The sequence below is a fragment of the Chryseobacterium sp. MYb328 genome, assembly GCF_037572595.1.
GTDB classification, from domain to species: Bacteria; Bacteroidota; Bacteroidia; order Flavobacteriales; family Weeksellaceae; genus Chryseobacterium; species Chryseobacterium pennae.
This window is the reverse complement of record NZ_JBBGZQ010000001.1, coordinates 173,015-230,685: the sequence shown is the minus strand read 5'-3', so window position 1 is coordinate 230,685 and position 57,671 is coordinate 173,015. Positions and strand designations below refer to the sequence as shown.

General features: G+C 35.6%; 55 protein-coding genes (1 of these 55 cut by a window edge). 38 read left to right on the top strand and 17 right to left on the bottom strand.

The annotated features are described in order from the left end of the window. Positions 1-249: 249 nt before the first annotated feature. The 7 genes from WH267_RS01115 (at position 250) to WH267_RS01085 (ending at position 6,022) form a co-directional block, all read left to right on the top strand. On the top strand, positions 250-1,767 hold the full coding sequence (locus WH267_RS01115; protein WP_340004901.1) for a TROVE domain-containing protein: 1,518 nt from the start codon (positions 250-252) through the stop codon (positions 1,765-1,767). Positions 1,768-1,813: 46 nt separating this feature from the next. Then, positions 1,814-2,395 carry a hypothetical protein gene (locus WH267_RS01110; protein ID WP_115971954.1) on the top strand — a complete coding sequence of 194 codons (582 nt, stop codon included), beginning with the start codon at positions 1,814-1,816 and terminating at the stop codon, positions 2,393-2,395. A 36-nt stretch (positions 2,396-2,431) separates the two neighbouring features. Further along, positions 2,432-2,830, top strand: a complete 399-nt coding sequence (locus tag WH267_RS01105) for a hypothetical protein (RefSeq protein ID WP_340004898.1) — start codon at positions 2,432-2,434, stop codon at positions 2,828-2,830. Between the two features lie 134 nt (positions 2,831-2,964). Then, complete coding sequence (locus WH267_RS01100; protein WP_340004896.1) at positions 2,965-3,627, top strand: hypothetical protein; 663 nt, start codon at positions 2,965-2,967, stop codon at positions 3,625-3,627. 12 nt (positions 3,628-3,639) lie between these two features. Continuing rightward, on the top strand, positions 3,640-4,173 hold the full coding sequence (locus WH267_RS01095; RefSeq protein ID WP_340004894.1) for a DUF6584 family protein: 534 nt from the start codon (positions 3,640-3,642) through the stop codon (positions 4,171-4,173). 339 nt (positions 4,174-4,512) lie between these two features. Further along, a complete protein-coding gene (locus tag WH267_RS01090) occupies positions 4,513-4,734 on the top strand; it encodes a phosphate ABC transporter substrate-binding protein (protein WP_123321759.1) in 222 nt (73 codons plus the stop codon). A gap of 448 nt (positions 4,735-5,182) precedes the next feature. Beyond that, positions 5,183-6,022: a hypothetical protein gene (locus WH267_RS01085; RefSeq protein WP_340004892.1), complete on the top strand. Its 840-nt coding sequence runs from the start codon at positions 5,183-5,185 to the stop codon at positions 6,020-6,022. Positions 6,023-6,485: 463 nt separating this feature from the next. On the opposite strand, the gene WH267_RS01080 is transcribed toward WH267_RS01085, so the two are convergent. Together WH267_RS01080 and WH267_RS01075 are read right to left on the bottom strand one after the other, a co-directional pair. Beyond that, positions 6,486-6,803 carry a helix-turn-helix domain-containing protein gene (locus WH267_RS01080; RefSeq protein WP_340004890.1) on the bottom strand — a complete coding sequence of 106 codons (318 nt, stop codon included), beginning with the start codon at positions 6,801-6,803 and terminating at the stop codon, positions 6,486-6,488. Between the two features lie 45 nt (positions 6,804-6,848). Next, positions 6,849-7,277: a transposase gene (locus WH267_RS01075; RefSeq protein ID WP_123321756.1), complete on the bottom strand. Its 429-nt coding sequence runs from the start codon at positions 7,275-7,277 to the stop codon at positions 6,849-6,851. A 621-nt stretch (positions 7,278-7,898) separates the two neighbouring features. Between WH267_RS01075 and WH267_RS01070 the strand changes: the two genes are divergently transcribed. From WH267_RS01070 to WH267_RS01020, 11 genes are all read left to right on the top strand, one after another. After that, positions 7,899-9,437, top strand: coding sequence for a SulP family inorganic anion transporter (locus WH267_RS01070; RefSeq protein ID WP_340004888.1), 1,539 nt, complete (start codon positions 7,899-7,901; stop codon positions 9,435-9,437). A 296-nt stretch (positions 9,438-9,733) separates the two neighbouring features. Beyond that, a complete protein-coding gene (locus tag WH267_RS01065; RefSeq protein WP_340004886.1) occupies positions 9,734-10,402 on the top strand; it encodes an HAD family hydrolase in 669 nt (222 codons plus the stop codon). A gap of 7 nt (positions 10,403-10,409) precedes the next feature. After that, positions 10,410-11,234 carry a phosphoribosyltransferase family protein gene (locus WH267_RS01060; RefSeq protein WP_115971944.1) on the top strand — a complete coding sequence of 275 codons (825 nt, stop codon included), beginning with the start codon at positions 10,410-10,412 and terminating at the stop codon, positions 11,232-11,234. Beyond that, positions 11,224-11,781, top strand: a complete 558-nt coding sequence (locus WH267_RS01055; RefSeq protein WP_068939844.1) for a TerD family protein — start codon at positions 11,224-11,226, stop codon at positions 11,779-11,781. Before WH267_RS01060 ends, WH267_RS01055 begins: the two co-directional genes overlap by 11 nt. A gap of 5 nt (positions 11,782-11,786) precedes the next feature. Continuing rightward, positions 11,787-12,962 (top strand): toxic anion resistance protein, encoded by a 1,176-nt coding sequence (locus WH267_RS01050; RefSeq protein ID WP_340004881.1) that lies wholly within the window; start codon positions 11,787-11,789, stop codon positions 12,960-12,962. Positions 12,963-12,977: 15 nt separating this feature from the next. Then, positions 12,978-13,925: a hypothetical protein gene (locus WH267_RS01045; protein WP_340004879.1), complete on the top strand. Its 948-nt coding sequence runs from the start codon at positions 12,978-12,980 to the stop codon at positions 13,923-13,925. A gap of 66 nt (positions 13,926-13,991) precedes the next feature. Then, a complete protein-coding gene (locus WH267_RS01040) occupies positions 13,992-14,600 on the top strand; it encodes a TerD family protein (protein ID WP_115971942.1) in 609 nt (202 codons plus the stop codon). A gap of 87 nt (positions 14,601-14,687) precedes the next feature. After that, complete coding sequence (locus WH267_RS01035; protein ID WP_340004877.1) at positions 14,688-15,731, top strand: TerC/Alx family metal homeostasis membrane protein; 1,044 nt, start codon at positions 14,688-14,690, stop codon at positions 15,729-15,731. A 23-nt stretch (positions 15,732-15,754) separates the two neighbouring features. After that, positions 15,755-15,982 (top strand): hypothetical protein, encoded by a 228-nt coding sequence (locus WH267_RS01030; protein WP_340004875.1) that lies wholly within the window; start codon positions 15,755-15,757, stop codon positions 15,980-15,982. A gap of 218 nt (positions 15,983-16,200) precedes the next feature. Continuing rightward, positions 16,201-16,728: a TetR/AcrR family transcriptional regulator gene (locus WH267_RS01025; protein ID WP_340004873.1), complete on the top strand. Its 528-nt coding sequence runs from the start codon at positions 16,201-16,203 to the stop codon at positions 16,726-16,728. 3 nt (positions 16,729-16,731) lie between these two features. Then, positions 16,732-17,145 (top strand): nuclear transport factor 2 family protein, encoded by a 414-nt coding sequence (locus WH267_RS01020; protein ID WP_340004871.1) that lies wholly within the window; start codon positions 16,732-16,734, stop codon positions 17,143-17,145. 82 nt (positions 17,146-17,227) lie between these two features. On the opposite strand, the gene WH267_RS01015 is transcribed toward WH267_RS01020, so the two are convergent. Beyond that, entirely contained in the window at positions 17,228-18,238 is a 1,011-nt protein-coding gene (locus WH267_RS01015; protein WP_340004870.1) for a catalase, read from the bottom strand. Positions 18,239-18,531: 293 nt separating this feature from the next. On the opposite strand from WH267_RS01015, the gene WH267_RS01010 reads away from it, so the two are divergent. The 5 genes from WH267_RS01010 (at position 18,532) to WH267_RS00990 (ending at position 22,443) form a co-directional block, all read left to right on the top strand. Then, positions 18,532-18,966, top strand: a complete 435-nt coding sequence (locus WH267_RS01010; protein WP_052480489.1) for an FKBP-type peptidyl-prolyl cis-trans isomerase — start codon at positions 18,532-18,534, stop codon at positions 18,964-18,966. Between the two features lie 146 nt (positions 18,967-19,112). Then, positions 19,113-20,063 (top strand): hypothetical protein, encoded by a 951-nt coding sequence (locus WH267_RS01005; protein ID WP_123321749.1) that lies wholly within the window; start codon positions 19,113-19,115, stop codon positions 20,061-20,063. Between the two features lie 65 nt (positions 20,064-20,128). Then, complete coding sequence (locus WH267_RS01000; RefSeq protein WP_340004867.1) at positions 20,129-20,539, top strand: Rrf2 family transcriptional regulator; 411 nt, start codon at positions 20,129-20,131, stop codon at positions 20,537-20,539. 61 nt (positions 20,540-20,600) lie between these two features. Continuing rightward, positions 20,601-21,254, top strand: a complete 654-nt coding sequence (locus WH267_RS00995; protein WP_340004865.1) for an NAD(P)-dependent oxidoreductase — start codon at positions 20,601-20,603, stop codon at positions 21,252-21,254. A gap of 16 nt (positions 21,255-21,270) precedes the next feature. Then, a complete protein-coding gene (locus WH267_RS00990; protein ID WP_340004863.1) occupies positions 21,271-22,443 on the top strand; it encodes an MBL fold metallo-hydrolase in 1,173 nt (390 codons plus the stop codon). Between the two features lie 179 nt (positions 22,444-22,622). Here WH267_RS00990 and WH267_RS00985 read toward each other — a convergent pair whose 3' ends face one another. Then, positions 22,623-23,654: a M23 family metallopeptidase gene (locus WH267_RS00985; protein WP_340004860.1), complete on the bottom strand. Its 1,032-nt coding sequence runs from the start codon at positions 23,652-23,654 to the stop codon at positions 22,623-22,625. Positions 23,655-23,879: 225 nt separating this feature from the next. On the opposite strand from WH267_RS00985, the gene WH267_RS00980 reads away from it, so the two are divergent. The 4 genes from WH267_RS00980 (at position 23,880) to WH267_RS00965 (ending at position 28,158) form a co-directional block, all read left to right on the top strand. Beyond that, positions 23,880-24,920, top strand: coding sequence for an NAD(P)H-dependent glycerol-3-phosphate dehydrogenase (locus WH267_RS00980; protein WP_123321745.1), 1,041 nt, complete (start codon positions 23,880-23,882; stop codon positions 24,918-24,920). Positions 24,921-25,302: 382 nt separating this feature from the next. After that, complete coding sequence (gene mqo / locus WH267_RS00975) at positions 25,303-26,808, top strand: malate dehydrogenase (quinone) (RefSeq protein WP_340004859.1); 1,506 nt, start codon at positions 25,303-25,305, stop codon at positions 26,806-26,808. 77 nt (positions 26,809-26,885) lie between these two features. Continuing rightward, positions 26,886-27,287: a hypothetical protein gene (locus tag WH267_RS00970; protein ID WP_123321743.1), complete on the top strand. Its 402-nt coding sequence runs from the start codon at positions 26,886-26,888 to the stop codon at positions 27,285-27,287. Between the two features lies 1 nt (position 27,288). Continuing rightward, entirely contained in the window at positions 27,289-28,158 is an 870-nt protein-coding gene (locus tag WH267_RS00965) for an AadS family aminoglycoside 6-adenylyltransferase (RefSeq protein ID WP_340004856.1), read from the top strand. Here WH267_RS00965 and WH267_RS00960 read toward each other — a convergent pair. After that, complete coding sequence (locus WH267_RS00960) at positions 28,155-29,735, bottom strand: GMC family oxidoreductase N-terminal domain-containing protein (protein WP_340004853.1); 1,581 nt, start codon at positions 29,733-29,735, stop codon at positions 28,155-28,157. The two genes, WH267_RS00965 and WH267_RS00960, sit on opposite strands and share 4 nt — an antisense overlap. A 133-nt stretch (positions 29,736-29,868) precedes the next feature. On the opposite strand from WH267_RS00960, the gene WH267_RS00955 reads away from it, so the two are divergent. From WH267_RS00955 to WH267_RS00940, 4 genes are all read left to right on the top strand, one after another. After that, on the top strand, positions 29,869-30,486 hold the full coding sequence (locus tag WH267_RS00955) for a DUF1684 domain-containing protein (protein WP_340004851.1): 618 nt from the start codon (positions 29,869-29,871) through the stop codon (positions 30,484-30,486). 12 nt (positions 30,487-30,498) lie between these two features. Then, positions 30,499-30,975 (top strand): GNAT family N-acetyltransferase, encoded by a 477-nt coding sequence (locus tag WH267_RS00950; RefSeq protein WP_340004848.1) that lies wholly within the window; start codon positions 30,499-30,501, stop codon positions 30,973-30,975. A 72-nt stretch (positions 30,976-31,047) separates the two neighbouring features. Next, positions 31,048-31,857, top strand: a complete 810-nt coding sequence (locus WH267_RS00945) for a glucose 1-dehydrogenase (RefSeq protein WP_340004846.1) — start codon at positions 31,048-31,050, stop codon at positions 31,855-31,857. 88 nt (positions 31,858-31,945) lie between these two features. Beyond that, positions 31,946-34,621, top strand: a complete 2,676-nt coding sequence (locus WH267_RS00940; protein ID WP_340004844.1) for an MGH1-like glycoside hydrolase domain-containing protein — start codon at positions 31,946-31,948, stop codon at positions 34,619-34,621. 63 nt (positions 34,622-34,684) lie between these two features. Here the strand turns inward: WH267_RS00940 and recO are convergent, their stop codons facing one another. From recO to WH267_RS00920, 4 genes are read right to left on the bottom strand one after another with little or no spacing between them, the layout of a single operon-like run. Continuing rightward, positions 34,685-35,371 carry a DNA repair protein RecO gene (gene recO / locus WH267_RS00935; RefSeq protein ID WP_340004842.1) on the bottom strand — a complete coding sequence of 229 codons (687 nt, stop codon included), beginning with the start codon at positions 35,369-35,371 and terminating at the stop codon, positions 34,685-34,687. Continuing rightward, positions 35,371-37,626, bottom strand: a complete 2,256-nt coding sequence (gene porZ / locus WH267_RS00930) for a type IX secretion system anionic LPS delivery protein PorZ (RefSeq protein ID WP_340004840.1) — start codon at positions 37,624-37,626, stop codon at positions 35,371-35,373. The genes recO and porZ overlap by 1 nt, the downstream gene beginning before the upstream one ends. Before the next feature lies 1 nt (position 37,627). Next, the gene (locus WH267_RS00925; protein ID WP_115971922.1) at positions 37,628-38,578 is read right to left on the bottom strand and encodes a bifunctional metallophosphatase/5'-nucleotidase; all 951 of its coding nucleotides are present in this window, start codon (positions 38,576-38,578) and stop codon (positions 37,628-37,630) included. Then, positions 38,578-39,336, bottom strand: a complete 759-nt coding sequence (locus tag WH267_RS00920) for a 5'-nucleotidase C-terminal domain-containing protein (protein ID WP_115971921.1) — start codon at positions 39,334-39,336, stop codon at positions 38,578-38,580. The genes WH267_RS00925 and WH267_RS00920 overlap by 1 nt, the downstream gene beginning before the upstream one ends. Positions 39,337-39,530: 194 nt before the next feature. Between WH267_RS00920 and dapA the strand changes: the two genes are divergently transcribed. The 4 genes from dapA (at position 39,531) to WH267_RS00900 (ending at position 42,358) form a co-directional block, all read left to right on the top strand. Next, positions 39,531-40,403, top strand: a complete 873-nt coding sequence (gene dapA, locus WH267_RS00915) for a 4-hydroxy-tetrahydrodipicolinate synthase (RefSeq protein WP_340004835.1) — start codon at positions 39,531-39,533, stop codon at positions 40,401-40,403. Between the two features lie 137 nt (positions 40,404-40,540). Then, positions 40,541-41,044 carry a GNAT family N-acetyltransferase gene (locus WH267_RS00910; protein ID WP_340004833.1) on the top strand — a complete coding sequence of 168 codons (504 nt, stop codon included), beginning with the start codon at positions 40,541-40,543 and terminating at the stop codon, positions 41,042-41,044. 293 nt (positions 41,045-41,337) lie between these two features. After that, positions 41,338-41,919 (top strand): helix-turn-helix domain-containing protein, encoded by a 582-nt coding sequence (locus WH267_RS00905; RefSeq protein ID WP_340004832.1) that lies wholly within the window; start codon positions 41,338-41,340, stop codon positions 41,917-41,919. Beyond that, entirely contained in the window at positions 41,912-42,358 is a 447-nt protein-coding gene (locus WH267_RS00900) for a response regulator (RefSeq protein ID WP_340004831.1), read from the top strand. Before WH267_RS00905 ends, WH267_RS00900 begins: the two co-directional genes overlap by 8 nt. Before the next feature lie 592 nt (positions 42,359-42,950). Here the strand turns inward: WH267_RS00900 and recG are convergent. From recG to WH267_RS00865, 7 genes are all read right to left on the bottom strand, one after another. After that, a complete protein-coding gene (recG, locus tag WH267_RS00895) occupies positions 42,951-45,038 on the bottom strand; it encodes an ATP-dependent DNA helicase RecG (RefSeq protein ID WP_340004829.1) in 2,088 nt (695 codons plus the stop codon). Between the two features lie 150 nt (positions 45,039-45,188). After that, complete coding sequence (locus WH267_RS00890) at positions 45,189-45,722, bottom strand: thioredoxin family protein (RefSeq protein ID WP_115971915.1); 534 nt, start codon at positions 45,720-45,722, stop codon at positions 45,189-45,191. A 41-nt stretch (positions 45,723-45,763) separates the two neighbouring features. Then, positions 45,764-47,239, bottom strand: a complete 1,476-nt coding sequence (locus tag WH267_RS00885; RefSeq protein WP_340004826.1) for a peptide MFS transporter — start codon at positions 47,237-47,239, stop codon at positions 45,764-45,766. A 23-nt stretch (positions 47,240-47,262) separates the two neighbouring features. Beyond that, positions 47,263-48,255 carry a PDDEXK nuclease domain-containing protein gene (locus WH267_RS00880; RefSeq protein ID WP_340004824.1) on the bottom strand — a complete coding sequence of 331 codons (993 nt, stop codon included), beginning with the start codon at positions 48,253-48,255 and terminating at the stop codon, positions 47,263-47,265. A gap of 59 nt (positions 48,256-48,314) precedes the next feature. Beyond that, positions 48,315-50,069, bottom strand: a complete 1,755-nt coding sequence (locus WH267_RS00875; protein ID WP_340004822.1) for a peptide MFS transporter — start codon at positions 50,067-50,069, stop codon at positions 48,315-48,317. 137 nt (positions 50,070-50,206) lie between these two features. Beyond that, positions 50,207-51,862 carry a peptide MFS transporter gene (locus WH267_RS00870; protein ID WP_340004819.1) on the bottom strand — a complete coding sequence of 552 codons (1,656 nt, stop codon included), beginning with the start codon at positions 51,860-51,862 and terminating at the stop codon, positions 50,207-50,209. Positions 51,863-52,019: 157 nt separating this feature from the next. Next, the gene (locus WH267_RS00865) at positions 52,020-54,149 is read right to left on the bottom strand and encodes a S9 family peptidase (protein ID WP_340004817.1); all 2,130 of its coding nucleotides are present in this window, start codon (positions 54,147-54,149) and stop codon (positions 52,020-52,022) included. A 148-nt stretch (positions 54,150-54,297) separates the two neighbouring features. Between WH267_RS00865 and WH267_RS00860 the strand changes: the two genes are divergently transcribed. Beyond that, positions 54,298-54,771 carry a hypothetical protein gene (locus WH267_RS00860; RefSeq protein WP_115971910.1) on the top strand — a complete coding sequence of 158 codons (474 nt, stop codon included), beginning with the start codon at positions 54,298-54,300 and terminating at the stop codon, positions 54,769-54,771. A gap of 11 nt (positions 54,772-54,782) precedes the next feature. Further along, on the top strand, positions 54,783-54,971 hold the full coding sequence (locus WH267_RS00855) for a DUF6496 domain-containing protein (protein WP_115971909.1): 189 nt from the start codon (positions 54,783-54,785) through the stop codon (positions 54,969-54,971). Positions 54,972-55,038: 67 nt separating this feature from the next. Here WH267_RS00855 and glgP read toward each other — a convergent pair whose 3' ends face one another. Beyond that, a complete protein-coding gene (gene glgP, locus WH267_RS00850; protein ID WP_340004811.1) occupies positions 55,039-56,706 on the bottom strand; it encodes an alpha-glucan family phosphorylase in 1,668 nt (555 codons plus the stop codon). Between the two features lie 202 nt (positions 56,707-56,908). Between glgP and WH267_RS00845 the strand changes: the two genes are divergently transcribed. Continuing rightward, on the top strand, positions 56,909-57,671 hold the 5' portion of the coding sequence (locus tag WH267_RS00845) for a hypothetical protein (RefSeq protein ID WP_123321724.1). 35 nt of this gene lie beyond the right edge of the window; only the first 763 of its 798 coding nucleotides appear in the window; the start codon lies at positions 56,909-56,911; its stop codon lies off the right edge, out of view.

The following is a 57,671-nucleotide window of genomic DNA, read 5'->3' as shown; positions in this document are numbered from 1 at the left end:
CGAATATCAACATCAATAGGGGCGGGCTTTAGCCAAAACATAAATATTAACACAGCCAAAAGATCTGAAGCATCAGCAAAATCTATAAACGTTTTAAATGTTTTTATCAATCAATCTGAAATAAAAAAACATTTTTTTTCAAATAAATAATCTACGCAAAAACATTGCGTAATACAATCCTTACTTTGCATCAGAAATCAGAGAGGAAGCAATAACTCTTCCTATGTTTAACAATAAAAACAGTAACTCATGAAATTTAACTTTCTAAAAAAAGAAAAAATAGAGGTAACAAACTACGAAGGTGCAAAGGCTTATATGATGACACCTGCAGAAGAATTGTATAGTGCTGTGGTTACAACAGGACTGTCAAATATTACCTATGAAAAAGGAAATGACAGATTAGAACGTATACAGTCTCTGATTCAGAAAAATGATCCGGAATTTGTAGCAAAGCTGGCCGTATATGCAAGAAAAGAGATGTATTTGCGTTCTATTCCGTTGGTTTTGGTGACAGAATTGGCGAAGGAAGCTTCCGGTACTGATTTGGTGAGCAAAACAATAGATGGGGTTATTCAGAGAGCTGATGAGATTACAGAATTGCTGGCTTATTATCAGATGGCCAATAAAAGAACAGAAACCAAGAAGCTTAACAGATTGTCAAAGCAGATTCAGAAAGGCCTGGTGAAATCCTTCAATAAATTTGATGAATATCAGTTTGCCAAATACAACAGAAAAACAGAAGTAACTTTTAAAGATGCTTTGTTTCTGGTTCATCCAAAAGCCAAGGATGAAAATCAGCAGACTATTTTCAATAAAATTGTTTATAATATGTTGGAAGTGCCTTATACATGGGAAGTAGAACTTTCAGTATTGGGACAGAAAAAATTCACAAATGAGACAGAAAAGAAAGAGGCCTTCAAAAACAAATGGGAAGAACTTATTTTCAGTAATAAATTGGGTTATATGGCCATGTTGCGAAACCTGAGAAATATCCTTGAAGCTGAAGTATCCCCTGAAGCAATGAGTAAAGTGTGCAGCTATTTGTCAGATGAAAGAGCCGTGAGCCATTCAAAACAATTGCCATTCCGTTTTCTGGCAGCGTATAGAGAATTGAAAAAGATTGATTCACCTTATCTGTCCTCCGTTTGGAATGCGTTGGAAGAAGCTATTGTGGCAAGTGCTCAAAACATCAAAGGTTTCGGATTCAATACTTCAGTAGTGATTGCAGCAGACGTTTCAGGCTCTATGCAGAAATCGGTTTCTCCTAAGAGTAAAGTCTTGCTGTATGATATCGGTTTGCTGATGTCTATGATTCTGCAGTCAAAATGCCAGAATGTGGTGACAGGAATCTTCGGTGACCGTTGGTTGCGTGTTCCGATGCCAAAGCAAGGTATTCTGAATAATGTGGATACCTTCTACAAAAGGGAAGGTGAAGTAGGCTATTCTACCAATGGTTATTTAGTGATCGAAGATCTGATCAAAAGAAAAGAAACTGTAGATAAAGTAATGCTCTTCACCGATACCCAGATGTGGGATAGTAACGGAACCAAAAACTCTCTTGAAGATTCGTGGAACAGATATAAAGCAATTGCTCCTGAAGCTAAACTCTATATTTTTGACCTGGCAGGATATGGCAGACAGCCCATTGATATCAAAAGAAATGATGTATACCTTATTGCAGGTTGGTCAGACAAGATTTTCGATATATTGGATGCCCTGGAAGACCAGAAGTCAGCCATTGAAATGATTGAAAAAGTAGTGCTGTAAAAGGGATTGCTATTTCAATTATCCTTAATTCCTAAAAAATAAACCCATGAAGATTATCAATAAATATCCCGTGTTTGTAAATGTTGTACGGATAGGGGAAGAATCTTTCCAATTTAAATTTAAGAAGTCATTATGCTTCGATTATGGAGAAGATTTTTTTGTAGTAAACTTCCATGGGTTAAAGATTCATCAGGATGCTGAAGAATGGATTAAATTTATAAAAGATGATCATATGAATATGGATTCAGTCATTACGATTGATGGCAATACTATGGAAATCTTTACAGGAAGCTCTGAAGAATACCTCTGGGGCGATTGGTGTACAAGCTTTTCTCCATTTGAATTTGAAAGATATGATACCAGATACGTTCAAAAAGAACAAAAGGATTGGGAGGATGAATTATTGCTAACCGTTAGAATGCAGGTTCTGGAAAAAATGCGTCAGTATGTAATGAGTCCGGATTTTAGAGATAAGATACATGAATATTGTACAGATCATGTACAGAAAGCAAATCTGAAACGCAAACAACGGGAAAGATTAACGGATGTTCTGGAAAAAATCAGCAAGCTTAATGCTGGGAATTACTATGATATATTTGTCAGAAAAGGGAGATTTGATACCAATTAAATTACACCCAATTTATTATCATTAAAATCAAAAATAATGACAGAAGATCTTACCCATCTCTGTATATGCCCTGTTTGCGGAGCTCCTGATTGTGGAGCTGAATATACATTATGGGCAGAATTTGAAGGAAAGAAAGAATCTGTAACTTTTGGCGGTGACAGCTTCGGAAGCTACCTTAATTATTGGTATTATGAAGGAATTCCTTTCTGTGAATACAGAAAATTGCCGGAATTTGTAAGGCATCATACTGAATGTATAGGATGGCGTGATCACGATTCTCCGGAAATAGATGCTGATGATTTTCTGAGAACGTTAGAATCCATAAAGAATAGTAAAAAATCAGATCAGGATTTTGAGGAATATTATTATCCTGTTTTTAAAAGATTTGTAGAAAATGCTATTAAGAATGACAGTCAGCTATTTATTGAAATTTAAAAATAAGCCTTTTAAAAATTAATATATTGAGAAGCTTATTCCCGCTTTCCGCTGTATCTTTTTCCGCTACGTTAAGGCCTATTCAGAAAAAGGATGCCGCTGCAATCGGGGCTAGAAAAATCAACTGATAAATTATGATAGAACTTATTAATACAATTGAAATCAATCCGTTCAAATATTGTAAAGAAGATATTCAGCTACCTACTGTTACAGAATATCCGGATCCTGAAGAATGGTTTATGAAGTGGGAAGAAATGGCTTGCCAGCTCAAGATCAACTTTAACACCATTAAGAAAGGATCTTACCTTGCAGATATTGAAGCGATTGACGATGAGAGTTTACAAACTATTATAGACGTCAGGCTTAGTGAAGTAGAATTTGACGATCCTGATGAAGAGGTTTTCTTACTCTCTTTTGATGGCGGTATTGTTCTAAAAAAGGATGGTGAAATTCTCATTGAACCCAGCTGCTGTGGAGATCTATCGAATATAGAAGATTGGCAGAAAATTTTTGACAGCCCATCTTCTGAATGGAAAGATTTGTGGATTGGCCATCCCTGGGTTTTGTATAAAAGAGAAAACGGAACCATAAGCTTTTCAGAGTATACAGAAGACAATATTGCTGATATCAAAAACATAAAAATAAGGTTTGAAGTTGATGAGTCAGCATTGAAAGCAGAATTGGAAAAAGTGAGACAGCAACAGATACATTTTAAAAATAGAATTTCAGGAATTGTAATGAAAAAGAATATAGATAGTGCAGAAAGGCTTTCACAGCTCATGTCCGGTATTCAATAAAAAAATAAAACCATGGGAGATTTTTTTTATAAAGTAGAGCAGGATTTGAAAGCAGGAAAAAAGAAAAAAGCATGTGACAGATTAAGAAACTTAATCAATCAGTTTCCGGATGATCTTTCTTTGAGAAATAAATTAGGTCAGATTTACTATGTAGCAGGCTTTATAGATGAAGCCGGAAAATACTGGATTTTGTCTCAGCCTGAAAATAAAGAAATGGAAAAAGCCGTTGAGCTTTACAGAAAAACATTAAGTAATTCCGGAAATGCTATTTTAAAAGATATTGTCTTCAGAGGAAATAAAGCTCAGCTTAATGAATATGCCACGAAGGTTTTAGCTGAACTTGAGAAAGACAGTCTTAAAAAAACTAAGCATATTCCTGATTTTAAACCTAAAAACAGAGAGAAAGGAAAGTATTCAGAAGCAGAAGACCCAACAAGTTTTGTAAATAAAATATTCAAAGTAATATTCATAGTATTTCTGATATTACTTCCTATTTTAGGGTTTTTCAAACTTTTAGAGCTGATAAAGGCATTATTTTCTTACTAAAAAACAAACTACGTAAAAAGAATGCGTACTTAGAGGATAATTTTGCAGTGTTAATATTACCGGTGTCGTTAGAAAGGCTTACTTCGATTCCAAAATGACAGCGTCTTTCGCCAAATTACCCGGTAACAACAAACCAATGCCGTCTGTAAGAGTTTCATCGTCAACTTCCAATTGAAACCAATTACTCTTATAATTTATTGCTTGGTTTTTTATAAAAAAATGAACTGCGTAAAAAGAATGCGCAGTAGCCATATAAATTTGTAGCATAAACTAATAACCATGAATTACTATAAATCAGATTTAAAAGAAGCAGTGTATTGAGGTTAATACTCAATACTCATGAAAAAAAATAAAAAATTAAAACAAACCTTCGGAACCAATGAATATGAATTGATTGATTTTCCGAAGAAAATTTCCGGAGTACAGATTTCCAGACTCCAATACGGAAATGACTTGGGTTGTTCATATTGTTTTCCACACGGCTTAGAAGTAGCGAATGCAAAGTACACTAAGTTTCAGCGATGCTGGAAGAAATACAGGAAGACCCAATGGAAGAATTAAAGCAAGTGCCGTAAAACAGAACTACTTCGTGGGGTAACAGAAGTACAGGTTCGAGTCCTGTTCTGCAGAAGCAGATAGTATAAAGATAGCACACTGTTAATACGGGTCTGTTTGACTTATTGCCTTGCTCTTTTTCAAAGGTGGTTTTAAAACTAATACAAATGAAGAAGTAAAAAACTAAAAATCAGGTGTCGTCATAGAATCATACTTCGAGATTGAATAAACATTGGGTCGCAGGTTCGAATCCTGCCTTTTCCCTCGAAAAGGAGAGGTAGCTCAGCGGGTAGAGCAAATGCATGAACGATTCTGGAAATATTACCCTGATTTGTATAAAAGAGTGTCGTAGAAAAGGCTTACTTCGGTTTATTTGGTTCGACTCCAGAAGGTCATGAAAATGATCTTGTACAAGTCTTTTCGAATGATTGCCTCTTTTTTTAAAACTAATACAATGAAAATACCTGAAGACTTAACTGAATTTTTATACTGGATCAAAGAACGTACAGAGAAAATTTGGTCCGTAGAAGATGAACATTGCTGTAAAGGGTTTTATGGAGCCAAATGGCAAGGACTTTCAGAGGCACAGATCGATGAGGTTGAGCAGAAGTATAAGGTCAGATTTATTCCGGAGCATCGGGAGTTTTTAAGAATCCTGCATGCTATTGATAAAAAAGAAGTTGTAGAATATGAAGATGAAGGAGAGATCATTTCGGAAGAATGTACTTTTTTTTATAACTGGCTGGAAAATGAAGAAGAGATAGCACGCGAGATAGGCTACCTTTATAAAGGGATATGGAATGGTGTCACCGGCGTCAACCATGTTTGGTTGAAATCCTGGGGAATAAAACCTAAATCTCTGGAAAAAAGAAAAGAGATCTTTGATGAATGGTTTTCCCGTCTTCCTGTTCTGTTACCTTTAAAATCTTGCCGTTTTATAGTAAGTGATGAAAATCTAAGGTGGAGACCGGTTATTTGTGCATTCGGCTCCGAGGTTACCATTATGGGATGGGATTTCAGAACTTATTTATTGAACGAACTTAGAGATCATCTGAATATTCATATTGATGTTTTCGACGACGAAGATCAGATGTTTTATAAAGAAATAATAGGTGAAATACAAAGTATTTTTGATGAGAATATGAAGTATGATGAAACCAAAGATATACCCTATCTGAAAGAAATGATTTTATATTGGTCATCCGGATGGAGTAGTTTTGATTTAAATTATTATCCCGAAAATACAAGAGTTCATCCCATTGAAAGGACCTATATTGCTGAAGAAGAGCAATAAGCTTTCAATATAAAAAAATAACAAGTGTCGTAGAATAGTGTTACTTCGCTCATTACGACGGGGACACGGGTTCGAATCCCGTCTCTTCCACTCAAAACACAGGAAGAGTAGCTAAGCTGGTAGAGCACGACAATACACTATTTGACTGTTGCCTTGTTTTTTAATGAAATATTTACAAAAAGAATAAATTAAATGAAGCCAAAAGCGGGAAGCAGGAAATAATCTTTGTATCGTAATTTTCTATAAAGTCAGACAAGGTATTCTTTCAGATTTTAACAATTTCCTTTCTTCCCACTTCCAGCTTCCTTTTTATGAAATCTTAAGTGTCGTTAGGAAAAATTTCATCGTACCTAATGGGGAGGAATAGCGAAGTCGGTCACTCCGGCAAGGCTGTCCGGTTCGACTCCGGCTTACGAATACCCCGGTTTTTCCTTATCGTTACCTTTACAAAAAAGCCGATATACTATTTATCGGCTTTTTTCATTGTTTTTTCCAGCTCCTCCTCAAACATCAGTTTCCATTTTGAAAGAGTCGTTCTGCTGATCTTATATTTTTTAGACATATAGCTGGTAGAATGCCTATGCTTCTTTTGGTATTCAAGAAGTTTAAGCATGGTTTTCTTATCATAGGTCTTCAGCTTCTGATTATTTCTCTGGCTTTCTCTGGAAGGTTTGAAAAGCCGTTCATTGAACTTCAGCACATCTTCACTGGTATCCAGCTTTCCTAGGAGTTCTTTTATTTTTGGATCTTTCAGCTTCTCCGGATAATCCATTGTAAGCATGTCCTGGTATATTTTTTTATAATTGGGACGCATCTGTTGATCAATTTATCCGTTAATAGTATCACTTTTCTGAAGCCATCTGTGAAGAGTACTTTTAGGAATAGAGTATTCCTTTATGACATCACTTTGAGTCATTTCGCCGGAAAGAATTCTTTTCATGATGAATTCTTTGATTTCCTGAGTATAAATATTTTTTCTGAAGTAAGGAATTTTGTCGGATTTCTGTTGATTTTTATTAGCTGCTGAAGGCGGAGCATATAAAATCAAATGGGAGCTGTAAAGTCTGAAAAAATCATATTCCAAGAGTTTACTCCATCTCAGGAGAAGATCCGCATCCAGTGATCTGCTGCTGTACATCCTTTCTATGGCATCTTCATCTTTGTCCAGGAATTTACATATCCTCTCCATTGTTATTTCATTTTCATCAATCCTCTCCTTAATAAACTTTCCAATATGGATCTCTTTGTATAACATTTTTATTTAATATTATCTATTTATTAAACTTCTGCATAGAAAAATATAAAATAGGCGACATATATTATTATGTATTACCGAATATAATTCATTTAATTTTGAAGTTGGAAAATCTATGGTACTATTCAAAAATTTTGAATACCATTAATGAGACTTCATAAAGTCTTTGGAAATAGATCGGACAGCTTAATCTTAAAAGGATAGGTGTAATGTACCTTCAGGTATAGGCATTATCTCCAATGGGTAATCGCTCATCTTCTTTTTCAAACTTCTTTTTTCTACCATTTGTGTAAATAATATATAGCCTATTAAAGTTGTTTCATGCAATTTTATTTACGTTAAGCTTGTGTGTCGTACGGTTGTATGTGTTGACAACCAGTTTTTTATGTTTAGAATATCTTGTTTAGTACCAAATAATCTGCTTAATTGTTTTCAAATTTAAACAAAAATTAAAAACGAAGACAGTCAGAAATACAAAAAAGTATGTTTATGGACATATTTTAATTAAAATTAACATATTATTTAGACATATGTGTGAATTATCCTAACGTGAATGCATAAAATAAAAAGGGAAAAAGAAAAATTGTATTCCATCCTGTAAGTCTATACCTTTGCAATTCAATGAAAAATACGATCAGCTTATTCGACTTCTCGAAGAAAATAAACTATAAAAATGAACTGCTGGCGGGCTTTACTGTAGCCATGACCATGATTCCTGAGTCGCTTTCATTTGCGATTCTTGCCGGACTTTCACCTCTTACAGGATTGTATGCAGCCTGCCTGATGGGGCTGGTAACAGCTGTTTTAGGAGGACGCCCGGGAATGGTTTCAGGAGGAGCCGGAGCCACTATTGTTGTCCTTATTGCCCTCATAAAATCTCATGGTATAGAATACCTTTTTGCTACAGTAGCCCTTGCGGGAATACTCCAGATGCTGGTCGGGATTTTTAAATTGGGGAAATTTGTTAGACTTATTCCACAACCGGTCATGTATGGATTCCTGAACGGGTTGGCGATCATTATTTTTATGGCCCAGGTCGAACAGTTTAAAATTACAGATACTAACGGAGTTGTAAGCTGGCTTCAGGGAATGCCTTTGTACATTATGGGAGGGTTAACGGCGCTCACCATTGCTGTAGTCTATTTCTTTCCGAAGCTTACAAAAGCGATGCCTGCATCCCTGGTGGCTATTATTGTAGTATTTGCTGTAGTTGTTGGATTTAATATTCCAACGAAAACAGTGGCAGATATTGCTCATATCAGTGGAAATTTACCAAGATTTCACATTCCGCAGATTCCATTTTCCTTAGAAACCCTACAGATTATTTTTCCTTATGCACTCATTATGGCTGGAGTCGGTCTCATCGAATCATTGCTTACTTTGTCTATGGTGGATGAAATTACTAATTCTAAAGGAAATGCCAACAAAGAATCAGTAGCACAGGGATTAGCTAATATTACCAATGGATTTTTTGGTGGAATGGGAGGCTGTGCAATGGTTGCCCAAACTTTAGTGAATCTTAATGCAGGATCCAGAGCCAGATTATCAGGAATTATAGCTTCCCTTATGATCTTACTGATTATTCTGTTTGGAGCACCCATTATCGAGAAAATCCCGATGGCAGCTTTGGTAGGCGTAATGATGATGGTTGCCATCAGTACTTTCCAGTGGGTTTCTATCCGTATTGTGAACAAAATGCCGAAATCAGACATATTTGTGGGAATTATAGTAGCCTTAATTACCGTTATTCTGCATAACCTTGCTCTTGCCGTTTTGGTAGGAGTGATTATTGCAGCTCTGGTATTTGCCTGGGATAATGCCAAAAGAATACGTGCCAGAAAATATACTGATGAAAATGGTATTAAACATTATGAAATATACGGTCCATTGTTTTTCGGTTCAGCAACAGCTTTTGTAGATAAATTTGACCCGATGAATGATCCCGATGAAGTGGTAGTAGACTTTAAAGAAAGCCGTATTGTAGATATGAGCGCGATTGATGCGGTAGATAAATTATCAAAACGATACAAACAACAAGGGAAAACATTATACCTTCGACACCTTAGTGAAGACTGCCGGAAAATGCTGAAAAATGCTGAAGCTGTAGTAGAAGTCAATATTCAGGATGATCCAACGTATAAAGTTATGCCTGAAAAGTAGAATTAAAAAAAGATACGAAGAGATTTGAGAGAGAAGGTAAAAGTGGAATAACAAGAATTTCAAACTTAAATTAATCATAAGAACAAAAAATAAGGACTGTAAGATAAATCTACAGTCCTTATTTTTTGTTGTTTCTTTTCTCAAATCATAAAATATCTTAAAACAGAGGTACAGAGTAATACATTTCTGATAAAAATTTTATCTTTGGGAAGAATAGAAAATTAAACACTTTTTGATGATTAATAAATTTTAAATCTTTTTCAAGAAGCTAAATAAAACTTTTAACTTAAAACATATTGAAAACAGATATCGACATTCAAAACCACTGTCATTTTTCTTTTGACCTGTGGCTCACCCTAATCAAATCTCATCCTGAATTTAAAACAAAAAGAGTTGAGCTGTTCTCCTCATTTTTTAATGTGGACGTACCAATAGCTGTGGTTGCAAAAACCGTAAAATATTATGATGATCTTTGCAATACTATTAACGAGGTTACAGGAGGGAATATAGATACTTTTGAGATCTATCTGATGATTCTGGGCGCCTTGAATGTAGATGTAAAGCTTTTAAACAAAGAAAAGCTGAACGAGTTTTATGTGAAAAGTGAAGAATTGTTTTTAGAGTATAAGCCTGTTGTCATTTTTGAAAATATTCATGATTTTTTTGATGATATTAAAAGCCAGGGGAAAACTATCAATATTCTGAGCAATACAGGATTTATCAAAGGAAAGACAATGAGAAAATTCCTGATCCATGAAAACCTGGATCAGTATATAGATTTCCATATTTATTCGGATGAAATCAACTGTTCAAAACCGAACCCGCTCATTTTCCAGGAAGTGAAAAATAATATTGAAGATCAGAATCTTCCGTTAAACAGGATTCTGCACATTGGTGACAATCCTGTTGCCGATTATAAAGGAGCTACTGACTTCGGGTTCAGCGCACATTTACTTAAATACTAACTATAACATGAACAAAAGGTACAGCTTACACCACATTCATTCAGCGGATGAGTTCACTTTCTCACCCGCAGAATACAGCTATTTCAAGTATGGCGATAAGTCGTATGCTGAAAAATTTGCAAGAGAATTATTCGACGGATTTATTTCCGAAAACGAAACGCTTTTAAATACAGATAAAGAGATCGTAGTGCTTCCAAGCCCTTATATGGCGATTCCTACGGCCTCCAACTTTTTATGTTTTTACTTTAAAAAATACTTGGATTTTTATCTGTTTCAGAAAGAAAAGAAATCAAGTATTATATCAAAAATCAATAGAAACCACACCTATATTACAGATTATGGAAATCTAAGTTTTGAAGACCGTAAAAATCTGATTGCCAATGATACTTATTATATCGATAAAGATTTTTTAAGAGGAAAACTTTGTATTTTTATAGACGATATAAAAATTACAGGAAGTCATGAGTATACAGTAAATAAAATCCTGGACGAATATAATGTGGAAGCAGACTTTATGTTTCTGTATTACGCTGAACTGATGAATTTTGATCTCGATCCTAAAATTGAAAACTTTTTCAATTATTACGCAGTGAAAAATGTGAAACATATTGCAGAAGTAATGAATAGGTTCAGTTTTCAGTTCAATACAAGGATTGTAAAATATATTTTAGGGCTAGATTCAAGTAATTTTGACTATCTTACGTCTAAAGTAAAAAAAGAGCAGATGGATCTCCTGTTGGAGCTTGCCATCAGCAACAATTATCATTTAATAAAAGAATATAAAAATAACATCAATACTTTAACACAAACGGAATTATATTATGGCTATTAACTTACAAAAAGGACAAAGAGAAAATATCAACGCACCTAAATTCACTGTAGGTTTAGGATGGGATGTTAATAATACTTCTACGGGAACTGGGTTTGACCTGGACGCTTCTTTATTTTTACTAGGAGATGATAAAAAATTAGTTTCAGATAATCACTTTATTTTTTATAACAATACTGAATCTCCGGATAAATCAGTAATCCACACAGGAGATAATCTTACGGGAGAAGGATCAGGTGATGATGAGCAGATCAAGATTGATCTTACAAAAATTGATGATGCAGTAAAGGAAATTACAGTAGTGGTAACCATCCACGATGCAGATGCAAGAAGACAGAACTTTGGACAGGTAAGAAATTCTTTCATCAGAATTTTCAATACAGATACGAATGAAGAGATCTTAAAATACGAATTGGATGAAGATTTCTCAATCGAAACAGCAGTAGAATTTGGAAGAATCTATAACAGAAACGGAGAATGGAAATTTGAGGCAGTAGGAGCAGGACAGAGAGATGGCCTTGAGAAATTTGTATCAATTTATCAGAAATAATTATCATGGATAATCAGGAAAATCAACCCATAGATCCGCTTGGATCAATTGAACCTCTTAGAACATTTGAGCCGACACCAATGGTTCCGCCAACGCCAGCTCAACCTATTCAGAATGCAGCACCAGCAGTGCTTGTGGATAGAGAGGGGAACGTAAATTTAACTCAGCTACAGACAGAAGAACGTCAGAAATATGAAGTTTTGGCAAATTCTATTGATGAAGCTAACCCGGGATCTATTGTAAATTTCGGAGCTGAACTTCAGAAAACATTAACCAACCAGAGTGACAGTTTCTTAGGAAATGTGAGAAGATCAAACTCAGGAGAAGTTGGCGGATTGATCAATGACCTTTTGGTAGAACTGAACTATGTAGATGTAGAAGAGCTTAACGGAAATAAAGTAAAAAGCTTCCTGAGCAAATTGCCATTCATGAAGAAGGTAATCACTCAGGTAGAAAATTTATTTACAAAGTACGACAAGATTATCAACAATATCGAGCAGATCTCTTACAAAGTAAATGCAGGAATTATTACTTCTACAAAGGATAACGCAGTTCTTCAGACGATTTTTGAAAGCAATGTAAACTCTATCAAACAAATTGAAGAACTTGTGATTGCTGGAAATATCAGAATGGAAAGAGCAGCTGTAGAGTTGGCTCAGATGGAGACTGCCCCTCAGAATTTCCAGGATTATCAGATTGCAGATAAGAGAGACTTCATTGCAAGGTTAGACCGAAGAATGGCCGATCTTAAGGTGGTACGTGTCATTATGATGCAGTCTCTTCCACAGATCAGACTGGTTCAGAATAACAACGTTTCTATTGCAGAAAAAGCGCAGACTATTCTTACCACTACGCTTCCGTTATGGAAAAACCAGCTTTCGCTTGCCGTTGCCATGTACAGACAGCAGCAGAGTATTGAGATTCAGCAGAAAGTATCTTCTACTACAGAAGAAATCTTGAGAAAGAATGCAGAACGTCTTGGTCAGAACTCTGTTAATGTAGCGAGAGCCAATGAGCAGACTATTGTATCTGTAGAAACATTGAGAGAAACAACTTCAATGTTGATCAACACATTAAACGAAGTGAAACAGATCCAGAAACAGGGAGCTGACAACAGAAGAAAACTGGATCAGGATCTTCAGACATTGGAGCACGAACTGAAAGCGAATGTCAGAGGTTAATTTATAGGTACTAAGGTGGGGGAAGATGCAGCAACCATATTGTCACAGAGCAAAAGAAGGTTAACAAGACTTAAACTTCTGGCTAATTTTTTTGAACATATTGACATAATATCCATTTACATCAAAACAGATATTATTCACAATCTGTTCCAGGAAAATACGGCCCTGGATTACAATAAGCTGGAGCTTTTTCACCTGCAGTATACCGACAGTCTCATAGAACTTCTGACGAAAATCAAAAGACAGAAGGAAAATGATATGCTGGCGGTCCTTAACGAAATTGACATCAATAAAAAATATATTTCAGGTTTTGAAGAAAGGCAGGCAGATAGTTTTCAGACCGACAGGAAAATGTACAGCGGTATATTTTCACAACATCTGAAAGCACTGTATAAGGATCTTACAGAAGATATTTTTACTGCCAATTGGGATAATGTACTGTATTTTCATAAAAAGTATGCGAAAGAATTCTACAGATCAGAAGCAGATGAATCTCTGCTGAAAGCCGAATCCTTTCCAACCTATCAGTATAAAGATTATTCCATTGAAAGAAAACTGTTGGGAAGATTGAACATACAGGGATTTAAAGTCCGTTTTGTATGTGGCTATGTGATCGGAACCCATGAATATGAGCTTTTCAAGATCTTTCAGTCTGATGATTATTTTATTTTCAGTGTAGACAATAAAAAGCTTTATCTTTTCGACAAAGATTTGGATAAGCTTGATATTTCTGAAAACCAATCTAATCAAAGTACTATTATTGACCAGCTTAAAAATAAAAATGAGCAGTTGGAAGATACTATGAATGAAAGAAAACGCAATTTACCTCCAGAGGTAGAAGGTGTTTTGAAAGATTATATCAGAAACCTTGAGAATATAGATATTATGAGCAAGATATTTGCCTTTGATGAAGAAACAAATATTCTGCGGGCAATGCTTAATTTGAACCTGAATAATCAGTAAATCGAAATATGAAGAAGCGAATTATATTTTTCGCAATAAATGTAAATAATAACTAAACATAAAAAGATGGCTATCAACTTACAAAAAGGTCAGAGAATTAACCTTAAAAAAGAAAACGGAGCTGAACTTTCCCAAGCCTGTGTAGGAATCAACTGGGGAGCAATTGAAAAAAAAGGACTTTTCGGAACTAAAAAAGAGGCAGTAGACTTAGACGGAAGCTGTATTTTATACGATTCAAATAAAAATGTAACCGAAGTAATCTATTTCGGAAACCTGAAATCGAAAAATGGTTCCGTAAGACACAGTGGAGATGATCTTACAGGTGACGTAAACGGTGATGACGGATTGGATAACGAAGTAATTACTGTAGATTTCAGCAACCTTGAGCCTAACGTAGATCACGTAGCAATGGTATTGAACAGTTATAAAGGTCAGGATTTCGGAACGATTCCTTTTGCTTCTATCCGTATCTATGAAGGAACCCCTACCAATGTAAAAGAGGTTTTTGCTAAATATGATGTAGCTAACGATGCTTCTTTCAGAGGACATGTTGCTATGGTATTGGGCGTTTTTTACAGAAGAAACGGTGAATGGAAATTCAATGCTATTGGAGATCCTACTGCTGACAGAAAACTGGAGCAGACGATCCAAACTGTTCAGATGAACTATTTATAGTCGTTTATACATCAAAATGTAAATAAAATAGCAATATTTGTACTTTGTACATCTATTGCTTTTATCATATAATAACACATTAGTCAAGTGGAAAAACATCAAAGTATTTTAGAACTGCACCCAGGTCTGGTGTGGGGATTTGCGATAACAGTTGTTATCATGCTGCTTCTGGATTTAGGAATCTTCAATAAAAAAAGTCATGAAGTGTCTTCCAAAGAAGCTACGATCTGGACTATCGTGTGGATCTCACTCTCCATGGTATTTTCCGGAGTGGTATATTGGGCTTTCAATACAGACGGAACGCCCGAAAGTCATGCACTGGCAGTAGAGAAGTTTACCCAGTATCAGGCAGCTTATTGGATTGAAAAAGCCCTCTCTGTGGATAACTTATTCGTATTTATCCTTGTTTTCGGATTCTTTAAAGTTCCCAAATTCCTTCATCATAAGGTTCTTTTCTGGGGAATTATCGGAGCACTGATCTTCAGAGCGATATTCATCTTTGCGGGAGTAGGGTTGATTAACCTTACCTATCTTCCTGAAATGGATATTTTCGGAACTCCTGTTAAAATCAATATTGTAATGACCCTATTCGGTTTATTCCTTGTGTATGCCGGGATTAAATCATGGGGAGACGGAGATGACGATGATGATGAAGATTATAGTAATACAGCAGGAGCAAGACTGATCAAGAGCTTCTGGAAAGTTTCTGATAATTATGATGGTGATAAGTTTTTCACTATTCAGAACGGGATCAAAATGGCAACACCGCTATTAGTTGTAGTGGGGGTTATCGAGTTTACGGACGTTCTTTTCGCAGTAGATTCCATTCCGGCGATCTTTGCGATCTCAGATGATCCGTTTATCCTTTATACATCAAATATTTTTGCTATTCTGGGACTTAGATCATTATATTTCCTGTTAGCAAACTTTATCCACATGTTCAGCAAACTTCCGTATGGTTTGGCGATTATTCTGTCCTTTATCGGAGTTAAAATGCTTATTGCACCGTGGTATCATATTTCATCCCCGGTTTCACTAGGAATCGTAGGTGGAGTATTAGTGATTTCTGTTATTTTATCCATCATGTTCCCTGATAAAGAAGATGATGAAAAAGAGAAATTGGAAGAGTAGGAGTATAACTGCTATATTAATAAATGAGCCCCCGAGAATTAATCTTGGGGGCTTTTTTGTGGGGAAGAGAGGAAGAAAGGATGGAAGCTGGAGGCTGGAAGAGGGAAGTTCTTATAGACGAAAGAATAACTGATCTGCATTTTAACAGGATTAAAGTAATGAGAGTGGAGATAAGGATGGGTGCTGGAGGCTGGAAGAGGGAGGTTCCTATAGGAGGAAGAATAGCTAATCTGCTTTTTAATAGGAGTTAACGTAATGAGAGTAAAGAGAGAGGGATGTTCTTTAAAATAAAGGAAAAAGTATTGCCTTTTAATCATTCCTATCTAATAAGAAAGTGAATAGTTATCTATAAAACAAACAGTACCTCCAGCCTCCCTCTTCCAGCTTCCATCCAAAAAAATAAAATAGACAGACAGGTTTGTCTATTTTGTTTTTTTATTCTATCTTTGCCTTACAAAACAAAAGCAATATGAGTTCTCCAAGAGACAGAATTATAGAAACAACCTTTGATTTATTTGCAAAACAGGGATATAATTCCACAGGAATTAATCAGATTATTTCAGAAGCTGGAGTGGCAAAGGCAAGTTTTTACCTGCATTTTAAATCTAAAGAAGATCTGTGTGTAGAGTTTCTTAAGGTAAGACATCAGTATTGGTTTAATGAGCTTTATACCTTCTCTTCCGGTACGAATGATCTTCCGGAGAGGTTGATCCGTGCTTTTGATTTCCTGATTGAGATGAATAAAAAGGAGAACTTCAGAGGCTGCAGTTTTTTGAATATTTTATCAGAAATCCCAGTGGATAATGTTAAAATCCTGAACGTAATCCAGTCCCATAAAGCAGATCTGAGAAACTATTTTTTAGATATGTTGAAAGATGAGGAGCTTTCCAATCATATTTATATGCTTTTTGAAAGCAGTATCATAGAAAGCCAGCTGTTCAGATCGAATGAGCTGATTGAAAAATCAAAAAAAATAATCACCAATTTAATACCTTAAACAATGGAACAGAAACATCCGCTTCCACCTTTTACTCTTGAAACGGCAAAGCAAAAAATTCAGCTGGCAGAAGATGCCTGGAACAGTCAGGATCCAGAAAAGGTTTCCAAAGCTTATACGATAGACAGCGAATGGAGAAACAGAGATACTTTCGTAAACGGAAGAGAAGAGATTGTTAGATTTCTTCAGAACAAATGGGAAAAAGAGCTCAATTATAAACTTAAGAAAGAATATTGGGCACATACTGAAAACCGTATCGCCGTTCGTTTTGAATATGAATACCAGACCAAAGAAGGAAACTGGTTCAGGGCTTATGGAAATGAGAACTGGGAATTTGATGAGAACGGATTAATGGCGAAAAGATACGCAAGCATCAACGATCTGGCTATAAAAGACGAAGATAGGAAGCTTAAATAGAAGAATAAAGACTGTTGTATTAGCAGTCTTTTATTTTATAAACAGAATAGTGAAAGAGAAAATTTAAACTTTTAAATGTTTATCATTTGACTTCTTTCCCGTGTAGCAGTTTATTGATTTTTCTCCTCGTCTGTACAGAAATTTTATAGGCTTGATCCCGAAGTTTCTGAATCTTTCCGACCGGATGAAAGATAGTCTTGCTTTCAAAAGGATTGAATGAAAGTAATTCATTACTGCAGTCTCTCGCATCCAATAGAGAACCTTTATCCATCTTTACTTCACCGATTTTAATGAATGGAGAGTTTTTCCATTCCACGTTAAGCTTATTGATGGGCTGGTCTTTCAGGTTATAGCAAAGCTGAATCAAAACATCTGCGGTAAAATCATTCTTTTGAAGATAATTCTTTAAAGCCTTTTTCATGTTTTGTTTCTTATCGATGTTCTTATTTACTGACTGGGGGCTCAACTTAATTTTCATCATATAATCTCCCAAACGGTAAGCACCTACGGAATAATAATCAAAAGAAAGAATGAAATCATTTCTCTTACTGAACAGTTTTATCGCATTTCGGATAAAAGAGCCCGTAAAAACAGATGGAATTATTTTAATTATTTGTACTATCAGAGAAAATAAACTGCTCCATTTTTTGATATAAAAAAGATTGATGGCTGTAAACAGTTTTAAAAAAGTAGAAACAGAATTAACCGGGAACAGCGGAAAGTTTACCAATGGATAATTGGAGAGCAGATTATTATTCTCATCCCTGATCTGAACGGCAAAACCATAAGCAGGAATATCTTTTTTAGAATTTGTAATTTTTAGCTGGGCATTGGAAAGCCTGATAAATAAATCAAATTTTTCTCTATCAAAAAAAGGTTTGAGAAATTCAGGCATAGCCGGATCTATCCAAAATGTTCCTCTGGCTACAGCATAAGTCTTCGCATGGGCATTTCTGGTAGCATAATTGACATCACTTATAGAAGAGGATTGCTCAACAAAATCTGCAATTGACTTTTTATTGATTTCCAGAAGTTTTTTTTCCTCTTCATTAAGCTCATCAAACTTCTTGTTATATAATATCGGATTTGGCATTTAGTTTTTAAATCCAATTATAACGCCAAGTTTCGGAATTTGTGTTAAGAGATTGTTACAATTATTTGAATTTTAAGTAAGCCGGAAACTGGAAGTTGAAAACCGGAATTTTGTAGTATATTATTTCAATGAAGTTTTTGTTTAACTTATTGATTATTAGTGTTTAATTATTTTGAATGAGAATGGATGAAAAAAAAATATTTGTTGTTGATGTCCTCAGTTTTTTAAACTTCCATGCTCCAGCTTCCATCTTCCAAGCCTAAAAAAGCATTATCTTTGTAAAAAATTATAATATGGGAGTAGCAGATTTGTTATTTAAACGTAAAAAAGAATTAGCCGAAAAGAATCTTAATGACGGTAAAGAATATATGGAAGAATATGGTAAGAGAGAAAGTGTTGTTCAATTACCAAGCGGCCTACAATATGAAATTATTACAGAAGGAGACGGAGCAAAACCAGGCCCTAAATCTACTGTAAAATGCCACTATCACGGAACTACCATTTCCGGTAAGGTTTTCGACAGTTCTGTAAAAAGAGGAACTCCTGCATCTTTCCCTTTAAACAGAGTAATTTCAGGATGGACAGAAGCACTTCAGTTAATGACTGTAGGAAGTAAATGGAGACTGATTATTCCACCACACTTAGCATATGGAGATCAGGAAATCAGTAAAGAGATCGGACCAAACAGTACCCTAGTTTTTGAAGTAGAATTACTTGGTATTAAATAATCCAGCTTAAAAATAGATAAAAAAATTACCTGATTTCAGGTAATTTTTTTTATTTGTATTATATTCGTATAGATAAATTGTAAAAAATGACGTAGAGGTAAGTATTGTCTTTACAATGAATCCAACACAACACAAAAAATTACTGAATGAAAAAACTCTTTTACCTTTTCGCTGTTGTTGGCCTGTTAACCTCCTGTGTTTCCAAGAAGAATCAGGTTATTCAGCAAAATATACTTACTTTGAAGGACAGCTATTGTAAAGCCCCCTTCAAATATAACTATAACAATAAAGTTCCTTCCTATAATTCAGATTCTATTTTAGCTGCGAATATAGAACTTAAAGAGATGTTTTCTGACCAGAGCATTTTAATTTTAAATGCTTTGGATAATCTGGATGAAGTACATAAAATAATGGATCTGAAAAAAGACTCATCCCTGGCTTCCCAGATTAAAGTTCTGCAGCTGAAGACAAAGATCAACAGTAAAATTACAATTGCCCTTACTGAGCTTGATGCTGTAGCAGCAGAGTTTGATTGTGAAGGAGAAAGAGTAGCCCAGATTGGAAATTATGTAGATAATCTCAATTCTTCCAGGAATAATAAAATGATCTTATATTCTATCATTACAGGTGCAGCGGCTTCTATTGCGGGTGGAATTGTGAGTGATCAAGGATGGAGTAATGCCATTGATATTGGGGGTGGGGTTCTGGGAGCAGGTTTTGGTTTGGCAACCCTTAATCCGAAAGGAAAAAAGGTGGAATTTATTCATCAGAGAAACCTTTTAAGAGATATCTGGAGAGAAAAATTAGAATCACCAAACTTTCCACCATTTATCTGGTACATGTACACCGAAAAGAAATTCTCTAATAAAGAAGAGCACTCCATTATCGGAAATATGAAAGAAAGGTGGCTGCATTATCAGTTTGATGATGATAAAACATCTGCGGACCAATCCGTTATTTTCAGCGATGGTGGATATTACAGGGCAGATGACCTTCATAACAGGGCTGCTATGCTCAATCAGATGCAGTCAGCAACACGAACGATCAATCAAAACATTAATTACTTACTGCTGGATCTGGATAAATTAATCCTTTAAGAAAAATTTAACTGTAATATATTTTGTTACAATTAAATTTTGTGTATCTTTGCAGAGTAATTACAATGAATAACACAAGATTTGCTACGGCAATACATATCATGACCTTATTGGCGAAAAGTCCTCAGGAGTGGCTCACTTCTGATTGGGTTGCGGGTAGTATCAATGTGAATCCCGTTATTGTACGTAAAGAGATCAGCGTCTTAAGAGAAGCAGGCTTAATCGTCAGCAGACAAGGAAAAGAAGGAGGTAGCCATCTGGCAAAAGATGCAGTAAATATTACAATTTCTGAGATTTACAGATCTGTAAAGAATACAGAAGTATTGGGAAAGAAAAATCAGAATCCTAATCCGGCCTGTAGCGTTGGAAAAGAAATTAACAGTCATTTAAATACATTATTTGAAGAGACAGATCAGTTGGTAAGTCAGTTTTTAGGAGATAAATCTTTGCAGGAATTCGCAGATCAATTCGAATAAAATTTTTTTACCCATAAATGTAACAAAATTTATTACAATTTAATTTAAAATATAAAATATTATGAAAAAAGTAGCAGTAATTGGTGCAACAGGATTTGTAGGAGCACACATCGTAACAGAATTGACAGACAGAGGATATGCTGTGGAAGCTTTAGTAAGAGACGCATCGAAGGTGAAAACACAGGAAAATGTAACAGCAAAAAGCGTTGATGTAAACAATGTAGGAGAATTAGCAGAAGCTTTAAAAGGAAGTGATGCTGTAATCAGCGCTTTTAATGCAGGATGGACGAATCCAAATCTTTACAACGACTTTTTAAATGGCTCTGAAAATATTGAAAAAGCAGTAGAAGAATCAGGAGTAAAAAGACTGATTGTAGTAGGAGGGGCAGGAAGCCTTTATACACCGGATAATGTTCAGATTGTAGACACACCCGATTTTCCGGATGCTTATAAACCGGGAGCAACTGCTGCAAGAGATTATTTAAATAAGATTAAAGGAAACAATACATTAGACTGGACTTTCTTTAGCCCCGCAGTAGAAATGAACCAGGCGAATGTAGGAGCAAGAACAGGTCAATACAGAACCTCTTTGGAAACTCCGGTATTCGATGCAGAAGGAAGAAGCCGTCTTTCGGTAGAAGATGTAGCCGTAGCTTTAGTGGATGAACTGGAGCAGAACAATCACATCCGTGAACGTTTCACTGCAGCTTATTAATTAAAAAAGAACAACAATGTTAAAAAGAAAATTATTATCATTAATGGCCATTTTAGGTTTCATCAGTATATTTGCAGGAAATCTGAAGGTTAAAGTCTATAATCCCGGAACCAAGGCTATTTTTCCAATTACCTCTACCATTATTTATGGAGATAAAGATGCCATACTTATTGATGCTCAGTTTCAAAAGCAATATGCAGAACAGTTGGTAAAAGAAATAAAAGCTACCGGAAAAAATATGAAAACGGTTTTTATTTCCCACAGTGATCCGGATTTCTACTTTGGATTAGATGTGATTAAAAAAGCTTTTCCTAATGTTAAAATTATTTCTACTGCACAAACAGCTTATCTTATTTCCGCCTCAAAGGATGATAAACTGGCAGTTTGGAAACCACAGTTAAAAACAGATGCTCCATCAGAAATTATTGTTCCGGAAGCTGTTACTTCAGTTCCTGATTTGGAAGGAAATAAAATTGAGATCATACAGAATCCTGAAGATCCGGCGCACAGCTTTCTTTGGATTCCGTCTATAAAGACTATAGCAGGAGGAATTTCTGTTTCCGTAGATTCACACCTTTGGATGGCAGATACTCAAAATGTAAAGGCTATTGATCAGTGGATCGGCCAAATTGATGCGATGAAATCTCTAAAACCTGAACAGGTAGTTCCTTCACATTTTGCAAAACAGTCTCTGTCTCCGGCATCTCTGGATTTTGTAAAAAGCTATCTTGAAAACTATAAGAAAGCTGTTACTGAAAATAAAACCCCGTCTTCTATCGTAGACTTTATGGTTAAAAAATTCCCTAGCCTTCCGGGAAAAGATGAACTGGAAATGGGAGTAAAGGTTTTTCTTGGTGAAATGGCTTGGGATTTAAAATCGCCCTATCCAGCCATCGGTAAGAAAGTAGAAGTTGATTTTGGAACTGTAAAATTCCTTCTCGATTTTAAAGACAATAAAACAATGACATTTACCGGAACAGCAGGAAGTTCAAAAGACAGTACAGATACTGTAGAATATACAGCTGTGGAAGTAGCAAAAAATGTTTTCATGGTGTATTGGCATGAGCCTCATCTGGGATTCAATGTTACTCATATCCAGGATTACAATAAAAATATAGTCTATTCTAATATTGCAGGACCAGATGGTACATTTACCCATCCTAAAGGAACTCTTAAGATTTTAAAATAAAAAACAGCTGCCATCGGCAGCTGTTTTTGTTTGTATTGTAATTCTAAAACACTCTGCGAAAATAATCTCCCACAGATCTAGCAGATATTTGTGAACTAAAAATCTGCATAATCGGCGAGAATATTACTACACTATCTTTTAGAATTAAAAAAAGCTGCCTCATTGGAGACAGCTTTCTTTTATAGATTCATAAACAACCTCGGATTCACCGGAGTATTGTTTTTATGTACTTCATAATGAAGATGGGGTCCTGTAGAACGCCCGGAGTTCCCGGATTTAGCAATTACCTGACCTACTTTTACTTTATCATTCACTTTAGATATCAGCTGTGATAAATGTCCGTAAAGGGTAGCCAGTCCGTTTCCGTGAGAAACAATGACGCAATTTCCGTAACCGCCTTTTTGCCCGGAGAAAATAATTGTTCCGGCAGCGGCAGCTCTTACATCAGAACCGAAGGCAACAGCAATGTCAAGTCCTTTATGGAACTGCATCTGATCCGCTTCAGCAGGAGGATTGTTTCTTTCCATAGGAGCCGCTTTAGAAGTAGCATTTCCGGCAACAGCTTTTGTAGCAGAAGTTGATGCAGCAGGTGCAGCTGCTACAGGAGCCGCTTTTGGAGTCACCATTACTTTAACTTCTCTTTTATTTCCATAACTGTCCGTTAAGTCCACGATTTTTTCAACAGGTTCAGCCTTAACTTCCGGTTTCGGAGCTGCTGCAACAGGTTTAGCTTCCGTGGCAGCACTTGATTTTACCGAAGCAAAAACAGTTTTAAATGGAATAGGATTTTTTCTGATCCCGAAATTAGATGAAATATATCCATCTGTAGGCATTCCTAATGGAACCTGCATCAGTTTTTTCTGTAGGTCCATCAGATATTGGCTGTATCGGTTGGCTTGTTTGGAAAGATAAATAGAATTGGCAATACTGTCCTGATCAAGCATCATTAGCTTTTCATTCGAAATGTCTTTAGACTTCAGGAAAGAGTTCAGTTGAGAAACAGTTTGATCTACAAGGGTAAGATCAGTTTTCATTTTCAGGTAATCTACACTGTCTTTTTCAGTGTTTATTTTTACAAGATTCACTTCATAATTTTTGTCATCCTTCTCCGAGAAAAGTTTGGCAATGAAGATGCCTTGTGCAAAAACTACTAGTAAAAGTCCTCCCAGGAGAATGTTTACGTTCTTCTTGCTGTTTAGAAATTTTTTCATATTTCCTTTCTTAGATAATTAAAACGGTTTTTAAAGCTGCAAATTTAATTAAAAATAAGTTTTGTGAGCAATCTTTAATTAAAATTCAGTTTTTTCTGTATCTAACGCTGAATTGTATATTTAATTGTGCTGAAGCATTATTTTTTTCAGAAAGTGGTTTTTTATCATGCCTTAAAGTATTTTGTTAAATCTTTGTTTAATATATTTGCAGTTCACATTCCAATTATGGCTAAAAAGAAAATTATTTCAGAATCTTCGAATCCAAAAAAGACTAAAAAGGATGTTTCTGTAGGAGTAGTAGGAAGCGGAAGTTTTGCAACTGCTATCGTAAAAATGCTTGTTGAAAATTGCAAAGTTGTGCACTGGTGTGTAAGAAGTGAGTTTGTAAAAGGAGCTATTGAACTTCGTGGACATAACCCGACTTATCTTACCGCTGCTCATTTTAACCTGAAAAGTTTAAAACTAACCACGGATATTAATGAACTGGTTTCTGCATGTGATGTTGTTGTTTTGGCAACACCTTCCATTTATCTGTCAGATACTTTGGATAAGATGACCTGTGATTATTCAGATAAAATCTTTGTTTCTGCAATTAAAGGGATTATTCCTAAGGTAAATGATGTGGTGGCCCATTATCTGCGTGATGAGTTTAAAATCGGTTTCAGAAACCAGGCAGTTATTGCAGGACCTTGCCATGCTGAAGAAGTTGCCATGGAAAGACTTTCTTACCTTACGATTGCCACTGTAGAAGATGAAACGGCAGAAAAGCTGGAAGGAGTTTTCAGTTCAGATTTCATTAAGGTTCAAACCAGTAAAGATATTCTTGGAAATGAATACAGTGCTATTCTTAAAAATATTTTTGCCATCGGAGCCGGAATTGCCAGCGGCTTAGGGTATGGAGATAACTTTACAGCAGTTTTCGTGTCCAATGCGATCCGTGAAATGGAAATTTTCCTGGAAGCAATTTATGAAGCACCAAGAGATGTCAATGAAAGTGCTTATTTGGGTGATCTTCTGGTAACCGCTTATTCACTGTTCTCAAGAAACAGAAACCTTGGAAACCTTATTGGAAAAGGATACACTGTAAAATCAGCAATCCAGTCGATGAACATGGTGGCAGAAGGATATTATGCTGCACAGTCCATTTACAAAACATCCAAGCAGAAAAATCTGAAACTTCCAATTATTGATACAGTATATGCTATTCTTTATGAAGGTAAAAATGCTGAAAAACAGTTTAAGAAATTAACTGCAAAATTGAACTAAAAGCAGTTTTAAAATATGTAAGCTCCGTTATACTTCTGTATGACGGAGTTTTTTTTAACGTAGCGCTCGCAAAGGGCCAGATTGAAAGTAGGAATTCTAGCTGAACGAAGTGCCCCTGTGATCGTAAAATAAGAGGTAATAAAGGTTCTCTTAGCGATCATAGCGTTAAAATCTTTAAAAATTAAGCAGATATTCTAATGTAGTCTAGCATTTAAATCTGATGGTTTTGATAAATCAAATGAACAAAATAAATTGATACTTTCCATCATATCGCCTTGCATAATTCATAAGTGTTTTTAGAACAAAAATTAACGTGTTAAAATCGTTAAACGCGTTTCTCTTTTTAAAACTTTTCCCGAAATTTGAACTAAAATTTAAAATTATGTCACAATCGCTTACAAGCAGAACACCGAAACCTAAATACGACGTTGTACTGATAGGGGGCGGAATCATGAGCGCCACTTTAGCAACGCTGCTTCATGAATTTGATCCAAAACTTGAAATTGCCATCTTCGAAAGACTGGGAAGGTTTGCCAAAGAAAGTACAGCAGCTTGGAACAACGCCGGAACAGGGCATTCCGCATTTTGTGAGCTAAATTATACACCGGAAAATCCGGATGGTAGTATTGATATCAAGAAAGCAGAAAGTATCGCGGAACAGTTTGAAATTTCAAAACAGTTCTGGGCATATTTATTAACGAAAGGATATATTCATGAACCAAAGGAGTTTATCAACTCCTGTCCCCATATGAGTTTGGTATTTGGTGAAAAAGATGCTGAATATCTTAAGAAACGTCATGATAAAATGTCAGAATCAGTTCTTTTCTCCGGAATGGAATTTTCTACAGATCATGATAAACTAAGAGAGTGGATTCCATTGGTGATGAGTAAAAGAAACAAGTCTGAAGTAATGGCAGCTACCAAAATGGATATGGGAACAGACGTTAACTTCGGAACATTAACCAGAAAAATGGGTAGACACCTGTTGGAAGATTCTAATGTAGAAGTATTTTTATACCATGAGGTGAAGGATATTGATCCAAAAGAAGACGGAAAATGGGAGATGAAGGTGAAGGACAGAATCCATAACCACAAACAGGAGGTAACTGCTGATTTTGTATTTATTGGTGCCGGAGGATATGCTCTGCCGTTATTAGACAGTTCAGATATTAAAGAAAGTGAAGGGTACGGAGGCTTCCCGGTTTCAGGACAGTGGCTGGTAACACATAACCAGGAATTGGTAGAAAAGCACCAGGCTAAAGTCTATACACAGGCAACCGTAGATGCTCCACCAATGTCTGTTCCACACCTTGACCTTAGAATCATTGATGGTCAGAAAGCTCTTCTTTTCGGTCCTTTCGCTGGGTTCTCAACAAAATTCCTGAAAGAAGGGAGTTACCTTGATTTGCCAGAAAGTGTGAATACCAAAAACTTGAAATCTTTATTCGGAGCCTGGTGGCATAATCTTCCTCTGACTAAATACCTTATTCAGCAGGTAGCGATGACCAAATCTCAGAGAATGCAGCATTTAAGAGAATTTATCAAGGATGCTAAAGAAGAGGATTGGGAACTGAAAGTAGCCGGACAAAGAGTTCAGATCATTAAAAAAGACGATAAATTAGGAGGTAAACTGGAATTCGGAACTGAAGTGGTAGTGAATAAAAAAGGAACAATTGCTTCTTTATTGGGAGCTTCACCAGGCGCATCCACAGCAGTATACGCCATGTTGAATGTTCTTGAAAAATGTTTCCCTGAGAAACTTCAGGGAGAGTGGAAAGACAAGTTACTGGAAATGGTTCCGTCATACGGACAAAAACTGGCTGAACACCCTGAACTTACTGAAAAGGTAAGGGGATATACCAAGGAGAAGCTGGAATTAGAATACTAAATATTAATAATGAGCAATGAATAATAAGCGATACCAACAGCATTATTCATTGCTCATCATTTATTACTTATAGAAAGGTGGAAGAAATAGTTATAAAGCCGGTTATTGCAAAAGAACTCCTTGAATCTCTTCAGACAAAAATAGAAGAAGAGAAACAGGTCATTGTGCATTGTTGCTTTCCTGCATCCCCATTTTTAGGGAATTTAATCAGAATCTGGCATTCGACGTATCTTTTTGATAACCAGTCTGAGCATAGAAGCAAGATGATTCATGCGGAGAATATTTCAATTTCTCCTTATTGGACGGCTGTTCCCTTTATGCAGGATTTCTGGTTTACGTTAATATTTTCAGGGCTTCCAAAAGATTGTAAAAGTTTCGATCTTAAAGAAGTTATTCCTGAAGAAGGTGGTTTCTTTGTAGAATCTATTAAAAGAAATTCTTCAGATGTTTATCGTGTAAAAATATCAGAATCTTATTAACATGAAGGTTAGAGAAGAAAAGCTGGAACAAATCATTCATTGGGCAGAAAACAATCCAGATATCCGGGCTGTTCTTTTGACGAGTTCACTGGTCAATCCATATGCTCCTGTAGATGATTTCAGTGATCTTGATGTGGAACTGGTTTTTCAAAACAGAAAAGCATACGAAGATCATAATGAATGGATCAGTCTTTTTGGAGAACCCATTTCCATGATAGAGGAAGATGATACAGTCTTTGATGGAAAACATGCTATGAAGATGGTTTTATACAAAGACCATGCGAAAGTTGATTTTAAACTTTACCAGACCTCAGAATTTTCTGAAGAAGTAAAGAAAGAGAAACTTCCTGATGACTGGGACGTTGGATATAAAGTTTTGATTGATAAAGATGGTCTTACAAAGGACCTGAAGGTTCCAACCCATAAATCTATTATGATTCATTACCCCACCGAAAAGAAATTTAAGCAGCTGCTGAATGATTTCTGGTGGGATACCACTTATGTGGCGAAATGCCTTAAACGCGGTGATATTTTCTATGCTAAATTCATGTCTGAAGATATCTTGAGAACCGATTATCTGGTTCCTTTAATCGAATGGTATATTGCAGGTTCTCATGACTGGAAAAATATAACCACCAACAAACACGGAAGGCTCTTCAAAAAATATCTTTCTGCAGAAGAGTGGAGTAGAGTAGAAGCTACTTTTTCAGGAAGTGATCTTGAAGAAAACTGGATGGCTCTTTTTGCTTTTGCTGACCTTGTTCATGAACTGGGAACCGGTTTAGCCAAAAAACTGAATTTTGAATATCCTTTTCAGCATGAAGCTGACATCCGAAATTATCTGAAAGAAGTAAAAGCATTGCCTTCTTAAGAAAATTCATTCTGCCTGATCAGATTTTCAATACAATATTCGGCAATAGCTGTAATGGTTACGAATGGATTAACCCCAATTGTCCCGGGAATTAGCGAACCGTCAAGTACATACAGGTTCTCATGGTCTTTTAGCTTTCCGAATTCATTGGTGGCTTCACCTAATACACATCCGCCAAGTGGATGATAACAAATATCTGCTCCAAAACCATTATTAAACAGAAAATGACTTCGGGTACCTCCATTCGCATTATTCATTTTCCGGATAAAATATCTGGCATTTTCTTTCATGTTGGCTGTATGGCTTTCATCCCAGTTTAGTATAAGTTTCTGATTGATTTTATCATATCCTACTTCTCCTTTTTTATCTACCCTGTTGATCAGTAAATATAAGGCCGTAGCAACATCCATTCCCATTGGTAAAGGCGCTATTTCGGTGAAAAAAGGATGTTCTTTATCGTCCCAGTTATCAATTCCGCCCACAGGAATTGTTGATTGTTTTGAACCTGTTCCACCTGATAATGGTTTTACCCAGTTTCTTCCCGTCATAAAATTCCCGTTGTTTCCCCAGTTCTTTCCGATTCTTTCATGAACAGGAAGATTATTAACTGCATTTGAACGTAATAAAAGTTGTAAAGTTCCCATTGTTCCCGCTGAAAGGATAAGTTTCTTACAATTGAAAATTTTATCAGCAATCACTTTCCCTGAGGTATCAATTTGCTGAACATTTAATGTATAACTTTTGTCATCATTGAGTTTAATATGATCTACACAATGCAGATCCAGAATTTCAAGATTTCCGGTTTCTAAAGCCTTTTTCAGATAGGTTTTATCCAAACTGTTTTTACCATGGTTATTTCCATAGATCACTTCTGTATTGAGAGCAGAGCGGGGAACTTCATTCCGGAATTCCTTTTCCATATATTTAAAATCATAAACATTGGGAACTCTCATAGTTTTAAAACCTGCTTTATGAGCCTCTTCTTCACCTACTCTTGTAAATTTGTAATAAGGACAATCATTTAGAAACTTTTCATCAATAATATTTACTTTGAGCTCTTCCTGTACGAGAGGGAAGTAATGACTGTAAAACCTTTCAGCATCAAGATTAGGGAAAACTTCTTTGAAGTAGCTTTCCTTGGGAGTTACTGCCATTCCTCCGTTAACCAATGAGCCACCACCAACGCCTCTTCCCAACCAGATATTAATTGTATCAAACTCCATACGGTCCAGTGTTCCGGTGAAAGGCGTTAAGGAAAAGATATTCATAAAAGGAGCAATTGTTTTTTTTCTTAGCCATGCTGAACTTTGTCCGGGTTTTAAGAGATTGGAAAAGGGAATTCCTGATTTTTCCCAGTTAAGACCCATTTCCAGCAGGACAACTTTTTTTCCAGCTTCACACAAACGTAAGGCAGAAACTGCACCACCATAGCCGCTTCCAATGATAATAATTGGTGAATCTATGGTTTGTTTTATGGTGTTTGTTCTCCGTTCAGCAGCCTGAAAAAGGTCTGATTGTAGAAAATAAAAACCTGAAATGGCGAGTATACCCGTTTTGATGAATTTCTTTCTGTCCATGGCCTTTGCTGCTCAAAAAGTATGCTAGATCTAAGACAAGGAATTTTATTTAAAACAGATTATACTTTTTTAGTACAGTTTTAACTTTTGAAACGCAGGAAAATTCTTAGTTTTACTCATAATTTTAGATTTCATGAAAAAATATATATTGATCTTTTTCTTTTTACCCTTATTAGCCCTTTCACAAAAAATGGTTTCCAGAGAGGTTATGGAAGTTAAAAGATTTCAACAAGATCTTGATAAAGAATACCTGGATCCAAAAGAAACTCCTTTACGAGGGGATAATTTTAAAAATTTTAAAGGGCATCCATTTTTTCCTTTTGATCCGAAATATCGGGTAACAGCAAAGTTTGTCAGAACTAAAGATGCACAACCTTTTGAACTGCCAACATCTTCAGGCAAAACAAAGTCTTACAAAGAATATGGAAAAGCTACCTTTGAGCTGGACGGCAAACCTTATACATTAACGCTGTACCAAAGTCTTGATCTTATTAAACAAGATAAATACAAAGATTACCTTTTTCTACCGTTCCGGGATGCTACCAATGAAAAAGAAACCTATGGTGGCGGAAAATATATGGATCTGAAAACCCCGAAAGGAAATACCATTATTTTAGACTTTAACCAGTCTTACCATCCGTTTTGTGCCTATAATGCTTATGATTATAACTGTCCCATTGTTCCCGAAGAAAATAAGCTTCCGGTAGAAATAAGGGCAGGAGTAATGTATGAAGATATTTACCATCACTAAAATCTGCTTCTTATGATAAGGTTGGCGTTTTTTAAGCCCGAGGAACATCTTTCAGAGGTGAGTTATGATTTAGATGAACATCAGATGCGCTTTACGGCAACTGCAAATCAGGCACTGCAAAATATTAAGAAGAGGGATGATCATGATGCATTTCCCATTACAATCCTAAAAGATGATGTTCCTGTAGGTTTCTTTGTCCTTGATTTCGGAAAGGATAAATTTGAACTGACTGATAATGCAAACGCTGTTTTGGTAAGGTCTTTATCCGTAAATCCTAAAATGCAAGGCAAAGGCATAGGGAAGATAGCCATGATGCAATTAGATGATTTTGTAAAGGTGAATTTCGAAGATTGTCATGAAGTTGTTTTAGCAGTTAACCAAAAAAATGACCCTGCTTATCATATTTATCTTAAAGCAGGATATATTTTTGACGGAAAAACCAGGATCGGAAGAAGCGGGCCTCAATATCTGATGTATAAGAAACTTTAATAAAATTTTAAAATCATAATTTTTTTACTGCTGATTTGTTTCCATAACTTTGAGTAACATCAATTTACAACTATGGAAATATCACTTCGCAATCAGGTAGCAGTGGTTACAGGAGCATCCAGCGGGATTGGTTCCGGCATTGCAAAATCATTGGCTTCAGCAGGAGCAGTTGTGATTGTCAATCATTCTTCACCAAGATCTCAGGATGAAGCAAAATCAGTATTAAAAGAAATTACAGATGCCGGTGGAAAAGGGATTACTTATCAATGTGATGTATCACAGGAAGATCAGGTGGTTCGTATGTTTCAGGAGGTTGTTTCAGAATTTGGAACTGTAGATATCCTTATAAACAATGCCGGTATTCAGAAAGATGCTAAGTTTACTGAAATGACTTTAGACCAATGGAATGCGGTAATAGGCGTTAATCTCACCGGTCAGTTTCTTTGTGCAAGAGAAGCGATCAAGGAATTTCTCCGACGGGGAATAGATTCGTCTCGTTCTATAGCCTGTGGAAAGATCATTCATATCAGTTCTGTGCATGAAATCATTCCCTGGGCAGGGCATGCTAATTATGCTTCCAGTAAAGGGGCGGTCAGAATGCTGATGCAGACATTAGCTCAGGAATATGGTGCTGATAAGATTCGGGTCAATTCTATTTGTCCGGGAGCTATTCAGACACCGATTAATAAAGAGGCATGGAGTACACCGGAGGCACTCAATTCACTTCTTACCCTTATTCCTTATAACAGAATCGGACAACCTCAGGATATAGGAAACCTGGCTGTATTTCTTGCCAGCGATCTTGCAGACTATATTACAGGCACCAGTATTTTCGTTGATGGTGGAATGACAACATTTGAGAGTTTCTCTACAGGTGGATAGGATTTCCTTGTTTAAAATTTAAAGTCTGGTAACCGTTGTTACCAATTTGTGAATACGTTTTAAAACCCATTACTCATAATTAACGCTTATGTCAGAAAAAGAAAGAGTTTCAGATATTTCATGGAAAAAATGGGGACCCTACGTCAGTAACCGTGAATGGGGACTTGTTCGTGAAGATTACAGTGAAAATGGTGATGCCTGGAACTATACCAGCCATGATACGGCAGAAGCCAAAACTTACCGATGGGGTGAAGAAGGGATCTGTGGAATATGTGATGATCTTCAGAAACTTGTATTCTCTGTTGGATTCTGGAATAAAAAAGATAAAATGGTAAAGGAACGGTTCTTTGGGCTTACCAATGGACAGGGTAACCATGGTGAGGATGTAAAGGAATATTTCTATTATCTGGATTCTACGCCTACGCATTCTTATATGAAGATGCTGTATAAATATCCTCAAAATGCTTTTCCTTATGATGATTTGATAAAAACGAATGCGGAAAGAAATAAGGATGAACCTGAATATGAATTAATCGATACCGGAATTCTGGAGCATAATGAATACTTTGATATTTTTATTGAATATGCTAAGGAAGGCCAGGAAGATATTCTTATTAGGTTAACGATTGTCAATAAAGCAGAAAAAGATGCAGCTCTTGTTATTTTGCCAACAGTTTGGTTCAGAAACACCTGGAAATGGGGATATGATGACTATAAACCTCAATTGTCTGCTGAGGAAGCTAATCATATCAGGATAAATCATCAGGATCTTGAAATAAAGAATTTGTACGCAAAACAATCTTCAAAAACATTGTTCTGTAATAATGAGACCAATAATCAAAGGCTGTATCAGTCTTCCAATGAGTCCAGGTATTGTAAGGATGGAATTAATGATTTTATACTGACCGGAAATTCTCAGGCAGTTAATCCTAAAAATACAGGAACAAAAGCATCCTTTTTTATAGACGAATATTTTAGACCTAAAGAAACAAAAGCCTACGAGTTCCGGATCTCAGATAAAGATTTAAAAGATCCGTTCAGTGATTTCAATTCTGTTTTTGAAACAAGACATAAGGAAGCAGATGAGTTCTATACTGAAGTCCAGGAAGGAATCCAGTCAGAAGATGAAAAACTGGTGCAGAGACAGGCATTTGCCGGTATGCTCTGGAACAAAATGTTTTACCATTACAATGTTGAAAAGTGGCTGAAAGGCGATCCTGCAGAGATCCCTCCTTCCAAATCGCGTGAAAGAATCAGGAATTATGACTGGAAACATCTCAATAATGAGCATATTATTTCCATGCCTGATAAATGGGAATATCCTTGGTATGCAACCTGGGATCTGGCTTTTCATACCATCAGTTTTTCATTAATTGATCCTGATTTTGCCAAACATCAGCTGAAGCTTTTCTTATTTGAATGGTATATGCATCCGAACGGACAACTTCCGGCCTATGAGTGGAACTTTAGTGATGTAAATCCTCCGGTACATGCATGGGCAGTTTTCAGGGTATTTAAAATTGATGAATATTTAAGAGAAAAGCCTGATCTTGAATTTTTGGAAAGTGCTTTTCAAAAACTGTTGATGAATTTTAACTGGTGGGTAAATAAAAAGGACATTAATGGTAACAATATTTTTGAAGGTGGCTTTTTAGGGCTTGATAATATTGGGGTCTTTGATAGAAATTCTACTTTGCCCAATGGAGAACAGCTGGAACAGTCGGACGGTACAAGCTGGATGGCCATGTTTGCATTGAATATGATGCGGATCGCTTTGGAGCTTGCTCAATACAATAATGTATATGAAGAAATGGCAATGAAGTTTTTTGAACATTTTCTGGCCATTGCCAATTCACTGGATAATATGGGAGATGAGAATTTCAGCCTTTGGGATGAAGAAGATGAGTTTTTTTATGATGCTATTGCTTCCAGTGACGGAACTCATATGTATTTACGACTGAGAACCATTGTAGGATTAATTCCGATGTTCGCTGTTGAGGTAATAGACGATGAAATGATTGAAAATTTACCCAATTTTAAGAAAAGAATGAAATGGGTATTGGATAATAAGCCGGAATTGGCAGCATTGGTTTCAAGATGGGAAGTAAAAGGACAGGATTCCAAGCACCTTTTGTCTTTACTTCGAGGACATCGGTTAAAAAGATTACTGGCCAGAATGTTGAATCCTGATGAATTTCTGAGTGATTATGGAGTAAGAGCCCTTTCTAAAGAATATGAAAGAAATCCTTATACGCTGAATCTCAATGAAACGGATTACTGTGTAAAATATACTCCTGCAGAAAGTGACAGTGGATTATTTGGAGGAAATAGTAATTGGCGGGGTCCGGTTTGGTTTCCTATCAATTTTTTAATTATAGACAGCCTCCAGCGGTTTTTCTTCTACTACAGCCCTGATTTTTTAATTGAATATCCTACCGGAAGCGGAAAATATTCTAATCTGGATCAGATTGCAGACTCCTTAAATAAACGGTTGGCAAAGATATTCTTAAAGGATGAACACGGAAAACGCGCTGTACACGGACAGTATGAAAGATTTCAAACCGATCCCGATTTTAAAGATTATATTTTATTCTATGAATATTTCCATGGAGATAACGGACGTGGAGTAGGAGCTTCCCACCAAACAGGCTGGACAGGGCTTATCGCAAAAATCCTGCAGCCAAGATTTACTAAAAAAGAAATCGCCGAATCTGAAACGGAAATGCCGGAAGATGCTGAAGGTATAAAAGGTAAAGAAAATTAAGAAATGCCGGGAGTTGGAAGAGGGAGGCTGGGTGTTTCTTTAGTGACTTTTCTTCTTTTCCAGCTATTCAAATATCTGCTGTATTACTTCCAGGGATGCAGGCGTTTGAAAATCTGTAATATGATAATGATAATATACCAAAAGACTGTCCAGAAAATCTTTTCTTAGGGAAGAATGTACTTTTACACTATAAAGGTTTTCAGCACAGAGAATACTTTTCCAGATCATTGAAATTTCTTCACTGAATACCTGATGTGCGGGAACTGTGGAAAATGTTCCGGTTTCCGGATCTAAAAACTTTCCTTCACCTATTAAAGGAGCGACTCCCTGTACTTTTAGGATGGCAAGCAGAAACAGCAAATGACACTGATAGTTTTGTTGTTCCAGCTCAGCAATAAACCTTTCAATACTGAAGAAAATAGTAAGGTTTTTATTTTCGAGCTTCAGAACCTGGTTCAAAAAATCTGAAATAAAGAATATGACAGTACTGGCCTTGATATCAGCATAAGTATCATTGCTTTTTACCAGCTCAAATTTTGAGATCGTAGGTATTCCATTCCCTCTTACAGGACTAATGGAGAAATTAAGTTTATTCAAGGGTTGCAGGAAGGCTTTCTTTTTATTTTTCCGGGAATAAATTCCTTTTAGAAAATAAGACTGAAAGCCATCCTCTTCTGTAAAACAATGCAGAACAGCATCGTTTTCCCCGTATTTGATGAATGAAAGTAAAAAACCGCTTTGTGTATTCATTAATTGACTACGCCTATTTTGGCTGTCGCTTTATCAGAACCATCTTCGTTGGTCATTAATACAAAATAAATTCCTGAAGCTACTCTGCTTCCTTTCTGGTTGTTAAGATCCCATTCATAGTAACCTCCTCTTGCGACTGCAGAGTGTACAACATTTCCTGCGGCATCTGTGATTCTTATATTGGTTTTTTCTGCTAATCCTTTAATGGTAACCTTCCCTTTGAAATTAGAATACACAACAGGGTTAGGATAAACCAATACATCTCCGAAATTGGATGTTACATCAGTAACATCACTCTGATAAGTTACAATACCGTTATAAGTTACAAAATATACTTTACCTGTCTTTTTATCTGCTTTTATATCAGTAACACTATTCGTAGGAAGAGGTGAGTTTTCCATTGTAAAATGCTTTATGGTCCTTTGACCATCTGAAGAAAGATAGTATACACCACCACCTTCAACAGAAACCCATTTGTAATCTCCACCATCTACTTCCACCTGAAGAATACTGGAATCTCTGAAAAGTTCTTCACCAAGGCCATTTTGTTCTATAATGATCGGATTAACCTTAGGTTCCAGACCCGTTATTTCTTTAGCTGCATTAGATAAAACTCTTAAACCGCTATCTGTCCCAATCCATGCATCTCCTGCTTTATCAAAAGCTACAGATACTGTTCCTCCTGAGTTAGGAGGAAGTCCATTGGATTCTTTTAAAATATAATCATTGTCATCAGAAAGGTTAACTGCATCTTTATAATCATATATCCAGAAAGAATTAGCTCTTGGTAAAGGAATCCATAACAGATTCTCATAAGCTACAGGTTTTTGTATTGCGGGGCTTTTAAAAGCGAAAACTTTAAGAACGAAGTCATCGGCAGCTTTATCATACATAGCTACAGCTGGCCCTCCATCGTTAAAAGCAAAGGTGGCAAAAATGTTGTTTTTTGTATCTGTGGCAAGCCCTACAGTTCGTCGGCTATAGTCTGTAGCCTGCACACTATAGCGTTTTACAAAATCAAAGTCTTTATTGGCTGTATTATATTTCAGTTTATAAATTCCCTGATTCTTCATAGTATAATTTGTAAAGAGCACTTCACTATGATCAAGAGGATTTAATATGACATCTAATAAGTCAATTTCTCCTGGGAAGGTATTAAAATAGGAGGGGTAGATCCATTCTGTACCATTAAAATAATAAAAACCTGGCCTTTTAGGATTTTCTACAGGATAATTATACCTTCCGGCTCTTGCCCCGCTGGAAACCAGAATCTGGTTATTTTCATACAGGCTTATTTTATAAGCAAAATTAAAATGTGGGCCGGATGGTTTATATGAATTATTGCTTTCATCCTTTATCCCGGACAGTACAGTTCCGGCAAATATTCTTCCACCTGCTACAACAGAGGTATTACACTGTTCTCCAAAATCTACAGCATTCGAATAAGTTCCGTTAAGTCCAAAAGTATATACTCTACTGTCTGTTACTACAACATTATTGTCTGTTACCACAACATCCTGAATGTTTCCTAGATTGATCGGAAGCTGTATTGGAGCTCCATTATTATAAACAAATGCAGCCGTGGCAGAAGAAAATGCTAATTCGGATTCGGAATCAATATGTTTGAATGCTCCCGGAATTTCGGTGACCCACGTAGAGTACGCAGGGAATGTATTGTTTATTTCGTGACTCTTCAGACCTGAATTTGTTACACAGTATACTTTGTTTCCAAATATAGTAGCTTCGTTACTGGCTTCAAACACTCCAGCACTTAGGAAAAATGCAGATTCTGCAAATTCTTTCTTTTTAAGATTAAATATAGATACTCCATAACCTACTGAAATTGCAGCTCTGTCTCCCGAAATAGAAATATGGTTAATTTTTTTATTTCCATTATAGCCAGCAGCGATAGGAATATCAACAATATATTTTACTTCATTAGGCGTAACCACATCCAACGCTCCATTTTCATAACCTATAACCGCTGTTTTACTTTTAGGATCATAATCAAAAGCTGTTATCCCTATATTATGAAGACCGTTTGCTTTAGATAACTTCGTAATTTCTCCTGTTGATATCGTATAATAGAATATTCCGTTTTCTGTGGCAGCTACAATTTTTCCATTGTCTTCCTTCATGGCTAAGACATTATTATAGGAAAAGAGATCTGCCCATTTTTTTGATGAAATGATCTGAGCTTTTGTAAACTGCAGGGAGGCTAAAATACCAAGAGAAATTAGAGAGAGTTTTTTCATGTTATGCTATTATGCTGCTATCTATTGCCTGGTTATTCCAGGAAATATGCTTTATGTTTTTGTTTGTATCAAAATAAAAATCTATTCTACCTAAAAGAAGTCCTGCCCATCCTACTTGGTTGACAAGAACATTTTTGCCCTGTCTGTTGGTAAATGTTTGAGGTTCCGGTAAGAATGTATGGGTATGGCCACCCAGAATGATGTCAATATTTTCTGTATTGGCAGCCAGAATTTTATCACTTATCTTATTAGGCTCATCCTTGTAATCATATCCGATGTGCGAAAGACAAATAACAAGATCACATTTCTGGTCTTTTTTCAAAAATTCTGAATAATGCTGTGCTACTTCAATTGGGTTAGAATAAACCGTTTCGGCATATTGCTTTTTACCTACCAGACCATCCAGCTGGATTCCTACCCCAAAGATCCCGACTTTGATTCCGTTTTTGTCGAAAATCTTATAGGGAGAAGTTTTTCCGTCAAGAATGGTATTTTTAAAATCATAATTAGAACAGATAAATGGAAATTTTGCATTCGGAAGAACTTTTAAAAATCCGTCCAATCCATTATCAAAATCATGATTTCCCATAGTAGAAGCGTCATACTTCATCATGGACATTAATTTGAATTCCAGCTCCCCGCCAAAAAAATTAAAATAAGGGGTTCCCTGGAAAATATCTCCTGAATCAAGAAGTAATACGTTACTTTCCTGATTTCTGATTTGTTGAATTAAATGAGCTCTTCTTGCAAAACCACCCTGATTGGGGTTTTTTGTGTAGCTTGTATCGAATGGCTCTATTCTGCTGTGTTGGTCGTTAGTGTGAAGGATGGTCAGTTTATTTGCGGACTTTAAGTTAAGAATGTTTAATTCTTCCGCCATCATCATATTGGGAGCTAAAGCTACTGCCAAAGATCCACCACCTATTGCTTTTAAAAAACTTTTTCTATCCATTACTTTTTACCAATAAAATTTAAACGAACATCTGTAGGAGAAACGATTTCAGGATTTTTTCTGAAGTAATCAATATACAAGTCCCTAAGTTTAATGCCTGTAGGAATAGATTCCCCTTTTGCAAAGAAACTCATATTATCACCTCCCAGAGCAAGATAGTCTGAAGTCGCAATATAGTAGTCTTTGTTGGGATCCACTTGTTTTCCGTTAATTAAAGATTGAGTTAACTGTCCGTTTTTGGTTTCAATATATAAGTGAGAGACCGGATTGTTGACCTGCGTTTTTGCATAATATTGAAAAAGTCCCGGCAAATCAGCTCCTTTCATCTTTACAATGATCAGTTCATTTTCGAAAGGCATTACTTCAAAAAGATTTTTGAGCATGATATCACCTTTTCCAATAGTAGTACGAATACCTCCGATATTGATCAAAGCAGCATCTACATTTTGTTTAAGATGAGTCTTCGTCCATTCATCACCGCCTTCAAGAGTATAGTCTGCTAAAAGATTCCCCAGATTGCTGTTATCCCCCTGTTTGGTAAGATCTGCATTGGTGTGGGAGATCTTTTGGTTCATCTCTTTATCCAGTTTCAGCTTATAGGGTTCAATAAACTTTACAAACTCCTCATCATTTTTTAGCTCATTATTAATAGAAATATTTTTCTGAGTCTTTACATTCACAAGCTGCGGCACAGAAGCCGTTTTGCATGCTGTGAGAGAGACCAGAACAATTCCTAATAACAAGAATTTATTTTTCATATGCTGCAAATTATTTTTATAAGGTCATATGTAATCGCCGGCTCTTTCTGAGTTTTTTGTAAACAATTTCGGGTATGGCAATTTCATACTATCTTTTAGTATATGCAAATATAACTATATGTATAATAAAACATTATTATTTATTGTAAATTCTTACGGTAAATGATTAAATTTGACAAAAATAATTCGAACAGATGAGCATTTTAAAAGGAGTAGGTGTTGCATTGATAACACCCTTTAATGAAGATTTATCCGTTGACTTCGACAGTTTATCAAAACTTGTTGAATATAACATTGAGAACGGAACCAATTATTTGGTAGTATTGGGAACTACGGCAGAAGCCGCAACGCTTTCTGACGAAGAGAAGAAACAGGTAATTGAGCATATCATTAAGGTGAATAATAAACGTCTTCCTTTGGTTTTAGGAATAGGCGGTAATAATACTCTTGAGGTCAAAAAACAGATCGAGGAAGCAGATCTTTCTGCATTTGAGGCAGTACTGTCAGTATCTCCATATTACAATAAACCGAATCAGGAAGGTATTTATCAACATTATAAAGCCTTAGCTTCCACAGGGAAAAATATTATCATTTATAACGTTCCTTCCAGAACAGGGCAGAATGTAGAGGCTGATACTACGGTTCGTCTTGCAAGTGAATTCCCGAACCTATTCATGATTAAGGAAGCTGCACCCAATATCCTGCAGTATTTTGATATCCTGAGAAAGAAACCGGAAGGCTTTTCATTAGTTTCCGGGGATGATGAATTTACTGTTCCGGTAACATTGGCAGGTGGAAACGGAGTGATATCAGTAATCGGGCAGGGGTATCCGAAAGAATTTTCAACCATGGTACAATTCGCTCTTGAAGGTAAAGTGAAAGAAGCGTATGAGATCCACAATAAATTAGTTGAAATTACACGTCTCATTTTTGCAGAAGGAAATCCTTGCGGTATTAAAGTGGTATTAGCAGAGAAGGGAATTATCAAAAACTATCTTAGACTTCCTTTAGTTGCTGCATCAGAAGGGCTTTATGCTAAGATTAAGGCTGAAATGACCAAAATCTAATGAATGGAAATGATAAGAGTTGATATTGATTTTTTAAATTTTCAATTACTTACAAACATATCCATTTACGATAAATAAATATAACAAAGTGAAAAGTTCCAACTTTTCACTTTTTTTAATCATAATGTATATAAAATATGAAATTAATAAAAGCTACAGAAGAAGATATCCCACTGATCCAGGATCTTGCTAGAAGATCATGGGTAATTGCGTATGCAGAGATACTTTCAGAAGAACAAATGGAGTATATGCTTTCTGAAATGTATTCGGAACAGGAAATTGCAAGCCATTTAGAAAAACCTGATTATCACTATTATCTTATTGCAGATGAACATAATGATTCTTACGAAGGATTTATCGGGTATGAACACAATTATGAAGATAGGACCACCAAACTGCACCGCATTTATCTGGTTCCGGAAAGTAAAGGAAAAGGATTTGGGAAAGGTGCCCTTCGGTTTTTAAATGAAAAAGTTTCTGAAAATGGAAACAAAAGAATTATCCTCAATGTCAATAAAAATAATGCTGCTAGAAAATTCTACGAATCTCAGGGCTATACGGTATATGATGAGGGTGTTTTTGATATTGGAAACGGGTTTGTAATGGACGATTATTTAATGGAATTTCTAATTCACGAATAATTGACTTAAAATTTTGTAACTTTACCTTGTAATTCTATAACAGGTGATTTCTTTTTTTAGATCATCTTTGTTTCAGAACCAAATCACTTATAACAATACATTCATATGCTTGGTTTTGAGCTGACATAGCTTTTTATCAGTATATTTTTTTCATCCTTAGTGTTTAAATTCCTGTATTTTCGGATACAGGAGTTTTTTTGTATATATATTATGTTAAAAAAAAGTCTTCTATTTCACATTTAATTGAAATAAATTATTATATTTACTAAAAATATAGGCTTACTTATACCAGGATGAAAATGTACGTTAAATTTGATTTCAATGCTCTTTGTAAAAAGGTATTGGAAGAAAAACTGAAGGAGCACGGGCTTAAATACCGATTGCTGAACTTCGGCGAGGTGGAGTTCTATGAACCTTTTACTCAGGAACAACATAGTCTTTTCAAGAAAAATCTTGGTGATTATGGTATTGAGATCATTGAAAGCCAGAAAACGGCTTTGGTACAGAAAATAAAAGATGCCATTGTGGAACTTGTCTTTTCTGAAGAAATTATTCCCGTGAAAGCATCCATTTATATTTCTGAAAAACTGAATCATAGCTATGGATATCTTTCCAATCTATTTTCAGAAGTTGCTTATACTTCCATAGAGAACTTTATTATTCTCCAGAAAATAGAGCATGCAAAAGCTCTGATTATAAGAAATAAACAAAGCCTTACCGAAATTGCCCATAAGCTGAACTATTCCAGTGTGGCCCATTTAAGTACTCAGTTTAAAAATACGACAGGAATTACACCTTCACAGTTTCAAAAGATCATTGGCAAAAGAAGAAGAGCCCAAAGCATGGTAATAAACCCTAAAATGCAGTATGAATAAAGAATTTCTGAACGTAATTGTAGCAGATAACGATGAAAACACCTTAATTTTTTTTAAAAATATATTTAAAGAGCTGAAGATCTCTATAAAAGTTCAATGTTTCAGTAACGGAAAAACTCTGATGGAATATCTGAATAATGATGATGCTGTAGTTCCCGAAATTGTTTTTATTAAGTACTCTATTCCTGAAAAAAGCAGTGTAGAATGTATTGATGAAGTGAAATCCAATCCAAAGTTCTGTAATATGGTGACGGCCATTTATGATGATGAAATCACTGAAGATGAAATTGAAGAAGCCTTCGTAAAAGGCAACAATATCTGTATGAAGAAACCTTCAGATTTTGGAACTTTAAAAAAGGTCCTTACAGAAGTTATTACCATAAACTGGCAATATCACACTTCGGGATTGAATAAAGAAAATTTTATTCTTAAAGTATGATGAACAGATTGTTTTTGTTTTTCATTTAAGAGAAACAAAAGATATTTAATGCACAATATTCACTATGAAGTGAAAATTTTATAACTAATAATTAAAATAATATAAGAAAGAAGAACAGTAATATCCGGACATTTGTAAATGTAAACTTAGTGACACAAATTTAATTATATACATGAAGATACAGATGAATGAATGGGAATTGTTTCTGCATAATAATATATAAATAACGATGTTAACAAAATGGATTATGTTCATTTCCAATTTTAAAGCATAGAAGATCTTTAAACAAAACGGTACAATCATGAAAACTTGAAATAGTTGGAGATATTTTTTATTCGTTTCATTCCCTCATCTCCACCTAGACACAGTTAGTTTTTATAATAAGCAAGTTGGAAAAATAATTCATTTTGTTATTTTATAATTTATTTTAATAGTGAAGGTTTATCTTCAAGTAATATATAGATATTTTCACACCACATCACAAAATATTAAATCTAGCTATTAAAATAAATTTTTTAAACAGATCAAAAGTAATTTCTTCTAAATAACAGTTTTATAAGGGGACCGCAGGAAATTTTTTCTGCGGTTTTTTTTATGAAATTTTACTCCATTTATTTTTCCCTTTATAGTACTTTATGTAGTAATTTTTAATCATCAGATTATCTTGTCTTGCCAGCATCGGATCAGCTTCAAGAATTCTATCAACGGTATTTTTTGTTGTTTTAATAATGGCAGAATCATTAATCAGATCCAGTCTTTTAAAATCAACCACACCACTTTGCTGGGTTCCCAGAATATCACCGGGACCACGAAGCTGCATATCCACTTCAGAAATTTTGAAACCGTCATTAGTTTCTGTCATCGTTTTGATACGGGTTCTGCTTTCTTTAGATAATTTATCAGAAGTCATCAGGATACAGTAGCTCTGTTCAGCACCTCTTCCTACACGTCCTCTGAGCTGATGAAGCTGTGAAAGTCCAAATCTTTCAGAACTTTCAATGACCATTACAGAAGCATTGGGAACATTTACCCCTACCTCAATAACGGTAGTGGCAACCATGATTTCTGCCTTTCCTGAAGCAAAATAAGCCATAGCAGCATCTTTTTCATCCGGCTTCATTTTTCCGTGCAGCATGATAACATTGTAGTCGGAGAAAAAATCCATGACATGTTCCAATCCTTCCATCAGATTTTTATAATCTAATGTTTCAGACTCTTCAATCAACGGATACACAAAATAAACCTGTCTTCCTTTCTTGATTTCATCTTTACAGAAATTATATACATACAATCTGTCTTTTTCACGTCTGTGAGCTGTAATGATCGGTTTTCTTCCTACAGGCATTTCATCAATTACAGAAACATCCAGATCAGAATAAAAACTCATTGCTAATGTTCTTGGAATTGGTGTAGCCGTCATCACCAGAATATGAGGCGGAATCTTATTTTTGGCCCAAAGTTTTGCCCGTTGTGCTACCCCGAATCGATGCTGTTCATCAATAATAGCCAACCCAAGGTTTTTAAATTTAACCTTATCCTCCAACACAGCATGCGTTCCCACAAGAATAGAAAGCGTACCGTTTTCAAGCTCTTCGTGAATAATTCGTCTTTCCTTTGCTTTGGTAGAGCCAGTCAGTAACCGGACATTGATTCCTGTTTTTTCAAGTAAATCTTTTATTCCGTTATAATGTTGCTGGGCAAGAATTTCGGTAGGAGCCATCATGCAGCTTTGAAAACCATTGTCCATCGCAATAAGCATCGTTAGTAAAGCTACCATGGTTTTCCCTGAGCCTACATCACCCTGTAAAAGCCTGTTCATCTGAATCGGCTTTTTCATATCCATCCTGACCTCCTTTAAAACTCTTTTTTGAGCACCGGTAAGTTCGAACGGAAGATAATTTTCATAGAAATCATTGAAATAGTCTCCTATAATAGGAAAAGGGTTGCCGTTTGACTGGGTTTTATGATGAAGTTTTTTTAAACCGTATCCCAACTGAAAAAAGAATGATTCTTCAAATTTCAGTCTGAAATCTGCTTGGTCAAAATGTTCTAAATCCTTTGGGAAATGTACATTCAGAAAAGCATGTTGTCTGGACATGAATTTGAATGTTTTCATCAGATATTCAGGAAAGTTTTCTTCAATAAGATTCGGAATTTCCCTGCAGATATTTCTTAGAGCATTCTGAAAGAACCTTTGATTGAGTCCTCTTTTGGTCAGTTTTTCAGAACTTGGATAAATAGGCTTAAGCCTGACTTCTCCTTCCTTTTTTTCTTCAACCTCAATCTCAGGATGTGGCATGGAAAATTGACGGTTGAAAACATTAATTTTTCCGAAAATATAAACTTCGCGGTTAATAGGAAGCTGTTCCTTCAGCCATTTGGAATACTGAAACCATACAAGATCCATACTTCCCGTATCATCATTGAATTTAGCGGTCAGTCTTTTAGTTTTTCCGGTCTGAATCTCCTGAACTTGGGTAATTCTTCCTTTAAACTGGATTTCCTGGCTGGTTTCCTCATGGAGTTGGGAAACCTTGTAGAGTTTACTTTTATCCAGATAGCGGATAGGGTAGAAGTTCAGCATGTCTTCTACAGTGGATAACCCCAACACGCTTTTAATGAGTTTGGCTCTTTCCGGACCTATTCCTTTTACATATTCTATGGACGTTTCTAAAGTCATTTCTTAATCTGAGGCCCGAATTTCGGGAATCGAATATTGTATGAAAAACAAAGGTTCGAATTTCGGGAAAATAAAAAAGACTTCCAAAAAAAATTGAAAGTCTTAAGTTGTATAAGAAGATAATTCAAAGTTTGAGATCTGAATTACGTACTAATCTTTTATTTTAGATTTGAACTTTTTCTGGTAATCTTCCCACTGCTCTCTGGTACGGATCTTTTTAAAGAGGTCCTTTGAGATCAGTTCCAGGTAAGGTTCCAGTTCCTTGGCAGATAATTCTCCCTGAAGAATTGTAATAGGATCACCGTGTTCATCCAGAAATACAGTACTTGGAACAGCACCTACATTCATATATTGAGTAAATTCATGTAGAGAGTTTCGTCCTTTTTTCTGTTCTGTATTAGGATTGGAAAATGTTCTTCCAAAAATTTCAATACTCTTTTTTTCTTCTGCATTAAATTTTACAGGATAAAAATTCTCATTTAAAATCTGAGCAAGTACTGGATGTCCGTAAGTTTTTTTATCCATGATTTTACATGGCCCGCACCAGTCTGCATAAAAATCAATAAGAATCTTTTTAGGATTTTCTTTCTGTGCTTTCAGAGCTTCATCAATAGTCATCCATTTAGTTTGTGCAAAACTAAAATTTAATAATAATAAGAGAACTATGCTTAAAATTTTCTTCATAATTTGACATTTACGTAAAAATAAGCATAATTACTTATTTTCTATTTTACATCCTGCATTAATTTTTTCACGAGTGAAGATAGCAATATTAATACCACTCCGGCAACTAATGCATAAATACCCAGTGTTTTATATCCATCTGTATAAGCCAGTAGTTTACTCATATTAGTATTTCCTGTATTGGATTCAGATAAACTTGCTCCAATTTTTCCGGCAGCAAACTGTCCGAATGCACTTGCTAAGAACCATAACCCCATCATCATTCCAAACATTTTTTTAGGAGATAATTTGGTAATGATAGACATCCCGATCGGACCTAAGCACAATTCTCCGAAAGTAATAACAAGCCATGTAAAAGTAAATAAGTTAAGTGAAGATTTTCCATCTGCACCTGCAAAATATCTCAGACTATAAAATAAGAAGAACCCTGCAGCCAAAAATAAAAATCCAATTCCAAATTTATTAACAGTATTCGGTTCTAATTTCTTTTTATTCAAACCTACCCAAGCTAAGCCTATAAGTGGGCTGAAAATAATGATAAAGAAAGAATTGGCACTGTTATTAATTACATTAGGATCCATTCCAAAGCCCAGTAGACTGTGTACAAGGTTGTCTTTTGCAAATAAAGATAAAGATCCTCCACTTTGTTCATAAATAGAATTGAAAACAAAATACATGAATATAAACACAAATGCAGCAATCAGTTTCTTTTGATAAGCTGAAGTCTGTTTTAAAGTTTCCATGATGAAGTAACCTACAGCTGCAATACCAATAAGATACATGAAATAATCTGTAAAGCTTGTATTTTTAACCATGATGAAGATAAGTGGCATGCTTAATAATGCTCCAATATATACCAACACTTCACGTAATGTTCTCTTTGATTTAGGAATGAACTGCAATGGTGAATCACCAATTGGGCCTAATGTTTTTCTGGTAGCAAAAAATGTAATTAGACCTAAAAGCATTACTACAGCAGCTGCCAGGAAACACCAAGACCAGGAATGATATTTTCCAAGATAAACACATAGAGCTCCACCTAGAAGACCTCCAATATTGATTCCGGCATAGAAAAGGCCGTATCCGGCATCTCTTCTTGGGTCATCCTCTTTATAAAGTTCTCCAACCATAGATGAAATATTCGGTTTGAAAAAACCGGTACCTATGATAGAACAGGTAATCCCAAAATAGAAAAAGTCATGGGGCGAAAGGGCTATAATAAGATTTCCAACAGCCATGATAAGGCCTCCAAAAACAAGAGATTTTTTGAAACCTAATATTTTGTCCGCAAAAATACCTCCGATAAAAGTAAATGCATAAATAAAAGCCTGTATGGCTCCATATTGTAAATTAGCTTTGTCTTCCAGTAATCCCAATTGATCTACCATGAAAATGGTAAGGACTCCTCGCATACCATAAAAGCAGAAACGTTCCCACATTTCTACGGTGAATAAGGTCCAAAGCTGCTTTGGATATTTTCCTTTAAAATTTTGTATTTCTTCTAGAGTTAAGCTCATAACGATATATGATTAATTTTTAATTAAGGGTTTTTATTTTCCTGATCCAGTTCAAAACGGATTCTGTCCTGGTCGATGATTTGTTTTAATTCTTCTTCTTTGGGGAGGTACAGCAGATATTTGCTTGCAAATAAATTATTTTTATCATTAAGTACCGAATATTTTACAATGGTTTCATCCTTTTCAGAACAAAGTAAAATACCGATTGTTGGATTGTCTCCTTCACCTCGTTTCAGATCATCATACATTCTTACATACATATCAATCTGCCCGATGTCCTGATGAGAAAGTTCCCCGGTTTTAAGGTCGATAATGACAAAACATTTTAAGATATAATTGTAGAAAACAAGATCAATATAAAAGTCTGAAGTATCCGTGGAAATATGTTGTTGTCTTGCTACAAAAGCGAATCCTTTTCCAAATTCCAGTAAGAATTTCTGAATATGATCTATGATGGCGGTTTCAATTTCTTTTTCTGAAAACTGTTCATCGGCTTTTAAACCCAGAAACTCAAAAATATAGGGATCTTTTAAAATACTGTGGATGCTTTCAGTTGGAGATTTTTTATGCTCTAGAACTCTTTCGTAGGCCAGGGAACTGATTTGTCTTTTTAAGTCCCTTACATTCCAGTTATTTTGTGCTGCTTCATTAAGATAATATTGTCTCTTATTCTTATCATCCTGGCTTGAGAGCAGTCGGTAATGAGACCAGCTCAATTGTTGAGACAATGTGTCAACAATTGGAAAAGCAATGTAAAACTTACGCATATTAGAAAGGTTTGTGTAATCAAAGCCTTTTCCAAACTCTAAAGTAAGCTTCTGAGAAAGATTTTTTAGAGTATATTTTCCATATTCTGCCCGTTCTTTCCCCTGTTGTTCATCTTCAACTATTAGTTTTCCGATCTGCCAATACGTAAGCAGTAGTGTAGAATTCGCTATTCGAAAAACCTTTTCGCGCGACTGTCTAATGATATCCTTTACGGATAGGAATAAAGAATCTTCGGAAATTTCCATCATACGAAAATAAAAAAAACCTCCGACTTAGCAGAGGTTTTATTCATATTTTGTTAATGCAGTTAGTTTACACCGTGCATCATTTTCTTTAAGATAGGTGAAAGTAAGCCTAAGATTACAGAAGCAATACCACAAAGTACAACGAATACCATGAAGAATTCAAATAAGTTATGAATCTCAAATCCTACAAAAGTAGGGTTGTGTAATGGTAGCTGAGCCTTTTCAAATGCTGCAACCTGATCTGTAGTAAGAGTTACTTTTTTATCTAAAACATCCTGTAAGTTTACCCCAATTTCCTGAGCTTTCTTAAACTTATCACCTGTTGCAGGAATAAGCGCTCCTAATGAACCTGCTAAAGCATATCCGGCAGCATTGGAAATAAAGAAAACACCATATAATAAAGAAGCAAATCTTTTTGGAGCTAATTTACCCACCAAAGAAAGTCCGATTGGAGATAAACAAAGCTCACCACAAGTTTGAATGAAGTATAAAAGCATTAACCATTTGATGGCTAATAGACCTGAATTTCCTAAATCTTTAACGTTATGTGCGATGATAAAATAAGAAAGAGCAATTAAAGCTAATCCCATTGCTTGTTTGAATGGAGATACCGGCTCTTTCCCTTTTGCTCTCAGTTTATCCCAACATAAACTGAAAGGAACTGCTAACAGAACTACGAAAATACCATTAAAAATCTGAACCATTGAAGGAGGCATATTCCAGCCAAAAATATTTCTGTCTGTCTGGTTATCCGCAATAAACGTTAATGAAGACCCTGCCTGTTCAAAAGCAGCCCAGAAAAAGATAATGAAGAATGAAACAATATAAATTACCCAGATTCTCTGTCTTTCAATTTTATTTTCAGCAGAAGACATGATAAGAAATGCTAAGGAAATACCAGCAGCATAGATAAATGGATATATGATTCCTTTAATCATTTGCCCCATTTCCACTGAGTTAAATCCGAATTCTCCTACCAATAAATATCTGAATACAAAGAATAGAACAACAAATATAGCTACAGTTGCTCCTAAGAATCCCCCTGAGAATTTTGCCGTCTGAGATTCTCCTTCTTCAAAATCTGCAGTTGAATTGTTCTTCGGTAATCCTCCGATAGGTCTTCCCTCAGGCGTTACTACATATTTATTTTTAAGAATAAAGAATGTTACAGTTCCGATTACCATTGCAATTGAAGCTGCTAAGAATCCCCATTTGAAAGCAAAAATATCTCTTACTCCAGTGGTAGCATCTTTCACATCTCCTACATAAGGACAGATAAACTGACCTAAGAAGGCTCCGATATTGATCCCCATATAGAAAATGGTGAAAGCAGAATCCAGTTTGGATTTTTCCTGTTTCGGATAAAGGCTTCCCACCATTGATGAAATGTTCGGTTTGAAAAAACCATTACCAAAAATGATAACAAATAAAGCCAGCCACATAATAAGCTTAGCACTTCCAATATCTGTAGAGAACGTTGATGCACTGATGAATAATAAAAACTGACCAATGGCCATAAGTGATCCCCCTACGATAATTGCAAATCTGTTTCCAATGTATTTATCTGCAATAAATCCTCCCAAAAGCGGAGTTAAATAACATAAAGCTAAAAATCCACCATAGATAATGGCTGCATCTGCTTCTTTTATCAATAAGGAATTTACCATAAAGAGCGTTAAAAGTGCTCTCATTCCATAAAAGTTGAAACGCTCCCACATTTCCGTTCCGAATAGAACCCATAATCCTTTTGGATGTCTGGAATTCTTATTCTCTACCAATTCATCCGGTTTCGGACTTATTGCTTCAATATTATCCATTTTTATTCTATTGTTAATTTTTGTTAAGACTGACAAATATAGTTTATTTTGGGTTTTTGGCAAGGTTTTAATTTTATTTTTAAATAAAAAAGCTGCAGACTCAGTCCGCAGCTTTCTATTCTTTATAATATCAAGGATTAATGTCCTTTTTCCTTCATGATTTTATTTAGTCTTTTTAACATTGAAAGGCCTAAAAGCGTAGCAAATATTAACAAAGCAAAATTCACAAGGAAATAATTCGTTTTGTTTTCATAGTTATACCATGTACTCGCCAGAATACCGGAAAGTTTATTTCCTACTGAGTTAGCCAGGAAGAACCCACCCATCATTAAAGCTGTAATCCTTGCAGGGGAAAGCTTGGAAACGAATGAAAGTCCCATTGGTGAAAGACATAACTCTCCAATAGTGATGACTCCGTAACTGGCTACCAGCCATAAAGGAGAAACTTTTACGGCTCCGTTGTCACCAGCCATTACTGCCAGAACCATGACAAGGCATGATAACCCTGAAATAAATAATCCCAGAACGATCTTGGTAGGTGTTAAAGGTTCTTTACCTTTTCTTCTTAACAGCGCCCAGAACCCTACCACAACCGGAGTTAATGCAATCACCCAGAATGGATTGATGGATTGGAACAGTTCTGTATTGTATAAGTAAACTTTACTTTCAGGATTTTTTTCTAAAGCAGCACGCTGTTCCGGGGTGATATTTTTAAAGTAAACATCTTTTCCTGTTTCTTTTTTAGTATTTCCATTGTCATCTTTCTGAGAACGGAATTGGTTATCATACACAGGAACTTCTTTGTCTTCGTAGCTTTTCCCATCAACCATGTAGATTCCTTCCAAAGGCTTTTCCAAAGAAACAGGAACACTTCTGTCTGTATAATAATTGGCCCATCTCGTTAAAGCAGTACCATTCTGCTTGAAAACCGCCCAGAAGAACATACTGATCAGGAATACAGAAAGTAATGCTCCAATGGATGCTTTTTCATCAGGCTTAGCTTTAAAGTAAAGAGAAGCATAGAAGTAAATAACAGGAACACAAGCAAAAATAAATGCATCTGTACTGTCACTTCCAAAAATATTGTTAGGAATAAACCAACCGATAGCTCCGGCAGCAATAGCAGGAACAAATACTTTAAGCATAATTTCAGAAAGTTTTGTATCACCTTCCTGTACAGGTTTCATCTGTGCTGCATGGATATAGTGTTTTCTTCCGATCGTGAAAATTACCATCCCGATAAGCATCCCGACTCCGGCAGTAATGAAAGCTTCACCCCAACCGAACTTATTACGCATAAATGCTGCAATAATGTTACAGATAAATGCTCCTATATTGATTCCCATATAGAAAATATTATACCCCGAATCCTTGTTTGCTTTATATGGTTCTTCAGAATAAAGATTTCCTAAAAGGGTAGAAATAGTAGGTTTAAAGAAACCGTTACCAATGATAATTAATGCTAGGGAGGAGTAGAATAAAGGCAAATCTTTGAAAACACCCATTCCTATATATCCGGCAGCCATTAAGAAACCACCAAGGTAAATAGATTTTATATATCCTAAAACTCTATCCGCTAAGAATCCTCCAATAAATGGAGTAAGATAAGTTAATGCAATATAAGTTCCGAAAATATCATCAGCAGTTTTATCTGGTAGTCCCAGACCTCCTTTCATACCGGTAGGTTCGATGACATACAGAACAAAGATTCCAAGAATCAGGTAGTACCCGAAACGCTCCCACATTTCTGTAAAGAAAAGATAAGGCAGCCCTTTAGGATGTTTAGTCTTCATATATTCAAATTTCAATTTCCCCAAAAATAAGTTTTTAATTTCAATTGATAAAATAAATAAATAGAGCCCTAAATGATTAATGAAATAAATATAATAAGGCATCTCAATAGTGAGATGCCTTATTATATTATTGGACTGTTTAAAGTCGCGGCTTGATTTATAAATTATTCAGAATGAAATCTGTCATTTTCTGAAACAGTTGCGGCCTTGTCTGTCCGCCATAGATTCCGTGGTTTTTATCCGGGTAAGCCATGAAATCAAATTGTTTTTTATTTTGAATCAAAGCTTCAGATAATTCCATAGAATTTTGGAAATGTACATTATCATCGGCAGTTCCGTGGATTAAAAGGAATTTTCCTTTCAATAGGTTCGCATACTCAGTAGGAGAATTCTTATCATATCCATCAGGATTTTCCTGAGGCGTTCTCATGAATCTTTCTGTATATACTGAATCATAATACCTCCAGTTGGTTACCGGTGCTACAGCAATTCCCATTTTGAATACATCCGCACCTTTTGTCATGGCTAAGCTGGTCATATAACCTCCAAAGCTCCATCCGAACATACCGATTCTGCTTTTATCAACATAAGATTGGTTTCCGAACCATTTTGCGGCAGTAATCTGGTCTTCAATCTCATATTTTCCAAGGTTCATATAAGTCACCTTTTTATATTTTGCTCCTTTATAACCTGTTCCACGTCCATCTACACAAGCCACAATATATCCTTTCTGTACAAGGTGATTGAACCACATGGCATTTCCATTGTCCCATGAGTTGGCAACCTGCTGGGATCCCGGGCCGGAATATTGGAACATGAATAACGGATATTTTTTATTAGGATCGAAATTTTTAGGTTTCATTACCCAGGCATTCATCTGATCGCCTACAGCATTAGGAATGGTGATGAATTCCTTCTCAACAAAATTATCGGATTTCAGTTTCTGAAGCTGATCATTATTATTCTGAAGCTCCTTTACTGTTTTTCCATTACCATCTTTTAAGACGTAAGTATACGGTTTTGCAGCAGTAGAAGAAGTTTCAATGAAATAATTGTAGTTTTTACTGAAATTCGCAGAGTTGTTTCCTTCTGCATTAGAAATCAGCTGAGACTTTCCGTTTTCAATATTCACTTTAGAAACCACTTTATTGATACTCCCTTTTTCTGTAGTCTGAACGTAGATCTCTTTAGATTTTGGATTAAAACCATAGTAGTCGGTTACTTCCCAATTTCCTTTAGTAACCTGGTTTTTTAGTTTACCATCTTTATCATACCAATATAAATGACGGTTTCCGTCTCTTTCAGAAGCCCAAAGGAAAGAATCATCATCAAGGAATTCAATGGTAGGACTGTCTGTTTCAATCCACTTATCATCCGTTTCTGTGAATAATTTCTGTACTGCTCCTGTTTTAGTATTCACTTTTAAAACATCTGAAGCATTTTGAATTCTCTCCGAAGTAATCAGAACAATTTCATCTGCTTTTGCAGTCTGTAAAACATTAGGAATATAATAGTTTTTGAAAGAACCTAAGTTCAGCTGTATTGCTTTTCCTGTATCAAGACGGTACAGCTGTGCTGAAACTACAGAATTTTTTTCTCCAGCTTTAGGATATTTGTAACGCATTTCTGTGGGATAAAGATTTTTTCCGTAGATAGGAATGTAAATCTCAGGAACCTGGCTCTCGTCAGATTTTACAAATACAATGGCATCAGAGTTTTTTGTCCATTCATATAGCTTTGCATGTCCGAATTCCTCTTCATATACCCAGTCTGCCAACCCATTAAGAATAGAGTTTTTCTTACCGTCAGTAGTAATTTGAGTGATTTTTCCTGATACTAGATCCTGATAGAATAAATTGTTATCAGAAATGAAAGCTACTTTTGTGGCATCAGGTGAAAAGCCAGGTTCCTGAACAGGCTTTCCTTCATTTAAGCTGATTACCTTCCCTGATTTTAAATCTTTTACTTCAAATTTTCCCAGGAATGAATGTCTGTAGATAGGCTGGCTTTCTTTCTGCAAAAGAATTTTAGACTCATCATCAGAGAATACATAGCTTTCAAAGCTTCCATCCACGATATTTCCTTCTTTTTGAGATGTTTTATAAGAATATTTTGCAATTCCTGACGGCTCAATAACAAGGTAATTTTCACCGTTTTTCATGGAAGTAATCCCAGCAATACCTTTACCACGGTAGTATCCTGAATAAATTTTATCTAAAGTTATTTCCTGGGCTGACACATTATGAAATGCCGCTGCTATAGTCAAAGTTAAGAGTAGTTTTTTCATTTCTAATTTTAATGATTCCAAATTTAATAAATCTTACTTATATAACCATATAAAACAAATCTAAGACATTGTTGTGATTTTTTTTAAAAAAGGCAATTTGGCAAAAAAATTGAAGTATATAATTACCAATCAATCAAAAAGGATAATTATGGAAACGAATGCATACAACCAGAAACTGAACCGATATGTATTGAACGACCGAATTGTTTATACAGGTTTTTCCAGTTTTAATGATGCACAGGAATGTGCCAGCAAAAAAGGTGGAATATTAGTGGAAGTAGGGTTTAAAGACGGAAACGATAACCCAGAAATTACAGATGAAGCCGGTTTGATAGAGAAGAAAATTCATTACTATGTGTATGCAGGCGATGAGTATAAATTTATCCATTCATCTGATCCCGGATTTAGAAAATATGCAGATGAACTGCAGAAGATTAAGGCAAAAAATGATAAAACCAGTCCGGATGAAAGATATTTTGCCAACTTTGAAATTGAAAATATAGAAGACCCGATTATTGTGATCAAAAATGATCAGTTTCAATCGGTGACATCAAGAGAGCGTTCAAAGTATTTGAAACATGCCAGAGTTTATGAACTGGGGGTATCCCTGCCAAAATCTTAAAAATTCTTATCATGAGCAAAACCAAATATTCAGACAAAGCTCAGGACAAAGTAGGAAAAGTAATGCATGAATTTAAGGAAGGAAAATTGAAATCTTCTTCCGGGAAAAAAGTAACGAGCAGAAAACAGGCTGTAGCTATCGGTATTTCTGAAGCAAAGGAAAAAGGGCTGAAAGTGCCGGCCAAAAAGAGAAGCAAGTAATTTTAAATATAAAAGACCTGGAATTTTTTCAGGTCTTTTATTTATATGGTGAAGGAGCAATATCAGATTAATTATTGGTCTGATTGTAAAGCACTCTATAATATTCATCCGCCATTCTGTCGCTATTGAAGTGATCTTTTACATCGTTCATAGCATTATACTGAATCTTCCTCCACTGATTCGGGTTATCATAATAAGTGGGAAGGATTTCATTTTCAAGGATTTCGTATAATGTATTTAAATCATAATTATCTTGTTCATAGATGCTCATATTCAGGTAATCGGCTTTTGGAACTACAAAAGAATTTTCTCTGTGTTTTGCAAATTCCGGGATCCAGCCGTCATCTGTTGATAAGTTGACAGAACCGTTCATAGCGGCTGCCATTCCTGAAGTTCCTGAGGCTTCTCTCGGAACTCTTGGATTGTTTAACCATAGGTCAGATCCTTGCTTTAAGGATTTGCTTAAAGAAAGTTCATATCCTGTAAGAACAGCCATATTTTTATGATTCTTACTCTCTTCAACCAAAGTGTTGAACGTAGAAATGGCTGAATAATCCATTGGATAAGGTTTTCCTGCCCAGATGATCTGTACCGGATATTTCGGATTGTTCAGAAGCCTATAGAATCTGTCTTTATCATGTAAAAGTAATTCGGCTCGTTTATAGCCTGCAAATCGTCTGGCCCATACAATAGTGAAAACATTAGGATTGAAAAGGTTTCCGGTCTGATCTGCTACAATACTGAACAGCTCTTTCTTTAAAGACTTTTTACGGAAATCGAAAACGATATCATCATTTTCATCTTTTGCATTGTAAAGTGCCTTGTCTGCCCAGTATTTGAATTCCTGAGCATTGGTAATAGACGTGATTTCACAGATTCCAGGATATTTGTTCCACATAGTACGGGAAACCACTCCATGAAGCTGAGACACTCCATTGGCCATCCTTGCCATTTTCAAGGCACAGAGTGAATGATTGAAACGTTCGTCATCTGTTCCTTCAATAGCCTTTACCTCTTCCATGCTATAGCCAGAGAAATAAGACATATCATGACATAATTTGAAATTATGTTTCTCGTTTCCGGCTTCTTCCGGAGTATGGGTTGTGAAAACCAGTTTTTCTTTAACCTTGTTAAGATCTCCGTTGTATTTTCTTAACAGATAAAATGCTGCCGGAAGTCCGTGTGCTTCATTTAAATGATAAACCTCCCTTTCTATGTTCATTTCATCCAATAATTTGGCACCTCCTTTTCCAAGCAAGATATATTGAGCAAGTTTAGTAGATTCATTCGCATCATACAGCTTATGGCAGATGGTTTTTGAAACGTGATCGTTTTCAGGAACATCTGTGGAGAGAAAAAACATAGGTGCTGTATTGAAGATTTCAGGATCAAGATACCATACTTTTACCCAAACAGGAGCGCTGTGAATTTCGATCTGAAATTTTATTCCGGTATCCTCAAGAAAGCTGTACATTTTTCTTGTCCATACCGGCTGTAAGGTCTGATCGTGGTTTCTGGCCTGGTCATAATATCCAAACTTCCAAAGAATACCAATTCCGATAAGGTCCTGTTTCAGATTATAGGCACTTCGCATGTGGGATCCGGCCAAAAAGCCAAGTCCTCCGGAGTATATTTTTAACACCTGCTCAAGGGCAAATTCCATTGAGAAATAGGCTGTTTTTTTTGAATATTGGGGATTGATATTGTAGGGTGTTTTAAAATTCCTAAAATCCATAGAATGCTGGTTTGTGTTTGAAAAGACAAAGGTATTAATAATGAAAATAAACTTTACATTAATTAATCAATAAATTAATTTTAAAAGTAAGCGTCGAATAGTTTTTTTACCTATCTTTAAGAGTGTAAAATTTTGATTATCAAAAACTTTTAATGGTGAAAGCCAATGGCCACATGTGTTTAATTAAATAAAAAAATCACACATGAAAAAGACGTTTTCTGATGAAGATCTGATTAAGAATCTGAGTTTATATTACCTGAACCGGCATTTGAAAAAAAAGCCCATAGAGAAGTATCACCGTACCATAGATGAGTCCCCACTTCATGACCGTGAAAAATACAGAAAGAAGTCGGAGATCCTTCTTCTCAACTCTTTTATGCATCATTTTCCCGATGTGAAATTTGAAAACCTTACCTGCGAAAGTCCGGACTTTATCGCAAAACTGAACGACAAAAAAATCGGAATAGAATTGACCGAAGTGATCAATCATCTGGAAATGAAGAAGGTGGAAAGTACTTTGAATAAAATGTTCCGTCAGGCAGAAATACTATTAGAACAGGAAGACACTACGAAATATCGTGGTGTTTATTTTTTAGAGTTTCACCCGAATCTAAAGCTGGATAATCTGGAAGAGCAGGAGGAAGATATTATCAATATTTATAAAAGTATAAAAAAAAATAAAGGAATAGGCTGTGTGAAAAGTGTAAGAAAGTCTTTTCACAGAAGAAATGTTTTCATTACTCATGAATACAGTATGAATCTTTTTGATGAACTCTGCTCAGAAAAAATTCTTGAACTCATTGAAAAGAAAAATGAAAAATTTCCTTATTACGACAGTTCTGTGGATGAATGCTGGCTGGTGATTGTTTCGGATATGAATTCCATTGCTTCAAGATATACATTCATTCAGGATAAAGAACATCTGAAAGAAGTGAAAAGCCCTTTCCATAAAATTTTTCACCTGG

Coding starts and splice junctions, on each gene's coding strand:
- WH267_RS00890 (WP_115971915.1), bottom strand. CDS start 45,722: ATGAAGAAAATTTTAAGCATAGTTCTCTTATTATTATTAAATTTTAGT.
- WH267_RS01100 (WP_340004896.1), top strand. CDS start 2,965: ATGATAGAACTTATTAATACAATTGAAATCAATCCGTTCAAATATTGT.
- WH267_RS01070 (WP_340004888.1), top strand. CDS start 7,899: ATGAAAAATACGATCAGCTTATTCGACTTCTCGAAGAAAATAAACTAT.
- WH267_RS00940 (WP_340004844.1), top strand. CDS start 31,946: ATGTCAGAAAAAGAAAGAGTTTCAGATATTTCATGGAAAAAATGGGGA.
- WH267_RS01080 (WP_340004890.1), bottom strand. CDS start 6,803: ATGCTTACAATGGATTATCCGGAGAAGCTGAAAGATCCAAAAATAAAA.
- WH267_RS01050 (WP_340004881.1), top strand. CDS start 11,787: ATGGATAATCAGGAAAATCAACCCATAGATCCGCTTGGATCAATTGAA.
- WH267_RS01105 (WP_340004898.1), top strand. CDS start 2,432: ATGACAGAAGATCTTACCCATCTCTGTATATGCCCTGTTTGCGGAGCT.
- WH267_RS00960 (WP_340004853.1), bottom strand. CDS start 29,735: ATGGACAGAAAGAAATTCATCAAAACGGGTATACTCGCCATTTCAGGT.
- dapA (WP_340004835.1), top strand. CDS start 39,531: ATGAGCATTTTAAAAGGAGTAGGTGTTGCATTGATAACACCCTTTAAT.
- WH267_RS01115 (WP_340004901.1), top strand. CDS start 250: ATGAAATTTAACTTTCTAAAAAAAGAAAAAATAGAGGTAACAAACTAC.
- WH267_RS00865 (WP_340004817.1), bottom strand. CDS start 54,149: ATGAAAAAACTACTCTTAACTTTGACTATAGCAGCGGCATTTCATAAT.
- WH267_RS00885 (WP_340004826.1), bottom strand. CDS start 47,239: ATGAGCTTAACTCTAGAAGAAATACAAAATTTTAAAGGAAAATATCCA.
- WH267_RS00965 (WP_340004856.1), top strand. CDS start 27,289: ATGAAGGTTAGAGAAGAAAAGCTGGAACAAATCATTCATTGGGCAGAA.
- mqo (WP_340004859.1), top strand. CDS start 25,303: ATGTCACAATCGCTTACAAGCAGAACACCGAAACCTAAATACGACGTT.
- WH267_RS01005 (WP_123321749.1), top strand. CDS start 19,113: ATGAAAAAACTCTTTTACCTTTTCGCTGTTGTTGGCCTGTTAACCTCC.
- WH267_RS00920 (WP_115971921.1), bottom strand. CDS start 39,336: ATGAAAAATAAATTCTTGTTATTAGGAATTGTTCTGGTCTCTCTCACA.
- WH267_RS01055 (WP_068939844.1), top strand. CDS start 11,224: ATGGCTATTAACTTACAAAAAGGACAAAGAGAAAATATCAACGCACCT.
- WH267_RS01090 (WP_123321759.1), top strand. CDS start 4,513: ATGAAAAAAAATAAAAAATTAAAACAAACCTTCGGAACCAATGAATAT.
- WH267_RS01060 (WP_115971944.1), top strand. CDS start 10,410: ATGAACAAAAGGTACAGCTTACACCACATTCATTCAGCGGATGAGTTC.
- WH267_RS00905 (WP_340004832.1), top strand. CDS start 41,338: ATGAAAATGTACGTTAAATTTGATTTCAATGCTCTTTGTAAAAAGGTA.
- WH267_RS00995 (WP_340004865.1), top strand. CDS start 20,601: ATGAAAAAAGTAGCAGTAATTGGTGCAACAGGATTTGTAGGAGCACAC.
- WH267_RS01075 (WP_123321756.1), bottom strand. CDS start 7,277: ATGTTATACAAAGAGATCCATATTGGAAAGTTTATTAAGGAGAGGATT.
- WH267_RS00950 (WP_340004848.1), top strand. CDS start 30,499: ATGATAAGGTTGGCGTTTTTTAAGCCCGAGGAACATCTTTCAGAGGTG.
- WH267_RS01015 (WP_340004870.1), bottom strand. CDS start 18,238: ATGCCAAATCCGATATTATATAACAAGAAGTTTGATGAGCTTAATGAA.
- WH267_RS01030 (WP_340004875.1), top strand. CDS start 15,755: ATGAGCCCCCGAGAATTAATCTTGGGGGCTTTTTTGTGGGGAAGAGAG.
- glgP (WP_340004811.1), bottom strand. CDS start 56,706: ATGGATTTTAGGAATTTTAAAACACCCTACAATATCAATCCCCAATAT.
- WH267_RS00855 (WP_115971909.1), top strand. CDS start 54,783: ATGAGCAAAACCAAATATTCAGACAAAGCTCAGGACAAAGTAGGAAAA.
- recG (WP_340004829.1), bottom strand. CDS start 45,038: ATGACTTTAGAAACGTCCATAGAATATGTAAAAGGAATAGGTCCGGAA.
- WH267_RS00985 (WP_340004860.1), bottom strand. CDS start 23,654: ATGAAAAAATTTCTAAACAGCAAGAAGAACGTAAACATTCTCCTGGGA.
- WH267_RS01000 (WP_340004867.1), top strand. CDS start 20,129: ATGAATAACACAAGATTTGCTACGGCAATACATATCATGACCTTATTG.
- porZ (WP_340004840.1), bottom strand. CDS start 37,626: ATGAAAAAACTCTCTCTAATTTCTCTTGGTATTTTAGCCTCCCTGCAG.
- WH267_RS00880 (WP_340004824.1), bottom strand. CDS start 48,255: ATGATGGAAATTTCCGAAGATTCTTTATTCCTATCCGTAAAGGATATC.
- WH267_RS01085 (WP_340004892.1), top strand. CDS start 5,183: ATGAAAATACCTGAAGACTTAACTGAATTTTTATACTGGATCAAAGAA.
- WH267_RS00980 (WP_123321745.1), top strand. CDS start 23,880: ATGGCTAAAAAGAAAATTATTTCAGAATCTTCGAATCCAAAAAAGACT.
- WH267_RS00870 (WP_340004819.1), bottom strand. CDS start 51,862: ATGAAGACTAAACATCCTAAAGGGCTGCCTTATCTTTTCTTTACAGAA.
- WH267_RS00900 (WP_340004831.1), top strand. CDS start 41,912: ATGAATAAAGAATTTCTGAACGTAATTGTAGCAGATAACGATGAAAAC.
- WH267_RS00945 (WP_340004846.1), top strand. CDS start 31,048: ATGGAAATATCACTTCGCAATCAGGTAGCAGTGGTTACAGGAGCATCC.
- WH267_RS01020 (WP_340004871.1), top strand. CDS start 16,732: ATGGAACAGAAACATCCGCTTCCACCTTTTACTCTTGAAACGGCAAAG.
- WH267_RS00955 (WP_340004851.1), top strand. CDS start 29,869: ATGAAAAAATATATATTGATCTTTTTCTTTTTACCCTTATTAGCCCTT.
- WH267_RS01025 (WP_340004873.1), top strand. CDS start 16,201: ATGAGTTCTCCAAGAGACAGAATTATAGAAACAACCTTTGATTTATTT.
- WH267_RS00860 (WP_115971910.1), top strand. CDS start 54,298: ATGGAAACGAATGCATACAACCAGAAACTGAACCGATATGTATTGAAC.
- WH267_RS01110 (WP_115971954.1), top strand. CDS start 1,814: ATGAAGATTATCAATAAATATCCCGTGTTTGTAAATGTTGTACGGATA.
- WH267_RS00990 (WP_340004863.1), top strand. CDS start 21,271: ATGTTAAAAAGAAAATTATTATCATTAATGGCCATTTTAGGTTTCATC.
- WH267_RS01095 (WP_340004894.1), top strand. CDS start 3,640: ATGGGAGATTTTTTTTATAAAGTAGAGCAGGATTTGAAAGCAGGAAAA.
- WH267_RS01040 (WP_115971942.1), top strand. CDS start 13,992: ATGGCTATCAACTTACAAAAAGGTCAGAGAATTAACCTTAAAAAAGAA.
- WH267_RS00910 (WP_340004833.1), top strand. CDS start 40,541: ATGAAATTAATAAAAGCTACAGAAGAAGATATCCCACTGATCCAGGAT.
- WH267_RS00875 (WP_340004822.1), bottom strand. CDS start 50,069: ATGGATAATATTGAAGCAATAAGTCCGAAACCGGATGAATTGGTAGAG.
- WH267_RS00925 (WP_115971922.1), bottom strand. CDS start 38,578: ATGGATAGAAAAAGTTTTTTAAAAGCAATAGGTGGTGGATCTTTGGCA.
- recO (WP_340004842.1), bottom strand. CDS start 35,371: ATGAATACACAAAGCGGTTTTTTACTTTCATTCATCAAATACGGGGAA.
- WH267_RS01010 (WP_052480489.1), top strand. CDS start 18,532: ATGGGAGTAGCAGATTTGTTATTTAAACGTAAAAAAGAATTAGCCGAA.